At 58.9% G+C, this 43,971-nt stretch carries 36 protein-coding genes and 1 tRNA gene; 19 read left to right on the top strand and 18 right to left on the bottom strand.

The genetic code is table 11. From position 1 onward, the window contains the following. Positions 1-1,294, bottom strand: a 1,294-nt coding sequence (locus EN845_RS35560; protein ID WP_210235522.1) for a hypothetical protein, incomplete at its 3' end; no start/stop codon positions are given. 323 nt (positions 1,295-1,617) lie between these two features. Between EN845_RS35560 and EN845_RS27595 the strand changes: the two genes are divergently transcribed. Further along, the gene (locus EN845_RS27595) at positions 1,618-2,571 is read left to right on the top strand and encodes a transglutaminase-like cysteine peptidase (protein ID WP_127873134.1); all 954 of its coding nucleotides are present in this window, start codon (positions 1,618-1,620) and stop codon (positions 2,569-2,571) included. A 131-nt stretch (positions 2,572-2,702) separates the two neighbouring features. Here the strand turns inward: EN845_RS27595 and EN845_RS27590 are convergent, their stop codons facing one another. The 6 genes from EN845_RS27590 to EN845_RS27565 all read right to left on the bottom strand — a co-directional run bounded on the left by EN845_RS27590 (position 2,703) and on the right by EN845_RS27565 (position 9,184). Next, the gene (locus EN845_RS27590) at positions 2,703-3,254 is read right to left on the bottom strand and encodes a ribbon-helix-helix domain-containing protein (RefSeq protein WP_281040042.1); all 552 of its coding nucleotides are present in this window, start codon (positions 3,252-3,254) and stop codon (positions 2,703-2,705) included. A 79-nt stretch (positions 3,255-3,333) separates the two neighbouring features. Further along, a complete protein-coding gene (locus EN845_RS27585) occupies positions 3,334-4,623 on the bottom strand; it encodes an HlyD family type I secretion periplasmic adaptor subunit (protein ID WP_127873135.1) in 1,290 nt (429 codons plus the stop codon). 50 nt (positions 4,624-4,673) lie between these two features. After that, the gene (locus EN845_RS27580; protein WP_127276188.1) at positions 4,674-6,806 is read right to left on the bottom strand and encodes a type I secretion system permease/ATPase; all 2,133 of its coding nucleotides are present in this window, start codon (positions 6,804-6,806) and stop codon (positions 4,674-4,676) included. A gap of 39 nt (positions 6,807-6,845) precedes the next feature. Further along, positions 6,846-8,294: a TolC family protein gene (locus EN845_RS27575; RefSeq protein WP_127276186.1), complete on the bottom strand. Its 1,449-nt coding sequence runs from the start codon at positions 8,292-8,294 to the stop codon at positions 6,846-6,848. 343 nt (positions 8,295-8,637) lie between these two features. Beyond that, positions 8,638-8,712, bottom strand: a tRNA-Gln gene (locus EN845_RS27570). A 127-nt stretch (positions 8,713-8,839) separates the two neighbouring features. Further along, a complete protein-coding gene (locus EN845_RS27565) occupies positions 8,840-9,184 on the bottom strand; it encodes a VOC family protein (protein ID WP_127276184.1) in 345 nt (114 codons plus the stop codon). Between the two features lie 226 nt (positions 9,185-9,410). Here EN845_RS27565 and ppdK point away from each other — a divergent pair, with 226 nt between their 5' ends. From ppdK to EN845_RS27550, 3 genes are all read left to right on the top strand, one after another. Beyond that, positions 9,411-12,089 (top strand): pyruvate, phosphate dikinase, encoded by a 2,679-nt coding sequence (gene ppdK, locus EN845_RS27560; RefSeq protein WP_127873136.1) that lies wholly within the window; start codon positions 9,411-9,413, stop codon positions 12,087-12,089. A 118-nt stretch (positions 12,090-12,207) separates the two neighbouring features. After that, positions 12,208-13,311, top strand: a complete 1,104-nt coding sequence (locus EN845_RS27555; protein WP_127873137.1) for a glycosyltransferase family 9 protein — start codon at positions 12,208-12,210, stop codon at positions 13,309-13,311. Positions 13,312-13,467: 156 nt separating this feature from the next. Continuing rightward, complete coding sequence (locus tag EN845_RS27550; protein ID WP_127873138.1) at positions 13,468-14,208, top strand: polysaccharide deacetylase family protein; 741 nt, start codon at positions 13,468-13,470, stop codon at positions 14,206-14,208. A 270-nt stretch (positions 14,209-14,478) separates the two neighbouring features. On the opposite strand, the gene EN845_RS27545 is transcribed toward EN845_RS27550, so the two are convergent. Continuing rightward, positions 14,479-14,868 carry a DUF427 domain-containing protein gene (locus tag EN845_RS27545; protein WP_127276175.1) on the bottom strand — a complete coding sequence of 130 codons (390 nt, stop codon included), beginning with the start codon at positions 14,866-14,868 and terminating at the stop codon, positions 14,479-14,481. A 127-nt stretch (positions 14,869-14,995) separates the two neighbouring features. Then, the gene (locus tag EN845_RS27540; RefSeq protein WP_127276173.1) at positions 14,996-15,349 is read right to left on the bottom strand and encodes a hypothetical protein; all 354 of its coding nucleotides are present in this window, start codon (positions 15,347-15,349) and stop codon (positions 14,996-14,998) included. 335 nt (positions 15,350-15,684) lie between these two features. On the opposite strand from EN845_RS27540, the gene EN845_RS27535 reads away from it, so the two are divergent. After that, on the top strand, positions 15,685-17,313 hold the full coding sequence (locus EN845_RS27535) for a fatty-acid--CoA ligase (protein WP_127873139.1): 1,629 nt from the start codon (positions 15,685-15,687) through the stop codon (positions 17,311-17,313). A gap of 78 nt (positions 17,314-17,391) precedes the next feature. Further along, entirely contained in the window at positions 17,392-18,177 is a 786-nt protein-coding gene (locus EN845_RS27530; protein WP_127873140.1) for a DUF1499 domain-containing protein, read from the top strand. 63 nt (positions 18,178-18,240) lie between these two features. Here EN845_RS27530 and EN845_RS27525 read toward each other — a convergent pair whose 3' ends face one another. Beyond that, positions 18,241-19,149, bottom strand: a complete 909-nt coding sequence (locus EN845_RS27525; protein ID WP_127873141.1) for an MBL fold metallo-hydrolase — start codon at positions 19,147-19,149, stop codon at positions 18,241-18,243. 115 nt (positions 19,150-19,264) lie between these two features. Between EN845_RS27525 and EN845_RS27520 the strand changes: the two genes are divergently transcribed. From EN845_RS27520 to rfbD, 7 genes are all read left to right on the top strand, one after another. Further along, entirely contained in the window at positions 19,265-19,855 is a 591-nt protein-coding gene (locus tag EN845_RS27520) for a biotin transporter BioY (RefSeq protein WP_127281119.1), read from the top strand. 95 nt (positions 19,856-19,950) lie between these two features. Next, entirely contained in the window at positions 19,951-20,976 is a 1,026-nt protein-coding gene (locus EN845_RS27515; protein ID WP_127873142.1) for an NAD-dependent epimerase, read from the top strand. Between the two features lie 108 nt (positions 20,977-21,084). Continuing rightward, positions 21,085-21,897, top strand: coding sequence for a class I SAM-dependent methyltransferase (locus EN845_RS27510; protein WP_127873143.1), 813 nt, complete (start codon positions 21,085-21,087; stop codon positions 21,895-21,897). Positions 21,898-22,101: 204 nt separating this feature from the next. Continuing rightward, entirely contained in the window at positions 22,102-22,983 is an 882-nt protein-coding gene (rfbA, locus tag EN845_RS27505) for a glucose-1-phosphate thymidylyltransferase RfbA (protein ID WP_127873144.1), read from the top strand. A gap of 1 nt (position 22,984) precedes the next feature. Continuing rightward, positions 22,985-23,539 (top strand): dTDP-4-dehydrorhamnose 3,5-epimerase, encoded by a 555-nt coding sequence (rfbC, locus tag EN845_RS27500; RefSeq protein WP_127873145.1) that lies wholly within the window; start codon positions 22,985-22,987, stop codon positions 23,537-23,539. Positions 23,540-23,568: 29 nt separating this feature from the next. Then, a complete protein-coding gene (gene rfbB / locus EN845_RS27495; RefSeq protein ID WP_127873162.1) occupies positions 23,569-24,639 on the top strand; it encodes a dTDP-glucose 4,6-dehydratase in 1,071 nt (356 codons plus the stop codon). Beyond that, the gene (gene rfbD / locus EN845_RS27490; RefSeq protein WP_127873146.1) at positions 24,636-25,547 is read left to right on the top strand and encodes a dTDP-4-dehydrorhamnose reductase; all 912 of its coding nucleotides are present in this window, start codon (positions 24,636-24,638) and stop codon (positions 25,545-25,547) included. The genes rfbB and rfbD overlap by 4 nt, the downstream gene beginning before the upstream one ends. Before the next feature lie 2 nt (positions 25,548-25,549). Here rfbD and EN845_RS27485 read toward each other — a convergent pair whose 3' ends face one another. From EN845_RS27485 to EN845_RS27460, 6 genes are all read right to left on the bottom strand, one after another. Continuing rightward, a complete protein-coding gene (locus tag EN845_RS27485) occupies positions 25,550-26,278 on the bottom strand; it encodes a hypothetical protein (RefSeq protein WP_127873147.1) in 729 nt (242 codons plus the stop codon). A gap of 182 nt (positions 26,279-26,460) precedes the next feature. Further along, positions 26,461-27,825, bottom strand: a complete 1,365-nt coding sequence (locus tag EN845_RS27480) for a class I SAM-dependent methyltransferase (protein ID WP_127873148.1) — start codon at positions 27,823-27,825, stop codon at positions 26,461-26,463. A 48-nt stretch (positions 27,826-27,873) separates the two neighbouring features. Then, a complete protein-coding gene (locus tag EN845_RS27475; protein ID WP_167531496.1) occupies positions 27,874-30,876 on the bottom strand; it encodes a glycosyltransferase in 3,003 nt (1,000 codons plus the stop codon). Positions 30,877-30,896: 20 nt separating this feature from the next. After that, positions 30,897-31,838 carry an NAD-dependent epimerase/dehydratase family protein gene (locus EN845_RS27470; RefSeq protein ID WP_167531495.1) on the bottom strand — a complete coding sequence of 314 codons (942 nt, stop codon included), beginning with the start codon at positions 31,836-31,838 and terminating at the stop codon, positions 30,897-30,899. 106 nt (positions 31,839-31,944) lie between these two features. Continuing rightward, on the bottom strand, positions 31,945-32,688 hold the full coding sequence (locus tag EN845_RS27465) for an ABC transporter ATP-binding protein (RefSeq protein WP_127873163.1): 744 nt from the start codon (positions 32,686-32,688) through the stop codon (positions 31,945-31,947). 4 nt (positions 32,689-32,692) lie between these two features. Then, complete coding sequence (locus tag EN845_RS27460; protein ID WP_245511816.1) at positions 32,693-33,508, bottom strand: ABC transporter permease; 816 nt, start codon at positions 33,506-33,508, stop codon at positions 32,693-32,695. A gap of 385 nt (positions 33,509-33,893) precedes the next feature. Between EN845_RS27460 and EN845_RS27455 the strand changes: the two genes are divergently transcribed. The 4 genes from EN845_RS27455 (at position 33,894) to EN845_RS27440 (ending at position 40,058) form a co-directional block, all read left to right on the top strand. Then, entirely contained in the window at positions 33,894-36,113 is a 2,220-nt protein-coding gene (locus tag EN845_RS27455) for a rhamnan synthesis F family protein (protein ID WP_127873152.1), read from the top strand. Between the two features lie 258 nt (positions 36,114-36,371). After that, the gene (locus EN845_RS27450) at positions 36,372-38,360 is read left to right on the top strand and encodes a nucleoside-diphosphate sugar epimerase/dehydratase (RefSeq protein ID WP_245511814.1); all 1,989 of its coding nucleotides are present in this window, start codon (positions 36,372-36,374) and stop codon (positions 38,358-38,360) included. 105 nt (positions 38,361-38,465) lie between these two features. Next, complete coding sequence (locus tag EN845_RS27445; RefSeq protein ID WP_127279447.1) at positions 38,466-39,398, top strand: glycosyltransferase family 2 protein; 933 nt, start codon at positions 38,466-38,468, stop codon at positions 39,396-39,398. Positions 39,399-39,518: 120 nt separating this feature from the next. Continuing rightward, positions 39,519-40,058, top strand: a complete 540-nt coding sequence (locus tag EN845_RS27440; RefSeq protein WP_127279446.1) for a sugar transferase — start codon at positions 39,519-39,521, stop codon at positions 40,056-40,058. Between the two features lie 43 nt (positions 40,059-40,101). Here the strand turns inward: EN845_RS27440 and EN845_RS27435 are convergent, their stop codons facing one another. Both EN845_RS27435 and EN845_RS27430 read right to left on the bottom strand, forming a co-directional pair. Continuing rightward, the gene (locus EN845_RS27435; protein WP_127279445.1) at positions 40,102-41,049 is read right to left on the bottom strand and encodes an NAD-dependent epimerase/dehydratase family protein; all 948 of its coding nucleotides are present in this window, start codon (positions 41,047-41,049) and stop codon (positions 40,102-40,104) included. 17 nt (positions 41,050-41,066) lie between these two features. After that, a complete protein-coding gene (locus EN845_RS27430) occupies positions 41,067-42,395 on the bottom strand; it encodes an O-antigen ligase (RefSeq protein ID WP_127279444.1) in 1,329 nt (442 codons plus the stop codon). A 481-nt stretch (positions 42,396-42,876) separates the two neighbouring features. Here EN845_RS27430 and cysD point away from each other — a divergent pair, with 481 nt between their 5' ends. After that, a complete protein-coding gene (gene cysD / locus EN845_RS27425; RefSeq protein WP_127279443.1) occupies positions 42,877-43,782 on the top strand; it encodes a sulfate adenylyltransferase subunit CysD in 906 nt (301 codons plus the stop codon). 2 nt (positions 43,783-43,784) lie between these two features. Then, positions 43,785-43,971, top strand: a 187-nt coding sequence (locus tag EN845_RS27420; protein WP_245511813.1) for a GTP-binding protein, incomplete at its 3' end; no start/stop codon positions are given.

The raw sequence follows: 43,971 nt of genomic DNA, 5'->3' as shown, positions 1-43,971 counted from the left end.
CGTAGCTATAGGTGCCGTCAGGGCTCAGTGTCAGCGTGCCGTACTGGCCAACGACATGGAAGTCGCCGCCCACCACCGTCGTTGCCCCGGAACCCGTCACGCCACTCACCGCGGCGCCGTCGGCACCTTTGGTGTCGGCGCCGGCCGCATTGCCGTCGCTGCCGACGCCGGTAATCACGTTGCCGCTCGCCGTGCCGCCTTCCGAGACGCTGTCCGTGTCGGCAACCGCCGTCGGCACGTCATCGATGATGGCAACGGCAAAGGTCGTGCTCGCGGTGTCGCCGTCGACATCCGTGACGGTGATGCTGAAAGTGTCGGGAACCGTGTCGTTGGCGTCGTATCCGGTCGTGTGAACGGGATGGGTAACCGACTCGGTGACCGTGTAGTCATACTGGATGGCACCCGTGCCAGGATCGAACGACAGGATCGTGATGTAGCCGAACTCGCCCGCGATTTGCTGGTTAACGCCGGTCACGGTGGTGCCGTTGATGACGATCGAGCCGATGCCATCGGGTGCGTCGATGCTGATCGTGCCGACGCCGGAGGTTTCGGAGTTGCTTGGTGCGTCGCTGCCCGGCGATTGTTGCGAGCCGCCATCGAGGCCGGTTTCGCTGGCCGCCTGGCCAGGGTCGGTCAGGGACATGGCCACCACGGAGACGCCCCTGTCGACCAAGGAAGGAAACAGCTCGCGATGATCCAGCTGCCCAAAATGCAGGTCAGTCGGCGGCAGCAATGCCGAAAGGCCGAAGCCGTCGCCGATCCCGCCGGCAGGCTGTTCGAAATTGCCGCCGGCGCTCGAGGCCGAACCTCCCGGGCCCGCCGAGATGGAACCATCCGTGCCAAACGCGACATCGACATGGCTCGCTTCCAGCGCGGCGATCAAGGCCACGCGCGGCACTTCGACTTCGCCGATGATGAAGGTCGGCACATTCAGGGCGCCGTCCTTGATGACGATGACCGAGCCGTCCGCCTGCTCGAGCACGAGGTTGTGCCCGTCGACCTTGATGTTGTCGATCGAGATATTGGCGGGAAGTCTGACGACGTTGCTTGCGTCGGCGACGTATTCGTGTGGGGCATTTGCCGCTGGCGGAGCAGCCGCTGGCGCACCGCCGCCGACATCGACGGGCACGGGTTCGGCCGAAGCCGGCGCCGTTTGGGCCGGTGCCGCCGCCTGCTCGGCCGGTGCGGCCTGCGCCACCAACTGGATCGGCGCTGTCAGGTCCTGGTGATCGTTGGAGACGGAATGCTCGTCCCACGAGTTCGAAACGTTGTCCAATTCAATACTGGTCGCCATAGCTTAAACCCCTCCGGCATTTCCCGGAAAGAGACAGGTGGCGCCTCGACTTTGCAACGGTCCATCAATCCATTCTATATATTTGGATATGCCTGCGATAACTTTTTTTACGCTTGGTAAACTGTGAACATATAATCAGTTATATGTTGTCTTGGACGCATGGCGCTTCGCCGCGAGCGATGCGAACAATCCGGTAAATAGAAGTATAAATACGTGTAAAATTTTACTCAAATTAGCAAAACGATTATACAGGAAAGTTATCCACCTTCCTTTCCAGTAATTTGAGACAAGATTGGTAGCGTCCACGGTCAAAGGTGGGCGTCATGAAAAAACAAAAGAATGCTCCGGGGAAGAGCAAGCTCAAGCTGCTTCTGCTGGCAGTGGGGATGGCCGGCTCGGCGCAACCAGCCCTTGCCGGGCCGGTCGTCAGGGATTTCCTGGCCGAAACAGCGCTGCTTGGGACGGTCCAGGCGCCGCATGGTCTCGGCGGTATTTCGCTGCAAAGGTACCAGCCCTGGCAGCCGGCCGCCCCCTACCAGATCAGCCTTGTCCTGAACGGCTACAGTCCCGTTCCAGCGCAAGACGGCTCCAGCGCCTCGACCGCGCAAGAAGGCAGGGGGGTCGACCCGATGCAGACTGCGTCGATTATCCCGGGCGTGTTCGGGTCGGTTGCATTGTCCATGCGCAATTTTCCCGTTTCGGCGCGCTGGGCACCAGTCTACCAGGCCATAACCGGTTGCACCGCGGGCAGTCCCTGTGACTACAAGAGCCCGGCCTTCGCGGCCATGGTCTCGGCCGCCCAAGGCAAGGGCTTTGTCGAAAAACTGTCATTCATCAACAGCGGCATCAACCACCTGATCGCCTACAAGAAGGACAGCGTCGTTTACGGCAAGCTCGACTACTGGGCGAAACCGTCGGAAATCCTCGCCAATCGCGCCGGTGACTGCGAGGACTTCGCCATCCTCAAGATGACGGCGTTGCTGAGGGCCGGCATTCCGGCACGCAGCATGTCGCTCGTCGTTCTCCAGGACCGCAAGCGAGGTTTCTTCCACGCCGTGCTTTCGGTGAGCACTGCAGGCGGCGCTTACATTCTCGACAGTCTCAACAACACGGTGCTCAAGGACAGCGCGCTCCCGGACTACCAGCCACTGTATTCGTTCAGCACCGACCGGGCATGGATCCACGGGTCCAAGCCGGGGGCCGCGCAGATGGCCGACGTCAAGGGCGGTTTCGAAACCGTCGCGCCTGGCGAAGGCGCGCTACTGGAAGTCAAGTAAAGGCAAGGTGGTCGCTTCCTGTCCCGGCTCAATGCCGAGAGCAATTCCGGGAAAAGTGCGCAGCGCTTTGCCATTGGGAATTGCCGTGAAAACAAGGAGATGGAACGGTTTCCGCGAAAGGATGAGCCGCTCTATCCGTTGAAGACAAAAGCCATCAGCAATTCCAGGTCCTGCACCGGCGCGCGCACCACGTTCAGCTGGCCCCGGTAGCGGCGCTCGCCGGCACCGATCACAAATCCGCTCGCAACGGCAACGTCGCCATTGGTGTCAAGGCGCGCGAATATATCCGCCACGTTGAGATCCAGCGCCAGCTTCAGGTCCTGCCGCGTGTCCTGGTCGAATGCTGTCGGCAACTGCCGTTTGACCAGTTGCTGGAACGACGCATTGAACGTCACGATCTTCTTCGTCGATGCCAAGGCGAAAGCCGGCGACGGACAGGCAAGCAGAATGGCGTTTACCGTCCTGATCGACGCAAGCTTGCGCAGGTTCAGGTTCTCGTTCCCCGATTCGCGTATGCAGGCGACCCGAATTGCCGAGGTCAGGTTTCCTTTTTCCGCGTGACTTTCGGCGATCTCGTCGACCAGCATGCCGATCGTGCATTTGCGGCTCTCGGCCATCTGCTTCAGCGAAACCCAGAAAGCCCGCTCAAGACGGATGCCGCGCCTTACGCCGCCGCGCGCCACGACGCGGAACTCGAGCTCGAAATCTTCTGTCGGGAGCGGCAGAAGCAAACGGTCTTTCAAGGTCCGGGGAGAGATGGCGTTATCGCTCACTCATTGCCTCCTGACGTGCCTTGTTGATCGGCTTCAGCAGGTAGCTCAGGATCGTCTTGCGCCCGGTCTTGATATCCACGGAACAGATCATGCCGGGGATGATCGAATATGCCTTTCCGTCTCGCACCAGCGTCGATTTCTCGGTTGCAACACGCACCTGATAATAGGGTTCGCCCGTCTTCTGATCGACCAGGCTGTCCGCGGTAATGTTGGAAACCTTGCCTTCGATGCCGCCAAAGATCGAGAAGTCGTAAGCCGTGACTTTTATCAAGGCATCCTGATCGGGGCGGATAAAGGCGACATCGCGGGGCGAAACACGTGCTTCTACCAGCAATGTCTCGGAAGTAGGCACGATGCCGGCTACGACAGTACCGGGCTGGACGAAGGCGCCGACGGTGTTCAGTTCCATCGTGTTGACGATACCGTCCACCGGCGAGCGGATATCCGTTCGCGCGACCTTGTCGGTCGCGCCGCGAATGGTTTCGTCCACCACCGAAAGATCGGCCAAGGCCTGCGTCAGGTCATCGAGTGCTTCCTGCTTCAGTTGCAGCCCGAGTTCCTCGACCTGGAGCTGCGCCTCGGTGATCGCCGACTTGGCTTTCTTTATCGTCTCGCCGGCCAGGTTTAATTGGCCGTTGAGTTCGGTTTGCTCTTGCTCGACCTTGAGCTGCTCGGTCCTTGCCATCAGACCCTTCTTGACCATCGCCTCGACCAGCGTCGCCTGTTGGTCGCTCACAGCCAGGTTTTTTGTCAATCGGTCGAGATTGGCGTTCGCTTCGTCGAGTTCCTTTTCGCGCTGGTCGAGGCGCGACTTGAGCACCGACAGCTTGTTGTCGAAGTTTTCGCGTCGGGCAACGAGGAGATTTTGCTCGTTGTCGCAGATTTCCGGCGCCACCGCCTGAATGTCCTGCGGACATGGAAACGATCCGCTGATGCTGCCGCTCTGTTCGTATTTGAGCCTGGCGATGCGTGTCTGCAGGGCTCGCGCCTTGGCTTGCTGTTCGCCGAGGCTGGACGTGTTCAAAGTATTGTCGAGACGAATGATAAGGTCGTTCTTCCTGACGACCTGCCCCACCTTCACGGCGATTTCCTGAACGACGCCCGGCTCGCTGGCCTGGATGACCTGGGTCTTGGAGGCCGGTATGACCTTGCCATCGCCACGCGCGATCTCGTCGACCTCGGCGAATGATGACCAGGCGACAAAGGCGACGAAGAGCGCCGCTATGATGAATATGGACGCCGTCGCGAAAAGCGGCGGGCGGTCTTCTCTGGCAAGCATTTCCTACGCCCCGTTATTATATCGGGTTTAGCCCGATATAATTTGTTCATTCAGGAATTGGTTCTCTGCAGCGCCTGAATGACTTGTTCTTTTGGCCCGTCAGCAACGATCCTTCCTTGTTCGACAACAATAAGGCGATCGGCCAGTTCGAGCATGCTGAAGCGATGCGTCGAGACGATCAGCGTCGTGTTGCGGTCAAAAGCGGTCTTCAGTTGCTTGATCAGCTGTCGTTCCGAAGCCAGGTCCATCGAGCCGGACGGTTCATCCAGAAAGACGATCTTCGGCTTGGTCAAAAGCAGCCGGGCAATCGCCACCGTCTGTCTCTGCCCGCCGGAAAGATTGGTGCCTCGCTCGCCGACATTCATGTCGTAGCCGCGTGGATGGCGAGAGACGAACTCGTCGACGCCGGCGGCTTTTGCAGCTTCGATGATCTGCTCGTCGGTCGCCTCCGGAGATGCCATGAGCAGGTTCTCCTTCACGGTGCCCGAAAACAGATCGCCAGCTTGCGCGACGATGCCGACGGCGGCGCGCACCTCCGACGGGTGATACTGGCGGATGTCGATGCCATCCAGCAGCAGCTCGCCCGAGCTCGGCAGGAAAAGCCTGCCGATCAGGCGTCCCATCGTCGTCTTGCCCGACCCGATGCGGCCGATGATGCCGATGCGTTCGCCCGGTTTCACCGAGAAGTTCAGGCCGGACAGAACCTCGTTTTCCGATCCGGGATAGACGAAGCCGACATTCTTGAACGTCATCGCTCCATTGCGGATCGGGCGATTGACAAAGCCCACCGTGTCCGGCCGGTCCTCCGGTTGGGACATGATGGAATTCACCATTCTCAAGGAGAGCATGGCCTGGCGAAATCTCGACAAGGTGATCGCGATCTGGCCGAGCGGAGCCACGGCCCGGCTCGCCAGCATCACCGTTCCGATAATGGCTCCTGTCGATACATGCCCTTCCGAAAAGGCATAGGCTCCGGCCACGACCAGGGCGACCGTCACAAGCTGCTGGATGGCCTGGGTGATGTTGCCGGCCGCGGCCGAGAGCTGCTTGATCTTCTCGGAGGTGTTGGCCGCATTCTTCGAATGCTCGCCCCACTTCCTCAGCAAATAGGCTTCGGCGCGCAGCGACTTGATTGTTTCCAGCGTGGAGATGGACTCGACCAGCAAGGCCTGGCGCTGGGATGCTTCGTTCATCGAGGCGGCGACCCGTTTGCCGATGCGATGTTGCGTGACGAGGCCGACGATTACCGACGCCACAAATGCCAGGGCCGGTATGATGACCAACCAATCGCCGATCGCGTAGATGACCAGCAGGAAGATGAAGACAAAGGCCGTGTCGATGAAGACGCTGATGGTGTTGGAGGTGAAAAACTCCCTGACGAACTCATATTGAGTGACACGGTTGGCATATTCGCCGGTCGAGCCAGGTCGCGCGGACAAGGATGAATTCAGCACCTTCTCGAACAGCAGATACGATATCCGCAGGTCCGCCTTGCGCCCGGCATAGTCGATGAGCGAGGCGCGGGCCGTCTTCAGGAGCAGGTCGAAGAGAATGACGGCACCGATACCGATCGCCAACACCCAGAGCGTCGATATCGCCTTGTTCGGCAATATACGGTCATAGACGTTCATGGTGAAGATCGGCGAGGCGATGGCCAGCAGGTTGATGAAAATCGCCGACAGCACGACCTTCGAATAGGTGCGCCAGAAAGCGCCCATCGTTCCCGTCAGCCAATGGCGCCGTTCGATCTGCTGCGCCGACCCGACCTTCATGCCTTCGGTGGCGTTGGCATAGGTGATCGAGAAGGATACGCCGCCACTGATGTAACTCGCGGCCAGCTCGGATTTGCCGATAGTCGTGCGCCCGTCTTCCTGCGGCGCCGTGAGATACCCGTCGCCATCGATTTCGGCCAGCAGGGCGATCGGCAACTGGCTGACACGGAAGATAATTGCCGGAAGATCGACGCGACCGCGCAGGAAGTCGCGATGATTGAATTCGTGGGTCTCGAGACCGATGCGTTCGGCAAGATGCCGGATCTCGGTGACCTCGATGCGCGTGTCCGAAATCGGCACCCCGGCAAACAGCACGGTCTCCGCACTCGGCCTGCCGAGATAGGCCGCAATCGCCGAAAAGCAGGCCTTGAACGCCTCCTTGGGCGACAGAATATGTGGCTGCTGATTCACGATCCGCCCGCCAGGACCCTCAACCTCCCTTACACCGGCTCACTTCTTCCTGACCGGGGCAAGGATGTCGAAGGGTATATCGTTCGTCTGTTCCGACGGGGTCCGTGCATAGGTTTCGGTGTCCGCGGTCTCCGGAACCGCAAATTCATCTTTGGCGTAGGCCGTGGCCTGCTTCGGCGGATGGATGTCCATCGTTTTCAGCAACTGCCCGGTCGCTGCCAGAAGCCGATATTGCGCAAAGAGCGATGCGTAGGACGCGGTGTCCGCCAGCGTCGCTGTGTTGAACCGCGTATTCTGCGCATCCAGCACATCGAGCAGCGAGCGCTGTCCGACCTTGAACTGCTCGCGATAAGAAGCAACCAGCTTCTCGTTGGTAGCGGCTTGCAGCTTCAGGGTCTTTGCCAGATCGGCTTGCCGGAAGCGGCGATCCCACGACGTGCGAACGGCTTCTTCGATCTCCCGCAGAACCTGATGCAGCCCAAGCCGCTGCTCGCTGGCGCGGCGGATCTGCTCCTGCTCATTGGCTTTGTCGATGCCGCCCCGGTACAGATTCCACCGCAGCACCACCCGTGCTTGCAGATCGGACGTGTCTCCATTGTCGCCGTCAATGTCGTATCCGGCCCGGGCAACGCCTTCGGCGACGACCGAAGGGCCGTATTTCGCCCGCGCGGCGTCAACCTGCGAGGCGGCGGCGGAAATATCGCTATTGGCCATGTGGACGCGCGGATTGTTCTCCCGCGCAATGCCCAGTGCGTCGTCCAGCGACCTTGGCAGCGCAGAGGAAACATCGCCTGGCCGCGATGCATTGGTCAGCGGCTTCCCAACGGTCTTGAAGAAGCGGATCCTCGAGGCCTCGAGTTCCTCGGCGGCTTCCTGCATGCGGGCCTTGGCCGCGAACAAGCGCTCCTCCGCCTGTTGCCGGTCGGCTTCGTTCAACCCGCCGCCTGCTATGCCTTCCCTGATGTCGTGGAGAATCGCTTGGTGAAAGCCCAGATTCTTCTTTGCCTCTGCCACGATCGAGGCCTGAAGCATGTATTCCAGGTAATCCTGGACAACCGACAGCCCGATGAACTCGGATCGCTCCAGCACGCGGAACGAGGCGCCATCGACCCGCGAGGCCTGACGGTTGAGTTCGGCTCGCCTTGCGCCACTATCATAAAGCGTTTGCGAAACTGTCAGGTCGGTCTCCGCGGGATAAAGAGCGTCGTGCTCGATGGAGAGCGCGCGGCGGGAGGAGTTGTCCAGACGGCGAGCACCAGCGGATGCCTCGACATCGACGCTTGGGAGATAAAGCCCTTTTGCCTGTCTCAGTTCGAACTCGATCGCCTCACGGTTTTCGATGGCCTGGCCGATTTCCGGATTGGATTCCACCGCAACCGCCATGGCCTCCTTGAGTGTCAGTGCATGCGCGCTCCAGCAACTCAGCATGGTAGCCGTCATCAAGAGACCAACGCTCATGACCTTGGTCGACAGACCTGTCGTCTTCATTTTCCCACCCACGTTTCCCCGCGCTTTGTTAAGAGCGCCCCAGCCGGGCTTGGCGCCTGGCCTTGTTGACTATCTTGCAAATTACCGTGAGCGTTTCATTATTAAGCTGTGACTAAATCACAGAATCCAGACAGACGGCCAAAGAATGTAGCAAAAATGGCACACATTTGAGACGCTGGTGGGGACCAAGTGCCGGTATTGAAACTTGAAACACCGAGACAGGATACGGAGATGGCCAACAGGACGCTTGTTCTGACAATATCCTGATGAGTACGCATGCCTGCAAATAAAGTGCGCTTGGCGCGGCGTTTTTGAGCAGGGCCGATTCGGTGCGTGCTGCGCTTGGCTGGGGCGCCAGGATTCGAACCTGGGAATGTCGGTACCAAAAACCGATGCCTTACCACTTGGCGACGCCCCAATAGCCGTCAGAGTCGCTGTGCGGCGCGTTATTAGCAGAGCAGCCGAAAAGCACAATGCTTATGAGCAGCCGCGAAGGCACTCGCCTGACCAGCAGTGCGATTGCCTCCAGATGATCCACAAGCGGACTATACGGACCACACGGCCAACTCGTTGCCGGCTGGGTCGACGAAGTGGAAGCGTCGGCCGCCGGGGAATGGGAATATCGGCTTGACGATCGTTCCGCCGGCGCTTTCGACCGCGCGAAGGGTTTCTTCCAGATTCTCACTGTAAAGCACAGGCAGCGGCTTGGCCGGCGCTTCCCCTGCATCAGCCTGAAAACCTCCTTCCAGCCCCTCGGCAAAGGCCGAATAGGTTGGTCCATAGTCGGTGAACGACCATCCAAAGGCAGCGCTGTAGAAGCCCTTCAGCCGGTCCAGCGTGCCGCCGGTCGCCGGCATTTCCAGATAGTCCAGTTTTCCAGGCCGTTTCATGGGACACCTCTTTGTTCCCTTTATGTTCTAGATATCGAACATTGAGGTGGCAAGTCTTTTTGACGCATCCGGGGGCATGGCTTTTTCTTAATCGATTGTAGCGACCCGACGGCTTTGGCCGGCGCTTGCCTTTCGCACTGCAGCATCATATCGCTCCAAAGTCGGACACGGGCGGAGCTTTCCGTTTCGCCAATCTTTCCAATCTCCTGCAACCGGAGAGCAAAGCATGACCAAATGGGTTTTCACCTTTGGCGATGGTGCGGCGGAAGGCCGTGCCGGCGACAAGAATCTGCTGGGCGGCAAGGGCGCCAATCTGGCCGAGATGTGCAGCCTGGGCCTGCCGGTGCCGCCGGGTTTTACGATCACCACCGAGGTCTGCAATGCCTACTATGCCAATGGCCGTACCTACCCGGCGGGATTGGAAGCCGACGTCGCTGTCGCGCTCGACCATATCGGCCGGCTGACCGGCCGCCGGTTCGGCGACCCTTCGAAGCTGCTCCTGGTTTCGGTGCGTTCCGGCGCCCGGGCGTCGATGCCCGGCATGATGGACACGGTGCTCAATCTCGGATTGAACGACGAGACGGTCGAGGCCCTGGCCTCCGATTCCGGCGATGCGCGCTTTGCCTATGACAGCTACCGCCGTTTCATCCAGATGTATTCCGATGTCGTCATGGGCCTCGATCACGAGGTGTTCGAGGAAATCCTGGAAGACCAGAAAGCCAGCCTCGGCCATGAACTCGACACCGAGCTGACGGCCATCGAATGGCAAGGCGTCATCGCGCTCTACAAAGCCAAGGTCGAGGAAGAGCTCGGCCGGCCGTTCCCGCAGGATCCGCACGAGCAGCTCTGGGGCGCGATCGGCGCCGTGTTTTCGAGCTGGATGAACAACCGCGCCATCACCTACCGGCGCCTGCACGATATTCCCGAAAGCTGGGGCACGGCGGTCAATGTTCAGGCCATGGTGTTCGGCAATATGGGCGAGACCTCGGCCACCGGCGTTGCCTTCACCCGCAACCCGTCGACCGGCGAAAAGCAGCTCTATGGCGAGTTCCTGGTCAACGCGCAGGGCGAGGATGTCGTTGCCGGCATCCGCACGCCGCAGAACATCACCGAGGCGGCGCGCATCGCGGCGGGTTCCGACAAGCCGTCACTGCAGAAGCTGATGCCGGACGCCTTCCAGTCGTTCGTCACCATTTCCGACAGCCTGGAAAAGCACTATCGCGACATGCAGGATCTCGAATTCACCATCGAGCGCGGCAAGTTGTGGATGCTGCAGACCCGTTCCGGCAAGCGTACCGCCAAGGCGGCGCTCAGGATTGCCGTCGAAATGGCCAGGGACGGACTGATCACCAAGGAGGAAGCGGTCACGCGCATTGATCCGGCTTCGCTTGACCAGTTGCTGCACCCGACCATCGACCCGAAAGCCGCGCGCGACGTCATTGGCGTCGGCCTGCCGGCGTCCCCCGGGGCCGCCACCGGTGAGATCGTCTTTTCCTCCGGCGATGCCGAGGACCTGAAGACGCAAGGGCGCAAGGCGATCCTGGTGCGCATAGAGACCAGTCCGGAAGATATCCACGGCATGCACGCGGCCGAAGGTATCCTGACCACGCGCGGCGGCATGACCAGCCACGCGGCGGTTGTCGCGCGCGGCATGGGCAAGCCTTGTGTGTCCGGCGCCGGCTCGCTGCGCGTCGACTACAGGGCCGGCACGCTGCTCTCGATGGGCCAGACCTTCCGCAAGGGCGACATCATCACCATCGACGGCGGTAACGGCCAGGTGCTCAAGGGCTCCGTGGCGATGCTGCAGCCGGAATTGTCAGGCGATTTCGCGGCCATCATGGAGTGGGCGGACGCGGTTCGCCGCATGAAGGTGCGCACCAACGCCGAAACGCCTCTCGATGCCCGCATGGCGCGCTCCTTCGGCGCCGAAGGCATCGGGCTTTGTCGGACCGAACACATGTTCTTCGACGGCGCGCGCATCGTCGCCATGCGCGAGATGATCCTGGCCGACACCGAGAAGGACCGGCGCGCCGCGCTGGCCAAGCTTCTGCCCATGCAGCGCTCGGATTTTCTGGAACTGTTCGAAATCATGGCCGGCCTGCCGGTGACGATCCGCCTGCTCGATCCGCCGCTGCACGAATTCCTGCCCAAGACCGAAGCCGAACTCGCCGAGGTCGCGGTCGCCATGAACGTGTCGCCCGACAAGCTCAGGCAGCGCACCGAGGCGCTGCACGAATTCAATCCGATGCTCGGCCATCGCGGCTGTCGGCTCGCCGTCTCTTACCCGGAGATCGCCGAGATGCAGGCGCGCGCCATTTTCGAGGCCGCTGTCGAGGCCGGGAAGAAAGCCGGCGCGCTGGTGGTGCCCGAGATCATGGTGCCGCTGGTCGGCCTGGTGAAGGAACTCGATTATGTGAAGGCGCGCATCGATGCGGTCGCCAAGAGCGTCATGGATGAGAGCGGCGTCAAGATCGACTACCTCACTGGAACCATGATTGAGCTCCCCCGCGCGGCGATCCGCGCCCATGTCATCGCCGAGTCGGCCGAGTTCTTCTCCTTCGGCACCAACGACCTCACCCAGACCACCTTCGGCATCTCGCGCGACGATGCGGCGTCCTTCCTGGAAACCTACCGCCAGAAGGGCATCATCGAGCAGGATCCGTTCGTCTCGCTCGACATTGACGGTGTCGGTGAACTGGTACGCATGGCGGCGCAAAAGGGCAGGGCGACGCGGCCCGGCATCAAGCTTGGCATTTGCGGCGAGCATGGCGGTGATCCCTCGTCGATCCGCTTCTGCGAGGAGGTCGGGCTCGACTACGTCTCCTGCTCGCCCTACCGCGTGCCGATCGCCAGGCTGGCGGCCGCGCAGGCCGCGGTGCATGCGGCGAAGACGGGGCGTGGATAGACTGGTACGGAGCTTAAGGTTTGTAGGAAAATTCACGTGAACGTGCTGGCGACATAGCGTAATCTCGACACTGTTCTCGACCAATTTACGGATGACCGCCAATTGCTCCCGGAAACAGATGTTGCAGATATCACCCGCTCCGATCCGCTCGATCCTGATCATTCAAACGAAGTTCGTAGGCGATATCGTCCTCGCCTCGACACTCGCCAGGAACCTGCGGCTCGAATTCCCCGGCGCCAGGATCGTGTTCCTCTGCGAAGCACATTTCGAGAGCTTCGTGGTTGCGCATGGCATCGCTTCCGAGGTGGTTGCGTTCAGGCGGGCCAGCATGCGGGGTACCCTACTGCAACGCGCAAAAGAGCTCTATGCCGTGGTGCGGGCGCTGCGTGGCTTTCGCTTCGACCTGACGATCGACCTGACCGATTCCAAGACCTCTCGGCTTGTCAGCGGGTTCGTCAACGCCAGGACACGCGTCGGCTACAATCCTTCCGAGAGGCCGCTGAAGCTGTTGGAGCGGCAGCCCGCCAATGTGTTTGCCAAGCCATTCGGGTTTGGCGGCCAGCATTTTGTCTATCGCTATCTCTCCCCTCTTGAAGCACTCGGCATCGATCTGCACGCCACGGTACCGAGCATCAAGCCGCTGCCATTCGAGGCCGAGAAAGCCCTGGCGCTCCTGGGCAGGCACCATATCCACCCGAACGCCTTCATCGCCGTGCATGCGGGCGCCAGTTTCAAGGGCCGGCAATGGCAGCCCGAACGGTTCGCGGAGGCGATTGACGAGATCGCGGCCGAAACCGGACTGGGTGTCGTCCTGGTCGGGGGGCCAGACGAACGTGAAGCCGCCGCGCGGATCGTCGCCGGGACGGCGACGCAGGTGGTCGACCTGGTTGGAGAGCTGTCGCTCGAGAGCCTGCTGGCGGTCCTGGAACAGGCCCGGATGTTTCTTGGCAACGAAAGCGGCCCGATGCACATGGCCGCTGCCGCGGGTACCCCGGTTGTCGGCCTTTTCGGCCTGACCAATCCGTCGCGCTGGGGACCTGTCGGCGTGCCCAGCATCGCGCTTCGGCCGTCAATGCCATGTGATTGCGTGGCCAAGGATCTGTGCCGCCGGACCGACCCCAGCAAGGCGTGCTGCGTTTGGCGCCTGGAGGTGAAGCCGGTCGTCGAAGCGGCGCGCGAGGTTCTGGCGCGCACCGAGATGAAACAGGAACGCGCTGTCTGAGCGGTGATCGATCGGCAAGGCTGTCGTCCAACAGCTCGTTCTCAGTCGGTCAAATTGCCGCGCCAGGCGTTTTTCTGCTATCCATCGTCCCGATTTCCGCCTTCATGCGGGTTTTGGGTTACCGGCTTGAAATCGCCGGTCAGGAATTCGGGTTCGATGCGTCTGCTGCAAAAAAATCTCTGCATGATCGCCATGTCGATAGCGCTGCTATCCAGCGCCCATGCCGCGCCGCTGGTCGAACCCACGCTGCACATCAAGCCGGCTGCAAGCGGAACCGGTCGCGTCGCGCTCACGCTCGATGCCTGCGGCGGCAAGACCGACACGCGCATTCTCTCGGCGCTGGTGGACAACAGGATACCGGCCACCATTTTCGTCACCGGCATCTGGCTGAAGCGCAACGCCGAGGCCGTCGCGATCATGCGGGCACATCCCGACCTGTTCGAACTGGAAAATCACGGCGGCCGCCATGTTCCGGCGGTCGACACGCCACAGAAAATCTATGGCATACGCAGCGCCGGCAGTCCCGAAGCGGTAGCGGCCGAGGTCGAGTCGGGCGCCGCCGCACTTGCCGGGACCGGCGAGCCGGCGCCGAAATGGTTCCGCGGCGCAACCGCCGAATATAGCCCCTCGGCCATTGCAATGATCCGCAAGCTCGGCTTCAAGATTGCCGGCTTCTCGATCAATGGCGATGGCGGCTCGCTGCTCGGCGCCAAGGAGACGGCCAAGCGTATCGCCGCGGCCAAGGATGGCGACGTCATCATCGCTCATATCAACCAGCCGACCCATGCCGCAGGCGAGGGCGTTGTCCAGGGCCTGCTGGCGCTCAAGGACAAGGGCATGACCTTCGTGCGGCTCGACGACGCCGATGGGACGGGCAATCACGGCACCACCGAGTAGAACGGTTCAAAACCGATCGAGAGCGGTTCAGTGTTCGATAGAATGTCTGACCCGCTCTAACTTCTTGTTTTTACGCAATTCCCGAGGGGAAGCGCTACGCGCTTCTCCCGGGAAAACCGCTGCGCACTTTTCCTGGAATTGCTTGTCTTATGACTTTCGTTGCCGAAGGGTCGAGAACGGACCGCCGGGAGAGGGTGCCAGCCCTCTCGTCGGCGGCGAGGGTCGGATCTGAACCTCAATGCACTCTCAAGTGCCTTCGGGCTGAAGCGTTCAGTCCGGCTTGGCTTCGATGGTGACCTTGCTGGCGTAGAACGCGCCGTGGTCGCGGATGTCGGTCATCTCGTCGAACGGTTGGCGGTAGGCCCACATCGCATCCTTGCCCGCTTCGCCCGCCGGCAGCACGCTCCAATAGCTGGCGTCACCCTTGTAGGGGCAGTGGGTCGAGTGGTCCGTTCGGCTGAGCTTGTCGAAATCGATGTCGGCGAACGGAATGTAGAAGGCGGCGGGGTAAGGGGCCTCCGTCAGCACCTTCGCCTTCGCGGACGAAGCGATGACCGTATCGCCGGCGCGGACCGTGACGGTGCCGGAATAGGGCTCTATCGTGATGATCTTGTCGGGATTGCGCTGAAAGCCGGGTGCCGGGTTGGCGATCTTGTCCATGCTGGTTCCTCTTGCCCCGACCTTAAGTGTGGTGGACGGCCGGATTGCGCAAGCCCGTAGTCGCAAACAAAACAGACGCCATGCGCTCGTGCGTGGCGCAAGATAGCCTTCGGGTTGCCGCGGAAATTCAGGCGGCGGTTTTGAAGGCGTCCATCAGCCCGGCATAGGCGGCCGCGATGCCCGCCACCGGGTTGCTGCTTCTCGAAATGGTCTCGACTTTCAGCGCCCCGCCGCCGGTTGGCAAGGTGAGCAGGAGGAACTGGCGATTGCCGCCATCGCCGACGGATGCCGCCGCGACGTGCTGGCCTTCCCCTTCGTTCTGGACGCACATCTTGAACAGCAGCGTGCCGCCGACCGCTTCGAGCGCGCCGCCGACAACTTCGACGAACTCGTCTTCGGAAACAGTCTTTTCGTCCGGCACCAGATCGGCCAGGCTTTCGGCAAGTGTACTCTCGAGAACCTTATCGTCGAGCGTGTCCATGCGAACCTCTTTCAGTCGCCAATCGCACCCCTTTGCCCGTTAACGAAACTTAACACCGACGATGGCCGGATTGTGGCGCTTTTTGCTGTCGGTCCGATCACCGGAGTTTACCTCGATGCAAACGTATTTGAAGCCCCTGACATTCGACTGGCGGCAGGACCAGCCAAATGGACTCAAAAAGCGTCCGGATTCAATCGTTTGCCAATACGGGTCGAACTCCGAATTTCGTCCGCTGCGCTCCTGGATGGCTGGACAATTCCCGGGTTCGCTTCACAATGCGATCAAAAGGGTGAAGCGAAAAGCTCGGGGGCGAAAAGCGTGAGGGAGGGAACGGCATGCTGGGATTGATGCAGGAATGGCCGCTGCTGTGCCACAAGCTGATCGACAACGCTGAAAGGCAGCATGGTGTGCGCGAGATCGTGTCGCGTTCGATCGAGGGGCCGATCGTGCGCACCACCTACGCCGACATCCATCGTCGTTCCCTCAAGGTCGCCCAGCGCTTGGAGCGCGACGGTTTTGCCTTGGGCGACCGCATCGCGACGCTGGCCTGGAACACCGCCCGCCACATCGAGGCCTGGTATGGCACCATGGGCATCGGCGCTATCTACCACACCCTCAATCCGCGCCTGTTTCCAGAACAGATCGTCTGGATCATGAACCACGCCGAGGACAAGGCCGTTTTCGTCGACATCACCTTCATCCCGTTGCTCGAGAAGATCGCTGGTGCCGTCAAATCGCTGAAGAAGGTGATCGTGCTCACCGACAAGGCGCACATGCCGCAAACGACCTTGCCCGGTGTCGTAGCCTACGAGGACTGGCTCGATGAGGTCGATGGCGACTTCACCTGGAAGACCTTCGACGAAGGCACCGCCGCCGGCATGTGCTATACGTCCGGCACGACGGGTGACCCCAAGGGCGTCGTCTACAGCCATCGCTCGAACGTGCTTCATGCCATGATCGCGGCCATGCCCGACGCCATGGGCCTGTCGGCGCGCGACACGATCCTGCCGGTGGTGCCGATGTTCCACGCCAATGCCTGGGGCCTTGGCCAGAGCGGCCCGATGATGGGCTCCAAGCTGGTCATGCCTGGCTGCAAGATGGACGGTGCCTCGATCTATGAGTTGCTCGACCAGGAGAAGGTCACATTCAGCGCCGCCGTGCCGACCGTGTGGATGATGTTGCTCCAATATCTGGAGGAGACCGGCAAGACACTTCCCCATCTCAACAAGGTCGTGATCGGCGGCTCGTCGTGCCCGCGCGCGATCATGACGAAGTTCCAGAACAATTACGGTGTCCAGGTCATCCACGCCTGGGGCATGACCGAAATGTCGCCGCTCGGCACGCTGTGCACCTTGAAGCCGGACTATGCAGACCTTGACGGCGAGGCTCGGCTCGACGTCCAGAGCAAGCAGGGTTACCCGCCCTTCGGCGTCGAAATGAAGGTGACCGACGACGACGACAACGCGCAGCCCTGGGACGGCAAGACGTTTGGCCGGCTCAAGGTACGCGGTCCGGCAGTCGCTCGCGCCTATTATGGCGGTGTGGGCGCGGAGCAGTTCGATGAGGATGGCTGGTTCGATACCGGAGACGTCGCTCATATCGATGCCGGGGGCTACATGCAGATCACCGACCGCGCCAAGGACGTCATCAAGTCCGGCGGCGAATGGATTTCGACCATCGACCTGGAGAATCTGGCCGTCGGCCACCCCGATGTAGCGGAAGCGGCGGCCATCGGCGTCCAGCATTCGAAATGGGGCGAGCGGCCCTTGCTGGTCGTAGTCGCCAAGCCGGGCAAGGAACCGACCAAGGCCGAGATTCTCGATTTCATGGATGGCAAGGTGGCCAAATGGTGGGTGCCGGACGACGTCGCTTTCGTCGGTGAGATACCGCACACCGCCACCGGCAAGATCCAGAAGATCACCTTGCGTCAGCAGTTCAGGGACTATCGCTTGCCGACGGATTGAGGGGATGTTGCGTGTTTCGGCTTCAAGCCGCCGCAAAAAGGCACTAAACCTCCGTCCGGGTTGGGGCAGCAGAGAATAATGGTTAGCATTCCCGAACGGCAAACGTCGAAGGCTGCCAGCTGGTCGCGGCGCACGGCCGCCTTTTCGGCGGTGCTTTTGCTGACGAACTTTGTCGGCCATCGCTTCGGCCTCGTTCAAACGCCGGTGTTCCTGTGGGTGTTGGGCATTGTCGCCCTGCTGGCGGCGCTGGCGCTGTTGCTTGCCGGCCTGGCCTTTGCGAGGCTGTGGAATTTTGGTGACCGTGGTGGCCGCGATCTCACCGTCGGCGCCGTGCTGGCGCTGCTGGTGCTCACCCCCTATGGCGTTGCCGCCTACTGGGCGACGATCTATCCGCCGCTGCGGGACATCTCGACCGATTTCGATGAACCGCCCGCGCTCGATGTCGGTGACCGGACCAAGGACATGAACGTGCTGTCTCCGCCGACGCCGGGTGAGCAGAGTTTGCAGACCGACAGCTATCCATTGGTCACCGCACGCAGCTACGACCTGCCATTTGAGACCATCGTCAACGCCGTTGAAACCGTGCTCGACCGGCGCGGCTGGGACCTTTCGGAGCCTTATCCCGAACTCGCCGGACAGACAGAGGTGACCATCACCGCCATTGCCTCGAGCTTCGTTCTCGGCCTTCCCGCCGACGTCGCCATTCGCGTCATGGATGACGGCGACACGGTCATCGTCGACATGCGCTCGGCCTCGCGTTACGGCCGCCATGACCTTGGCGACAATGCCGCGCGCATCACCGATTTCCTGGCGGAACTGGATCAGGAAGTCGCCGGCCAGGTCGGCGCGGCGCCGGCCGAGTAGCCATTTCCGCGCGAATTCGCGCCTGCGACGGCGGTAGGGTGAACGCTTGGGTGTGGGGCAGACCTATCGGACCGGCGTGAAAATGCCATCTATGGCTGGGGCGGCGTTTGTCGCCACGACGCCGCGCGCCACCAAATCCTCCAGATGGGCAAGCACCGACAGGCCGGCGGCGCCGTGCAGCCGTGGATCGGTATCCCTGTAGATCGCCCTGACCATGTCGGGGACTGTCCTGTCGCCGGCTCTGATCCGCTCCAGTATGGCCCGTTCGCGCATCTTGCGATGCGTCTTCAGTCCACGCATGTAAGCGCGCGGCGCAGTCACTGGTCCGCCATGGCCAGGCAGCAGCAGGCGATCGCCGCGCTCGATCAGCCGGTCGAGCGATGCCATGTAATCGGCCATTGCCCCGTCCGGCGGCGCGACGATGGAGGTTGCCCAGCTCATGACATGATCGGCTGAAAACAGGATTTCGGTGCCTTCCAGCGCGAATGCCGCGTGATTGGCGGTGTGGCCGGGCGTCAGCACCGTTCGGATCGTCCAGCCGTCGCCGCTGACCAGTTCGCCGTCCGGCAACGCGATGTCGGGGATGAAAGCGGTGTCGGCGCTGGCGTCGAGCGCATTGGTTTCGCCGATATGCAAGGGTCTCGCCGGCCGGTGCGGTCCCTCCGCCAGCACCTGGGCGCCGGTGCGCTCCTTCAACCGGGCCGCCAGCGGGGAATGGTCGCGATGCGTGTGGCTGACGAAAATGTGGCTGACCGGCCGTCCGGCGATCACGTCGAGCAAGGTCCGCAGATGCCCCTCGTCATCCGGTCCGGGATCGATCACCGCCAGCGTGTCACGTCCCACGACATAGCTGTTGGTGCCATGAAAGGTGAAGGGACTGGGATTGCGGGCGGTGACACGTTGCACGTCGGGGGCCACGCTTACGCCTTGGCCATAAGCGGGGTCGAAGCTGGTATCGAATTTGAGAGCCATGTCGGCACATTGTTCCCGGAACGGCAAAACCGATTGCCGCATAGCACGCAAGCCAATATAGGAAAACGCAAGACCGCGATTTCTGGTTCGCGGCAAGATTGAATTGGGGAAGATCATGACAACCGCAACGACGACGCGCCCGCTTGTTTTTCTGGCCCTGCCGCAAGATGGTGCCGCGCGGCTGGCGACGCAGTTTTTCCTGGCGATTGCCGGGACACTGCTGTTGACCCTTTCGGCCAAGACCAGGGTAGTGCTCGGGCCTGTCGATATCTCGATGCAGACGCTCGCCGTCTTCCTGATCGCCGCCGCCTTCGGCATGCGGCTCGGCGTCGCCACTTTGCTGCTCTACATGGCGGAAGGCGCGATGGGCTTCCCGGTCTTCCAGGGCACGCCGGAAAAAGGCGTCGGCATCGCCTATATGCTCGGTTCGACCGGCGGCTATCTCGCCGGCTTCGTGGTCATGGCGGCGATTGTCGGCTGGGCCGCCGACCGCGGCTGGGACCGTCATCCGATCAAGCTCTTCAACGCCATGCTGGTTGCCGAAGTGGTGATGATGGCAATGGGTTTTGCCTGGCTGGCGCTGCTCATCGGCCCGGAAAAATCCTGGCAGTTCGGCGTCGTGCCGTTCATCGTCGGCGACCTGATCAAGGTGGCTCTCGCGGCCAGCCTCGTGCCGGCCGTCTGGTCATTGCTGAAGCGCTCCTGATTTGAGAACATCCGGCCCGGATCACTTCGGGCCGGAGCTTGGCCTGCGATGAGTTCGGGCCTGTTTCCCAGCCATGTCACGGACGGGCGGTTCTGATGAAGGTTCTGGTCACCGGCGCTGCCGGGTTCATAGGCTATCATGTCGCCAGGCGGCTCCTGGAGCGCGGTGACGAGGTTGTCGGCATCGACAGCATCAACGACTACTACGACCCTGAGATCAAGGAGGCGCGGCTGCGGCTGCTGGCCGAGGCGGGTCGCGGCACCAATGCCGGCTATCATTTCATCCATGGCAATCTCGCCGACCGCAGCGTGGTCGACGGCTGCTTTGCCGACCACGCCTTCGACCGGGTGATCCACCTGGCCGCGCAGGCAGGCGTGCGCTACAGCTTGGAAAACCCACACGCCTATGTCGAAAGCAACATCGTTGCTTTCACCAACATGCTCGAGGCCTGCCGCGGCAGCCGTGTCGGGCACCTGACCTATGCCAGCACCTCCAGTGTCTATGGCGCCAACACCGACATGCCGTTTTCCGAGCATCGCCCGGCCGACCATCCCTTGCAGTTCTACGCCGCCACCAAGCGCGCCAACGAACTGATGGCGCACAGCTACAGCCATCTGTTCGGCCTGCCCACCACGGGGCTGCGTTTCTTCACCGTGTACGGTCCCTGGGGGCGCCCGGACATGGCGCTGTTCCTGTTCACCAGGAGCATCCTGGCCGGCGAGCCGATCAAGCTGTTCAACAACGGCAACCACACGCGCGACTTCACCTATGTCGAGGACATCGCCGAAGGCGTGATCCGCGCCAGCGACAGCCCCGCCGCGGCCAACCCGGCCTGGGATTCCAGCCATCCGGATTCGGCGACCAGCAGCGCGCCCTGGCGCATCTTCAACATCGGCAACAACAATCCGGTGAAGCTGACCGCCTATGTCGAGGCGCTGGAAAACGCGCTTGGCCGCAAGGCCGTGATCGAACTCCTGCCGCTGCAGGCCGGCGACGTGCCCGACACCTTCGCCGACACTTCGGCACTGCAAGCGGCGGTCGGCTACCGCCCCCGGACCTCCGTCACGGAGGGGGTAGGGCGGTTCGTCGAGTGGTACCTGGGTTATTTTGGGCCGCGTTGAGTGTGATGAACGCGTTCTTGACCACGTAAAGACCGGCTCGCGGTCGAAAAAGACCAGGAACAAAAATATGTGCTAGTCTCCCCAAGTCATCAGACGGTGGGGATTGCCATGTTGGAAACGGACAAACTGTTCGCCGGCTCGATTCCTGAAAACTACGACCGGTACATGGTGCCTTTGATTTTCGAGCCGTTCGCCGCGGATATCGCGCGCCGAGCCGCGGCCCTGTCGCCGGGGGCTGTCCTGGAAATCGCCGCGGGCACCGGGGTCGTCACCCGCGCATTGGCGCCAAGACTGGCCCCTGGCGCAAGCTATGTCGTGACCGACCTGAACCAGCCGATGCTCGACTACGCCGCCTCGCGACAGACACCCGACAGCCGCATCACATGGCGCCAGGCGGATGCGATGGCGTTGCCGTTCGAGGATGCGGCCTTCGATCTCGTCTGTTGCCAGTTCGGTGCGATGTTCTTTCCAAACCGCGCCTCCGCCTACCGCGAAGCCAGGCGGGTCCTGAAGCCGGGAGGCCGGTTCCTGTTCAACGTATGGGATCGTATCGAGGAGAATGTGTTCGCCGATGATGTGACCAATGCCCTCGCGCGGATTTTTCCCGACGATCCGCCGCGCTTCCTGGCACGCACGCCGCACGGCTATCACGATAAGGCGCTGATCCGTCGCGACCTTGAAGACGCGGGTTTGTCCGATGTCGCGATCGAGACAAGAGCCGAGCAAAGCCGCGCATCCTCACCACGGCTTCCAGCCGTCGCTTATTGTCAGGGCACCGTCCTTCGCACCGAAATCGTGGCCAGGGACGCTGGAAAACTGGACGCCGCGACCGACTACGCGGCATCAGCCATTGCCGACAGACATGGCAGCGGCGCAGTTGCCGCCAAAATCCAGGCACATGTGATCGTGGCCGCGGCCTGAATGTTGGAACGTCCACCCTGCGCAATGGCCGCTGCCCCGTTCTCGACAAGACCGAAAGTGCGATCAGTGGTCAGGCCTCGGCCTTGATGGCCGCTATCCAACATGGCCGACGCGTTTGTCGTGTGCCGCATTGACAAGCCAATGCATGAAACCTAAGCACAGGCACACAGGGCCGGGGGGCTTTGGCATGTCGAGGAGAGCTTCTTGAAAGGAATTATCCTTGCTGGAGGCAGTGGAACGCGTCTTTATCCACTAACATTAGCAGTCTCTAAGCAAATTCTTCCCATTTACGACAAGCCGATGATCTATTATCCGCTGAGCGTGCTGATGCTCGCGGGAATACGAGAGATTCTGATCATTTCGACGCCCCGTGATCTGCCGGCTTTTCGTGGTTTGCTCGGCGACGGGTCGGAGTTCGGGCTGGCCCTGTCTTACGCCGAGCAGCCGCAGCCCAATGGACTCGCGGAAGCCTTCATCATCGGCCGCGATTTCATCGGCAAGGACAGCGTGTCGATGATCCTGGGCGACAACATCTATTTTGGCGACGGGCTATCGCAGCTTTGCCGCGTCGCGGCATCGCGCCAGAGGGGTGCCTCGGTGTTCGCCTACCATGTCGAGGATCCCGAACGCTATGGCGTGGTGTCTTTCGACAAGGCGACCGGAACCGCGCTGACGATTGAGGAAAAGCCGCAAAAGCCGAAGTCGAACTGGGCCGTCACAGGTCTCTATTTCTACGACAATGACGTCGTCGACATCGCCCCGACCATCCGTCCTTCGGCGCGTGGCGAGATCGAGATCACGGCGGTCAACAATGTCTATCTCGAGCGCGGCCAGCTCCATGTTCACCGGCTGGGACGCGGCTATGCCTGGCTCGACACCGGTACGCATGACAGCCTGCACGAAGCCTCTTCCTTCGTGCGCACGATCGAGCATCGCCAGGGCATCAAGGTCGCCTGTCCGGAGGAAATCGCCTTCGAACAGGGATGGCTGACGGCGGACATGGTGCTGGAGCGCGCAAGCCGGCTGGGAAAGAACGAGTACGCCGCCTATCTGCGCCGGCGCGTCGTCGATCTTTCGGAGGGTTGAGATGCTGGAGGTGAGATCCCTGGGCATCGACGGGGTGCTGGAAATCGTGCCGAAGCGCCATGGCGACGCACGCGGTTTCTTCATGGAAACCTACAATGCCGAGCGCTTTTCGCAGGCCGGCATCGACCTGACTTTCGTGCAGGACAACCATTCCTATTCCGCTGCCCCGGGCGTCCTGCGCGGGCTTCACTACCAGCTTGCGCCGCGTGCCCAGGACAAGCTGCTGCGCGTTATCCGCGGCAGCATTCTCGACATCGCTGTCGATATCCGCCGCGCCTCGAAAACCTTCGGAAAATGGGTCGCCCTCGAAGTGTCGGCCGAAAAAGGCAACCAGATCCTGGTGCCGAAGGGTTTCGCGCATGGCTTCGTCACGCTCGTGCCCGACACCGAGGTGCTGTACAAGGTGACCGACACCTATTCGCCCGAGCATGATCGGTCGATCCGTTTCGACGATCCCGCCATCGGCATAGAATGGCCGTCGCTGGCCGACGGGTTCCAGCTTTCGGACAAGGACCTCAAGGCGCCGACGCTGGCCGCGGCCGAGGTGTTCGCCTGATGGAGCATGTGGTGCATAATGACGGCGGGATGAATTTTCTGGTGACGGGCGGTGCCGGCTTCATCGGTTCGGCGGTATGCCGGCATCTGTGCGCCAATCCGGCCTACCGGGTGACCAATCTCGACAAGCTTACCTATGCGGGCAACCTGGCCTCGCTGCGGCCGATCGAGAATGCCCACAATTACAGCTTCGCCCAGGCCGATATCTGTGACGAAAGGGCGGTGCTCGACATACTGCGCCGCGACGATATCGACATCGTCATGAACCTCGCCGCCGAGAGCCATGTCGACCGCTCGATCGATGGACCGGGCGCCTTCATCGAGACCAACATCGTCGGCACCTACAAGATCCTCAACGCCGCGCTCGAATACTGGCGCGGCCTGTCCGACGACAGGAAAAGCCGCTTCCGCTTCCATCACGTCTCCACCGACGAGGTGTTCGGCGATCTGCCTTTCGACGGCGGCATGTTCGTCGAGGAGACGCCCTACGCGCCGTCCTCGCCCTATTCCGCCTCGAAAGCGGCTTCGGACCATCTGGTGCGCGCCTGGCACGAAACCTACGGCCTGCCGGTCGTGCTTTCCAACTGTTCGAACAATTACGGCCCCTATCATTTCCCCGAAAAGCTGATCCCGCTCGTTATCCTCAACGCGCTCGATGAAAAGCCGCTGCCGGTCTACGGCGCCGGCGCCAATGTGCGCGACTGGCTGTTCGTCGAGGATCACGCGCGTGCCCTGGAACTCGTCGCCACGAAGGGGCATCCGGGCGAGAGCTACAATGTCGGCGGCAATTCGGAACGCACCAACCTCGCCGTCGTCGAGACGATCTGCGACCTGCTCGACACCAGGCGTCCGCGCGCCGGCGGCAGGCGCTATCGCGAGCTGATCTCCTTTGTCACCGACCGTCCCGGCCACGACCGCCGCTACGCCATCGATGCTTCCAAGATAAGCCGCGAGCTCGGCTGGACGCCGAGGGAGAATTTCGACAGTGGCCTTGCCAGGACCGTGGACTGGTTCCTCGACAACAAATGGTGGTGGGGACCGATCCGCGAGCAGCGCTATGCCGGCGAAAGACTGGGCGAAGCGCGCAAGGTGGGCGTGTGAGGCTCCTCGTCACCGGACGCGACGGCCAGGTCGCGGCGAGCCTGCTCGCGGCCGGCCAGGCGCGCGCGGGCGTCGAGGTCGTCGCCATCGGCCGCCCGGAGCTCGACCTGGCTAGACCCGACACCGTCATCGATGCCATCACCGCCAGGCCCGACATCGTCGTGTCGGCCGCCGCTTACACGGCCGTCGACCAGGCCGAGGACGAGCCCGATCTGGCCTTCGCGGTGAACGCGACGGGTGCGGGCAAGGTGGCCGAGGCCGCGGCGCGGCTTGGTGTTCCAATCATCCATCTTTCGACCGATTATGTCTTCGACGGCACCAAGGCCGACGCCTATGTCGAAACCGACCCGACGGCGCCGCTCGGTGTCTACGGCGCCTCCAAGCTCGCCGGCGAGCAGGCGGTGGCCGCCGCCAATCCGCGCCACCTGATCCTGCGCACCGCCTGGGTCTACAGCCCGTTCGGAAAGAATTTCGTGAAAACCATGCTGAGGCTCGCCGCCGACCGCGACGAGATTTCGGTGGTATCAGATCAATGGGGAAATCCCACATCCGCACTGGATATCGCCGACGCGATCCTGCATGCGGCCGCCATGCTGCATGGCAACAAGGATGTCGCCGCGTTCGGCACCTATCATCTGGCCGGCACGGGCGACACCAACTGGAGCGGCTTTGCCCGTCATATCCTCGACACAAGCTTGAAGTCTGGTGGTCCCTGGGCGCGGGTACGGGATATCACGACGATGGACTACCCGACCAAGGCGCGCCGCCCCGCCAATTCCCGGCTATCGAGCGCGAAATTCGCTGATGTGTTCGCATGGACGGCGCCGGACTGGCGGCAGTCGACGGGGGAGGTGGTGTGCAACATTTGCGAGCCAGATAGCGCATCAAGGTCGGTTTTTGGTATTTAAAGCTACTTTAAATACATCTCAAACTTGTGGTTTTTCAGAACCTTCACAAGTTCATCGTAGTTATCCAGGGCCATTGAAAGGTCATCCAGAGTATTCTTCGTTGTCTTGCTGAATGATTGGAACTCTGGAATCGATAAGAAGCGCGCTAAGTTTTTTAAGACAAAATCTTCCCTATATAGAAGGTCTTCGTACTCTATTTGTAGGGTCTGATTCTTCCAGCGATCTAGGGTGGATAATAGGTTAGTCCTGACCTCGTCGCATATCTCTGCAATTTCAATTATTTCCAAAGGGTCAATGGTAATCGAAGAGATCGTATCTCCGCCTACGGGAGCGTTATAGAGGCCGATCTTGTTCCAAAGCTTAAGCCCTGTCGATCGGGACACTGCTTGCTTGATGATATTTCTTCTGGTCAAAAGAATTAGCTTAAATCCCATCTCTTCAAGCTTGTCCAGCGTCCGGCTGCTGGGCAGATCGTAAGGTTTGGCCTTGAAACCAACGCACATCGCCTCCTTTTCTGGATCCACAGATCCATAGTCATCCAAAACCCAAGGATTTAGATTGTGGAGCGGGGCTTCGGCTTCTAGCGCATGAAGCAGCTGATCAGATACGTCGAGTGACTGGCCTGCAAATATCTCCGAATAACAGATCACGTTCGGTGACGAATTGAGCAGAGAAACCAAGTGCGATGATCCGCTCCTAGCTTCGAAAAGGATGAAGAATCTGTCCCGCATTTTGTCTTTCGTTCCAAGCCAATTAGGCTACCATATTCAGAGCTGGTATCCTAGGACGCTGTTTGCGTCGTTGCCTCTAATAATTTCAAACCTGCGCTCAACTGAAGAGTTCCAATATCTGGCTATGTCCGTTCGACGGCCGGAGTAGGTAAGCGTTGGGGGTGCGCTTAACGCGTTACTCATCACCGGCTTTCAGAATGTCTAAATGCGGGAGGACGTCGACGAGTGGGTCTCTGGCTTCTCACTGAGACGAAGGCGCCGTTAAACTGAACCGATCCACTCAGGCAGCGAACCCGGATGTGTGTGAGTGGCTTGTCCACTTTGTAGGCGACGGAAAACGAATTGTGCCAACGCGTCGGTCTTGCCTTGGTCAAATTTACAAGCTCAAACCGGTCTGACGTACAATCCTTGATCTCTATGGCAATCTCCGCTGTTTCGCCTGTGAAGCAGAAGGCGATTTCGGAAGCGCCTTCAATATTCGGTTCGGCTTCCCACTGGGCAGACTGGCTTGAAAGTGTTTTTGAAGGAGATTGCCAAAAGATCGGGGGCTCCTCATGGACCAGCCATAGAGGCCAAAAAGGCGATAGATATCGAACGTCTGATGTTTCCGACCCATGTCCACCTATGATCGTGTCAATCCATGCTCTTGCAAAGCTAGCATTAGGCTTCCCTGGAACGTTGCGTGACAGATAGCCTAGCAGATTTATCTCTTGGTGCTGAATCGGTTCCATATTAAGTGTTTCGCAGCAAAACGAATGCATCGGAAAGCTATAATCAACCAGGTCCGACGAAAATACCTGCTCTAGGTCATGGAAGCTGACGCCGCGTCCGATCCGGTAAAGTTGCTCCGTTGATCGTTCCCCGGACCAACTGTCAAACTCGGCAACGATCTCGCTTCGTTTTGCTTCTGTCTTCGCGAATTCAAACGCCAATCTATCAGGTAACCAATTAAAAAAATGTGCTTCGGTCGTATGGGAGTCAAATGGCAGTAATCTATTGGGCGATTCCATGATCAATACGTGGCCGCCGCGTCCAATGACATCGTCGGCCAAAGCAAGGACGTCCGCGCGTTCGGTAGGGGTCAAGTGCTCAATGACCGCATATAGAACCAACAAGTCGATTTCATCGGGAATTCCAAACGCACTTGGATTGTTTAGGACCCGAACTGCATTCTCGGCCACAAAAAACAAATTCTCTTGTCGTAGACTTCTTGCCCGCCGATTTGCCTCGTGTATCTGATCTTTTAGAAGATCGATACCAATATATCGCCCGAATAGATCGTTGATAGATAGAGATTTATTGCCAGTGCCGCAGCCAATCTCAACGGCGGTTTTATCTTGGCCGATCATTCCATGCCGGATTAGCATCGTGCGCAAGTAAAAAATCGCAGTGGTTATGCGATCCAGATCATATGGCGGCAAGCCTGAGATTTCCATAGCAGAATAAAATGACTGGTATTTCTCCAAAGCGGTTTTGTTCGCGCGAGCTATATCGAAGTCCCACTTCGAGCCGCGAAAGAACTGTGACTGGTCAAACAACTTATACATAGACAATCTTCTCGATTAATATCCGTCAGACACTGGCCCTATAACGACTCAACGCCTGCGCCTGTCTGTCGCGCGCAGACACTTTGCTCCAATGCTACACGCGATCCTAAAACCACCCAGAATGGCCTTGGAAAGCATCGGAAACCGGCCGATTCTCAGTGCGACAGCGTCTGTGATCCGGACGGCTCTCCTCGTACGATGAGCCGCCAGTGTGCCAAGCAGGAAGTCGCGCTCCTGGTTCAGGGCGGCAACTTGTGCGTTAAGAGAGTTGAGCTCCGAACTGAGAGCTTCTCGTTGATTTCTTTCGTTAAGGTAGCCGTACGCTTGGGCTTCAATACGAAAGGCGTCGAATCGCGGGATGCCCTGAATATTACGGGCAATACGGCGAAGCCCAGGCCACGTTGCATAGGTTCTGACCATCGATGAGCTGCGAATCCTGTATAGGCAGCCAACGCGCGGAACAATCGCGATCTGCTCCCCACTCGAGATCAGCCGCATATAAAGCGCCCAGTCTTCATATTTTGACTTATCCGTGTCATCCCAGCCACCCATCGCTCTGATCCGGTCGACGCGGAATCCAGAGTTGGCATGGCCAAGAATATTGTCCGTTAGGGCTGCAATAAGGCCGTCTCCGAGCGGCCGGTAGACGTAACTCTCTGATCGTTGGAGCTCAAACTTCGTTCCATCTTCAAAGGCCTGCAAGAAAGGAACAGCAGCTGCAGCGTTAGGATTGTTATTAAAACAGTCGGCCAAGTCCCTGATAAAGTTATTCAAAGGAATATCGTCTGAATCGACATTAATTAACAAAGCCGTATTGGCTGCCACAAGGGCAGAATTCCTAGCTCCGGCCAATCCTTTATTTGTCTTGTGCCTAATAATTGACCAATCAAGTTTGACCTCTTTTTTGAGAAATGCCAACAGTGCCTCGTAATTGCTTTTGTCGGAACAGTCATCGACAAAAATCACCTTATCTGGCGGCAGGCTCTGGTTCTCAAGCGACCAGGTTAAATCTTTAATGTACTGAATGTCGGTATTGAAATATGGAATCACCACGGTAGTCGTTAACAGTCCTTGGCTCCCTTGTGTTCCCTTACTCTTCGGCCGGCATACGTCCGACAGAGAACGTCTAACATCCGCTTGATGCTGGATAACGCCGGCCTTTAATCTCTGCGCAAGTGTCGTTCTTTTCTTGGACGTGGTATTAACAACATGAAGAATTCGGTGGCTGAGCGCCTCTGAGGTAGGTTTGGAAAGGACATGCGCTGCCCATTGATGCGGAAGCATCTCTGGAACTCCGCCTGCATCCATCAATATCGGCAGCGCTCCAGCATCAATTATGTCAAATACCGTAAGTGGTTGATTGTCGGCTAGGTAAGGTAGGACGAACAGCGCACTTCGAGCGTGTTCATTCGCGAACAAAAGCAAATCGTCACGATGAAAATCGGTATGTTCATCCACGAAAAAGTGCGCTCGAACCTGATCCAGTAAGGGTGACGCCAGCCCTTCTTCTCCAGCCTTCGGGCCGATGATCACGATAAATCTCACTCCCGCTTCGAGAAGCTCAGCAGACGACGAAACAATCGTCTGCAAGAAAAGGTGAAAGCCTTTCATGCTTATCCGTTTGCCGACGAATACAAGCTTATCAACTGAGCCGATCACGCTATGGTCGACAGCCGAAAAGCTATAGGGATATCCAATCACTCGGATGTCCTGATGCAAGGACGCTATCCCAGCCTCTTCGTATAGCCTTTTCAGGAATTTGCTGGGGAAAACGATCGTGTCGGAATGTTCTATCGCTATCTTCTCACGAACCGCACTGAGATCGGCCGAAGCTCCGATCCACGTCTGCATTCCATTCTCAAGATAGTGCACCGCTCCGTGGCAATGGACGACCGTTCTCAATTGTGGTGGGAAGAGCGCGGCCCGCCCCGCTTGGGCAACCCGAAGGCCGATTCCCTGATATTCCTGATACTGAACAGTCTCTAAGTCAGGAAAGAAGAATAACAGTTGTTGGATGGCCTCAAGAGCCAAATCTTCTGTAGGCAGTCTTAAAGTGGAGTCGTCGGCAAATAGGTGCCTCGGAGTAGTCAGCTGCTTTCTGCGATGTAGGCTGTGCAACGGGGTATGTGGGCCCACGTAGACTACTAAGGTAGTTTCGGGCCCATACGCCTGTCGCTGTTGTTCGACAACCGTGCCTATTCCGCCCGAAGCACCAACTCCCTGAAATTCCGACGTTATAAGTATGTGGTGCGGTTCGCGCTTGTGATAGATCAACCCAGCATCAAGGAGCCAGTCAAGATAATGCGTGGTCGAAAATGAAAGCTCTAGATATGACGTAGAGAACGACTCGTCAAACTGGTTCATTCTTGTCCAGCCACAGCGATCAACACAAAAACCGGCAGAAATGAAAAACGCGATAAGCTCCTCCAGATTCCATTCTCTTACGTGAGCGCGGTTGTTCGGCAGGTCTTCGATTTCGGTTTTTTGCAATCTTGATCGGTCTGGCGTCGACACAACCAAGCGGCTTCGCTCATTGCGCCGCATCAAGGTTCGCATTCCACTAACCAAAGGTCTCACATCCACAAGATGCTCGATTACGTCACTCAAGATGATGACCGCGGGTAGATGTTCCGAAAGCGATTCGAAAACTTGGCGTATGTCTGTGTATTGGGTGATATCGCACTCGACCCACCTGCGATCCAGGTGCCTCCCTTTCGCGACTAACAGTGAACTGAGAAAATCAACGCCGATCGTATTAAACGACTCCCTTGGAAAATAATGAGCTAGCTTATCTCCATTTCCGCATCCAATGTCGATAATATTCGAAATATTATGCGCTTCAGCTAGCCGCCGCGCGTGATGGTACACATCAGCTTGCCAAATCACGGTTGACTTAGCTGTGTCGCCAAAAATTTCGCAGACGCGTCGAGCTGCGGAATGGCAGCCAAAATTCGCACCGAGCGTGGCAATAGTAACATCTGGAGTAATATCGTCCCCGACGAATGGAGCGACTTCAATGTCGCGATTAGAAAAATTGAACAACTTATTCATCGAGTTCTTCAAGCCACGCATCAGATTTCAAGGTCTTTAGTTAGCCATTCGACGGTGTGCCCAACGCCTTCCTGAAAGTCCACTTCAGGACGCCATCGTAGAATCGTCTGTGCTCTAGAGATATCGAGAACCACAGCGGGCGCATCATCAACCCGGCCTGGACGATATTGCACCTGTGGCCTCTTTCCTATATTCGTTTCTAGCGCTTGAAGTACGTCTTTCAAGCTGTGCCCCAAGCCGGATCCTATATTGAAGATGCGATCGCCGCCCGTGTGCCCAGCGAGCAGAATCATCGCTTCGATAGCATCCGAGACATAGAGGAAATCACGAACAACATTTCCGTCCCCCCAAATTTCAATTGTCTCGTCCAGCAGCATTTTCTTTGCGAATGCGGCGATGACACCTTGGTTCTTTTCGGCGGTTTGGAATGGGCCAAAAGGATTTGCCAACCGCGCTATCCGATAGTCCACTTGATGGAGGCGCTCATATAGAGAAAAGTATTTTTCGGACGCAAGTTTGTTGATCCCGTAGGACGTTATCGGGTTCTCCGGGTGATCTTCAGCCATTGGAAGCGTTAATGGAAGACCATACACGGTGCCGCCAGACGAAGCGAATATAATTCTTCCAATATTGAATTCTTTACATTGCTCAAGCAGATTCAGTGTAGGTAAAAGACTTGTCTTTACGTCTATTGTCTTATTAAAATTGGACGCATGCGGAGTATTTGAATTTGCCAAGTGAAAAACGACGTCAACGTCAAATAAGGTGTTAGCAAGGACGGACTGATCAGAAATATCGCCCTGACGCCACTCCACCTGTTCCAGTGCCTTAGGAAAAGCTGCCCTGCGGCCAATGGCTCGTACCTTAGCACCCAGTTCGTTGAGTCTTAGGCAAAGATTAGTGCCGAGAAATCCGCCTGCGCCAACAACCGCGCAAACCTTTCCGTTTACAAAAGACGTCACTGATCTATTTCCATTTAGTTTCCTACGGATAGCTTGTACATAGAACTACTGATCGTGCTGGGGTAATGTAGTGTCTAGGTAAGATTCTCGCGCGTTCGATATCTGCTCAGTTTCCGAAGTATTGTGTCGCAACATCTTCAGCTGCTCCATCCAGCCGAATTCTGCCATGCTCCAGCCAAACAATCCGACTGCAGTTCTGGAGCAGCAATTCTCTGGAATGACTCGCCAGAACCAGAATCTTTGTCGAACTTACAATCTCTCGCAATCGGCGATTAGCGCGCTCCTTAAAGTCTTCATCGCCGGTCGAAAGCCACTCATCCATGATGAGAATCTCCGGCCGAATCGAGGTTGAGGTTGCGAACGCCAATCTCAGTTGCATGCCAGATGAGTATGTACGGAAAGGCATATCGAGAAAATCCCCAAGCCCGGAAAACTCAGTTATTTCATCCAACCTTTCTCGCAATTCAGATGGGGTGAGTCCCATCATCGCGGCGCGCAAGCGAATGTTTTCCCGCCCGGTCGCCTCGGGGTCTATGCCAAGACTGATATTGATGAGCGACACGCACTCGCCGTCAACGGCGGCGTTCCCAGAGGTCGGCGAATAAATTCCGGAAAGGACACGCAGCAGCGTGGTTTTACCCGAGCCATTGTGTCCAATGAGACCGACTCGCTCCCCTTCTTTGATCTCGAGATTGATGTTCTCCAAACCCTTCACGACGATGTTTCCGTCGTGATGGCGCTCGATGGCTCCCCCCGTTGCAACGCTCAGGACGCGGTTTTTGAAAGATCGACTCGCCGCATTGTAGACGGGAAATGCAACGGAGACGTTGTTGAGACAGACGTGAGACATTTTTTCAAAGCCAATAGGGAACGCGTCGACGATACCGATCAAAAAACCAGATGGCAAAAATCCAACCAAGCGCCGACATGACAAGGGCAACCCCCCAGCTCAATGCCGCTGGCTCCTGGCCTAGCAACGGTTCGCGCACGATCGTCATCAAATGGTAAAATGGGTTGAGATCGAATAGATAACGAGAGGCACCTTCCGGAAGGGTTTTCGGCTGCCACATAATTGGCGTAACGTAGAACAGAACCTGTAAAAGATTTTGCAATACCTGAGTAAGGTCGCGATATCTTGCGCACACAAGGCCAAGAATTAACATCATCCACAGCAGATTGAGTACGACCAAAAGAAACCCCGGAACGGCCAGCGGAATGGCTGCAGAAACTGGCGCTCCTACAAGGACAATCAGAACAGGGAAAATGAGCAGATTGTGAGCGAAAATGATCGCATTCCTCAACATCGTTCTTAACACGTGTGTGAACAATGGCATTCGCACCTGGAGAATGATTCCCTCGGCGCTAATGAAACTCGTGCAACCCTCATTCAGGCAGGAGGAGATGAACCCCCATGCGATCATTCCGCTGCAGATGAACGGGAGGTACTCCTGCATAGGCGTTCTAAACAGGGTTCCAAACACAACGCCCAAAGCGCCAATCAGCACACCCATGTTGATCGTCAGCCAAAAGGCCCCAACACGTGATCTACGGTAGCGCTGGGCTATATCCTGCCATGCGAATGTCGTGGCAAGATGATGCTTTTCCAGCGCTTCGGCAATGTCACGCAGTGCATTTTGGGTCGTTGACTTGATTTTGGTCGCTCGAACCAAGGGAGTCCTCATTTCGATGTTCAGCGAGCAGCGAATAGATCATTTGACCAGGATTAGGAAGCCAAACCGCCAGCTAGACCCCGCGACCAATGTGCACTGCGCCGCACGCGCGGCGATTACGGCAACATGCTGCGGTTTCGGTGGTGATCAACCCGTAAATCCCATGTCGGCCCTTGATCTTGCGGATGGAATGCTGCATTCGGCAGCGAAACTGGATGGCAAAGCGATTTTGTCGGCTGCGTTGGCTGTCATCGGGGATCGGTGAGGCCGGCTGGAGCGGCGTCGCGCCATCAATTGCACGCTAGCCGAGTGCTTAGTTGGCCCATGCCGTCGTGAAGGACTATCCACACGACATCCAGGTTAACCTCCATGAGAAGGTACAAAAATGCGCAGAGCGCTCTCATTGCTAAGGCACGGTGTCTTTGTCGTTAGGACTGAAGGGGTGCGGTCCGCCGTGGTGAAGACGCGTCGCTTTCTCGCGGAAAGGCGTTCTCGTACCTCCTCGTTTTCCTTTTTCAGCAATGACGGCGCCGTGAGCGCCCGGCGCCCTTTGCCAGAGAGCGATATTGCCCTTCAGATACCGTTGCCGGTCGCCCCTAACGCAGTGGTGCAGAACGACATCGCGGTAATTATTCATGTATATTATACAGATGTTTTTAAAGAAATTCTGCTGCAGCTTAAAAATATCGAATCAGGGTTTCGTCTTTATGTGTCAACAACAGATGATGAAAAACGAAAATCGATACAGGGCATCTGTACAGAGTGTGGAATTGGAGGTGCGGAGGTCCGCGTTTTTGAAAACAGAGGCCGGGATATTGCGCCGAAGATTGTTGGGTTCAGCGACGTATACAAAAAGCATGAATTCTTCCTTCATTTGCACACGAAGAAATCTCCGCATCTGTCGTCATTAGATGGGTGGCGTGAATATTTGATTCAAAATCTTATTGGATCTAAGGAGATAGTTAGATCTATTCTACTACTTTTCACATCCGACGAGAAACTTGGCGTGGTATACCCTCAGCATTTTTATCCGATACGTGAAATGCTCAATTGGGGGTTTGATTTTGAAACGGCAAAGGCTCTTCTGGGGCGGGCCCATTGGGAGCTCAGCAAAGATAGCGTCCTGGAATTTCCTTCAGGCTCTATGTTCTGGGGCCGGTCTGCGGCTTTGGCGCCGCTCCTCGATCTGGGCCTGACATTCGAAGACTTCCCAAGCGAGGCTGGGCAGGTAGACGGTACATTGGCGCATGCGATAGAACGCAGCTATTTGCATTTTGCAGAATGCGCTGGGTTTCATTGGTTCAAAGTACAGACCGGTGTTGGAGTTGGTTCAGCTCGGTCGGGAGCGCTTCTCAAGGTCGAAAAGGCTGAAGATCCCAGCATCGTAGAAAAGGTATACCTGCCCCTTTTTGAAGAGCCAGGACGATCAGATCTCTTAATGGGCCGACAATATGGTGAACTCCGCCCACTAAGGATATCGAAGTCCAATAAGCTCAAGCCGAGAATCAACTTGCTGCTGCCCACGATAGATCCCCGGCACATTTTTGGAGGAATATCGACAGCCATAAAAATATTCGATGAGATTTGTCTTGAGTTGGTCGACTTCGATAAGAGAATTATCGTCCTCGATTCGCCCGTGGAAGAGGGCCACCTACATGGACTCCGAGAATACGCGTTAAATTCGAGCGATGGCCCCGCTGTTATTTTTGAGGCATTCGATCGAAGGCGCCGGCTGGACATCCGTAAAGATGACTTCTACATGTCGACTGCTTGGTGGTCCGAATATCTAAGAATCTCGTCCATTGCACGGTTCCAGAAGAAGGCTTTTGGGCGACGAGCTAGGGCACTATACTTCATGCAGGATTACGAGTCGAATTTTGTGCAGTGGTCCTCACGTTGGGCGATTGCCGAATCGACTTATGACCTGGACGAAAGTGTCATCCCTCTTGTCAATTCGGAAGAGCTTTCCTCATTTATAAATCATAGATTTGGTCGCGCCGATCAAATCGTGGTTCCGTTTCGCGTAAACGATACGATTAGGAATAGGATAAGGATGGTCCCGAAGGAGAGGATCATTCTCTGTTACGGTAGGCCGGCAGCGGCCAGAAATTGCTTCGAAATAATTGTAGATGGGCTTTCTCTGTGGCAGCAAAGAAATCCGATCGAGGCGAGCAAATGGCGAGTCGTGTTCTTGGGGGAGGACTTTGACGAAAGCAAGATGTGGCCGGTGCAGAATGGTGCTGTTCCTGGGAAAGTTACGCTTGAAGCATATGCAGAATACCTAAGCCGTGCAAGCGTTGGAGTATCTCTGATGATTTCGCCACATCCTAGCTATCCGCCGTTAGAGATGGCTCACGCCGGCTTAATTACTGTATCGAACAACTATGACACAAAGAGGATTTCCGACCGAAGCGGTAATCTACTGGGCCTTGACTTTGTTACGCCGGACTCCGTTGCCAGGGCCGTGGGACAGGCCGTATCGATGGCAGAAGAAAACGTTGGTATCACGATGGCGCAAACCGAAATCCGTGAGCTTCCATTCGTTGGAACAAAATATGATCCTAGGAAGATTGCAGCGCTTCTTAAGGATGGAACTGCAGGGTAGCTGGTGATTCCACTAGGAAATTAACAGCAGCTACGTGAACCTACGCAGATCGTCTAGTGGACATCGGCACCAGATGCCAAAGGGCTTGGTGACGACTCTCCCCCAAAAAAAACATCTGGCTATGCCCCGCGGCCCGCAGTATGCGATACAGCAGGCGGGGGCCGGAAATGCTACTTGGAAGTGTGACGGTCACGAATGGTTCTCGTGCTGACACTTTGCGGGTAGTCATGCCGACAGCCTGGAGTTTAGTACTGCCTAATGAATACTTCCCTGGAAGCTGTGTTCGGGCTCAGGCCACAGGTGCGGCGCGCCTTCATCATGGTCCAGGACGTGGTCATGGTCCTGGTCGCCGTGGCGCTCAGCCTTGTCCTGTCGCGGTCGGATCTTTCGTTCGGCGCGCTCTCCACGGAGGGCCTTGTCACCTGGGCCGGCATCGTTCTCATCAGCCATCTTCTGTTCAGATATTGCGGCCTCTACACCACGGTCTGGCGCTTCGCCTCGACGCCTGATTTCTTCAACATCCTGAAGAGCTGCGCGATCCTGACATTCGTGCTTTACGCCGTCTCGCTGGTCGTGCGCTTCTTCCAGCCTGTCGCGGGCCTCAACGAGCGCCAGTTCATCGTCTTTTTGCTCGTCTCCTTCACCATCATCTCGGCGCCCCGGCTGTTCTACCGCTTTCTGCGTGACGGCGCGAGCTGGGGTGTTCTGAACGGCAAGGCCGACACGGCGCGCGCCAAACAGGCCCTGTTCGTCGGGAGGCTGAGCGAGGCCGACCTGATCATTCGTTTCACGCGCACGGCGCAGCCCGCCGACCATTCCATCGTCGGCATCATGGCCACCGAGCACGGCGCACCGCTCGGCACGCGCATTCAAGGGGTTCCCGTGGTGGCGACCCGGCCGCGCCTGATCGATGTGCTGGAGGATTATGCGACCGGCACCAAGAGCCTCGATCTCCTGATCTTCGGCAGCGGCGCCGAGCATGAGATCGAGGAATATTCGGAGCTTGTCCGCGTCGCGCGTCACGGCGACATCGGGGTCGTGCAGTTCGCGGGGCTTTCGCAGCTGGGCCAGGAGGGAAAGCTCGTTCTCGATGCCGTCGAGATGGAGACGATCCTGCGCCGCCCGACGGTGGCGTCCGACATCGAGCGCATCGGCGCCTTCGTCGGCGGCAAGCGCGTCCTGGTCACGGGAGGCGCCGGCTCCATCGGCCGAACGCTGGTCAAGCGGTCGCTGGAGCTTGGGGCCGACGCCGTGCTGGTCGCCGACAATTCCGAATTCGGCATCTTTCAGTTGAGCCAGTATATCGACGAGAAGCACCATGACCGCCTCAAGGTCCGCATCGTCGATGTCGCGGACCGGCGCCAGATGACGCGTGTCGTCACCGAGTTCAAACCCGACATCCTCTTCCATGCCGCCGCGTTGAAGCACGTTCCGCTGCTGGAGGAGAACTGGGAATCGGCCATCCAGACCAATGTCTTCGGCACGCTTGTCTGCGCCGAAGTCGCCGCCAGGTGCGGCGTGGCGCAATTCGTCATGGTCTCGAGCGACAAGGCCGTCGATCCGACGTCCGTGCTTGGCATGACCAAGCGAGCCGCCGAACAGATCGTCAGCGCCTTGCATGGGACACCGGCCGGCGAGCCGGGCGGGCGCCGCCCCGCCACCAAGTTCATCGCGGTGCGCTTCGGCAACGTCTTCGGCAGCAATGGCTCGGTGGCGACCATATTCCAGGCCCAGATCGAGGCCGGCGGGCCGGTCACCATAACCGACCGGCGCATGACGCGCTATTTCATGACGGTCGCCGAGGCCGTCGATCTCGTCATCATGTCGGCCGCCGATGCCGCGTCGCGGCCGGCCGGCCAGGACTACGCCGTCTACATGCTCGACATGGGCAAGCCCGTGCCGATCCTCGAAGTGGCCGAAACGATGATCCGCATGGCGGGAAAAAGCCCCTATACGGACATCCCGATCCGCTTCACGGGCATCCGGCCGGGTGAAAAGCTGCACGAGACCCTTCACGGCGAAGACGAGGAACTGGTCGAGCTCAGCATCGCCAAGATTTTTGGCCTGAGCACCGATGTCGCGCAGTGGTCGGATGTCCAGGCAGCGCTTGCAGCGCTGCAGCAATCCATGAAGAGCCAGGACAAGGCGGCCTCGCTCACCATCCTGGCCGATCTCGACCGCACGACGAAGACAAGGGCGAACGCGCAGCACGACGCGGTCCCGAAGACGGCCGGGCAGGCGAGCTAAAGCAATTCCAGCGGTTTTCTGTCCGGAATTGCGTGAAAACAAGAGATGAGCAATTCCAGGAAAAGTGCGCAGCGGTTTCCTCGCGCGGCAAGGCGTTTGACATCGGTGGATAAGACAGATCTGCGTATTGCCGTCCTGATGGCCACGAAGGATGGCGCCGCCTTCATCGACGAGCAGCTGCGGTCGCTGTTCGCGCAGTCGCATCCTCTGATCGACCTTTGGATATCCGACGACGGCTCCGTCGATGGCACGGTTGCCATCATCGAAGCCTGGAAGCCCCGTTGGACAAAAGGCCGGATAAATCTCGTGGAAGGGCCGCGGCAGGGCTTTGCCGCCAATTTCCGGTCGATGATCCTCGACCCGCGCATCGATGCGGATTGCTACGCCTTCAGCGACCAGGACGATGTCTGGGAGCCCGACAGGCTGGAAAGCGCCCTTGGCTGGATGCAGCCATTTGACGCGGCGCAACCGCTGATGTCCTGCTCGCGAACCGCGACCATGACCGAAACCGGGAGTCTGGTCGGCCATTCGCCGCTGTTCAGCCGTCCGCCGTCCTTCCGCAACGCGCTCGTCCAGAGCATTGCCGGCGGCAACACCATCCTGCTCAACCGCGCCGCGCGCGATCTGTTGGCCAGGGCCTCCACCCGCACCGGTTTCGTCAGCCACGATTGGTGGGCCTATCTGATTGTCACTGGTGCCGGCGGTGTCGTCCGCTACGATCCGCGGCCACTGGTACGCTACCGCCAGCATGCGGCGAATCTGGTCGGCGCCAATGTATCGTGGCGGGCACGGATCTCGCGGCTCGGCCGCCTGTTCAAGGGCCAGTTCGCGGACTGGACCGATCTCAATCTTGCCGGCCTCGCCGTCAATCGCGATCTCCTTACGAAGGACGCGCTGGCATGCCTCGACCTGTTCGCGAACGGTCGGCAAGGTAGCCTTTTCCAACGCCTGGGCGCGCTGCGCAAAAGCCGCGTCTATCGACAGACTTTTGCCGGGAGCCTTGGGCTCTATCTCGCCTTTGTGCTGGGTCGTATCTGAATATCGGGAGACCGCTTGGCGCGCTTGGTCAGCAAGGCGACCTCATGCTACGTCGACCGGATTGATGGGCTCGCTCGCGGTTGCCGCGTGAAGCCCTGGCAGGGAGCCCATCGGCCACTCATGACGACAGCCAAGAAAATCTTCGATCTCGCCGGTGCGGCTGTGCTGCTGGTGGCAACCTCTCCCATCCTGTTGCTCGCCATTCTTGCCGTCCGCGCATCATCGCCCGGTCCGGTGATTTTTTCCCAAACGCGGATTGGCCGCGAAGGCGCGCTTTTTCGCTGCCACAAATTAAGGACGATGTACCAGGGAACGCCATCCTTGCCCTCGCATGAAACCCCCGCGAGCGCCGTGACATCGGTTGGAAAGAGCTTGCGGAAATTCAAGCTCGACGAGTTGCCGCAGCTCTGGAACGTCCTTTGCGGCGAAATGAGCCTGGTCGGGCCGCGTCCCTGCCTGCCGACCCAGACGGAACTGATCGAATGCCGCAGGCGGCTGGGGGTTTTGCAGGCTCTGCCCGGAATGACGGGCTTGGCCCAGATCAGGGGCATCGACATGTCGAACCCGCGACTTCTGGCCGACACCGATGCCATCTATCTCAGGACCGCCTCGTTCTGGCTCGACCTTCGCATCCTGTTTGGGACACTCTATCGCGGCTGAGCAGGCCATGCTCCGGAAGCAGAAACCGGTCCTCGGATCAGGGTCAAACAGGAAGCCGGGGCCTTCGGAGCCGCGCCATCTCGGCCAGCCGCTCCAATGTCTCGGTTTCAGGCGCCCAGCCTTCCGAGGCAAGGAGCGAAGGGTCGCATATCTGGGTCGCGGTCAGGCTGTCCCAGAACGTCCGCTTGCCGAGCAGTATGGCGGCCGCCCGCATCGGTCCGGCCGGCATTGTCACCAGGCGCTTCGGTCTGCCGAAACCGCGGCGAAAGGCACCGATGATGGCAGCGACGGAAACCGGCGGCACGTCGCTGGCGGTATAGATCGGACGAAGCGGCTGCGAATGGCAAAGCAGATGCCACACCGCCCCCGCCGCCGATTGCGATGACAGCAGCGAGCGGTTTGCCGTCAGCGCGCCTGTCGGCATCGGCAGAGCCGTATCGGCGAGCCGCATCAGCGTCGCTAGGTTCCCTTTCATGCCGATCCCGTAGACCGGAGGCAGCCGCAATATGGCGGCGTCGGCACGGCCGTGCGAGGCATAGGCGCCCAATACGGCAATTTCTGCTTCGCGTTTCGAGCGCCCGTAGGCGTCCTGCGGTTCGGGGACTGTGTCTTCGTCGATCGTTGCGCTGGCACGCGCACCGATCACGGCCCGGATCGAGGAAAGATGGATGAACCGTCCGCTTGCCTGCGCGGCGGCGGCATGCGCCAGGCGCGCGCTCAATTGCGCATTGGCTGCCAGAAAGTCGCCTTCGGTGGCGTTGCCCTGGTCATTGTTCAGACCCGCGCAATGGACGATATCCGTAACATCCCTGGTCAGCGCCAGGAAAGCCGGGGCAGGTGCATCGAACGCCGGCATCGGCATGGCGTCGGAGCCCGCATCAAGTCTCTCCGGCTGGCGGGAGGCGAGGCGAAGCTCGACACCGGCCTGACGAAGCCGATGGACCACCTGGCGGCCGATGAAGCCCGTCGCGCCCGTAACCAGGACTTTCATTGTCTTGCCCGCACCGGTTACTGGACGACTGGCGGGGGGGCCAGGCTTTCCACCGCTGGTGGAAGGGCTTGCCTTTCCACCAGCGGTGGAAGGGCTTGGTCTTCCACCAACGCAGCTTGGCGGCCACAGGCAAGATATGTTCCCGACACCAGGAAGATCATAAAAACCGAGTCCAGAATGTCATGGCCGATCAGGATGCCCGTCATTCCGGCGGTCAGATAGGTGATCACGAGGGCGACGATCATGGTGGCGCCGAACCGCTCAACCGGATCGGCGCTGTCGCGAAGGACCCGGGCGGCATTTCTGGCGGCAACCACGAAGATCGCCGCCAGCGTCACCGCACCCAGGATTCCCGCTTGCACCAAGGCGGTCAGGAAGCCGTTGTGGAAATGATTGAAACCTTCATCCATCCCGAACTGATCCTGAAAACCCTGCTTGATCAAGAGCCGGGTGGCACCCACGCCATGTCCGAAAAATGGCATCTCCCGAAATGCCTTCAGCCCGATATCCCAAAGGGCGACGCGCGATCCCAAAGCTGTCGTGTGGTCACCATGGGTCAGCGCATCCCAGTCCGAGTGCAGAAATGCGACACGCCCCGCTATCGTCTGGGACCCGAAAACCGCGATCGTGGCTGCGATCGCGGCCAGCAGCAAAAGCACGCGAACGGCATTTCTCCCTCTCAGCTTCTGCTGGTTGATCAGCAGAACGGCGATACCGGTAATCAGCAGTGCCAGCCAGACGATGCGGGTACCGGAGTAGATGATGGCGATCGTTCCGCCGAGTGCAGCGCAGATAAGGGCGATCCTGTATCTCTCTATGCCAGACAGGGCAGCGGCCACGCAGGTCACCACTGCAAGGCAGAGGACCTCAGCGAACACGATCGCATTCCCGGCCCCGCCCTCGGCGCGTATGCCAAGCCGATATTGCTGATAGACCGCCAGCAGCAGCGCTCCAAAACAGGCAGCCATGCTGGCCACCACAATGATGCGGACGAGCGTTGTCTTTTGCGTAATGCTCCAGGTCGAATAGGAGATGGGAAAAAACAGAAAGGTGATCAGCGGAACAAGATGCCGCGCGTCCGTGACGATCGCGTGGTTGACGAGGGACGCCAGGACGTTGCTTGCGCAATAGGCACAGATCGCGATCGTCAGCGCCATCATCGCCCGGTCGACATTGAAGCGTCTTCTCTTCAAGGCGATCAACAGGACGGACCACAGGCCACCGCCATTGAACACGAAGCTGACCACCGACCCCAGGACCGGGGGAGAAAAGAAACAGAGAATGGAGAAGTAGATATTGATCCGCGAAGGCGTGAACTGCTGCCTTATGAATGAAAGCCGGTTCAATTTTCGGACCTGCTATTCTTGAGAAATTTTATGCGGCACATCATGTTTGGTGAAACCGAATGTGCTCGCTTCGAAATTGCCCATGCTCCATCACGCACTTGCCCGCTCTCGAAAAGCGTATAGCGGCTGGGTCGCTGTTTCGATAGTGCGCCCGGATCGATCGCCGCCGAAATCCGGCAGTTGGGGACCGTTGACTCCTGCAGCGTCCCCGCACAACTCTCTCACAGGCAATATTTTTCCTGCCTTTTCCCGACCGGAGGCCGTACAAGCAGAAATTTCCGGGTTTTGCCACAAGCATGGAAAATTCATTCCCGAACGAACCGCTGCCGGGCTCCTCCTGCATTGTTCTGGGCCGTTACGATCTGCTAGAACGCCCGCACGAAACACTTTGTCCAGAAGCGAAGCTTGAACCGGGCGTAAAAGGCTCGATGTTTTGACGTAGGATCTTCTGTTGCAAGGCACGAGAGAACGCTCACGGTCCATGATATCAGCGCTTACGCATCTGCAGCGGCTTGAAGCCGAGTCCATCCACATATTCCGCGAGGTCGCGGCTGCCTTCACCAAGCCGGTCATGCTTTATTCCGTCGGCAAGGATTCGTCGGTGCTGATGCATCTGGCGATGAAGGCGTTCTATCCGGCCAAGCCGCCATTCCCCTTTCTTCACGTCGACACCACCTGGAAATTTCGCGAGATGATCGCATTTCGCGATCAGATGGCCCAGAAGCTGGGTTTTGACCTTCTGGTTCATGTCAACGAAGACGGCGTGCGCGACAACATCAATCCGTTCGATCACGGTTCGAACACCCACACCCATGTGATGAAGACCGTGGCGTTGCGCCAGGCGCTCGACAAATACGGCTTCGATGCCGCCTTTGGCGGCGCCCGTCGCGACGAGGAAAAGTCGCGCGCCAAGGAGCGCATCTTCTCCTTCCGCAATGCCCAGCATGTGTGGGATCCGAAGAACCAGCGGCCCGAAATGTGGAAGATTTTCAACACGCGTATCGCGCAGGGTGAATCGATCCGCGTCTTCCCCTTGTCGAATTGGACCGAGCTCGACATCTGGCAGTACATTCTGCAGGAAAACATTCCGATCGTGCCGCTCTATTTCGCCAAGCGGCGGCCAGTCGTCGAACGCAATGGCATGTTGATCCTCAAGGACGATGATCGCATGAAGCTGCTCCCGGGCGAGGTCGTGGAGGACCGCCTGGTGCGGTTCCGTACGCTTGGCTGTTATCCGCTGACCGGCGCCATCGAATCCGACGCCGACACACTCGAAGCCATCGTTGGCGAGATGCTGACGGCACGCACGTCCGAACGGCAGGGTCGGCTGATCGACCGCGATGAAGCCGGTTCGATGGAGAAGAAGAAGCGCGAGGGGTATTTCTGACCATGCGCCACATCATGGCAAAGAGCCTCGCTCCAACGGACGGCGTCCGCGACTATCTGGCCGCGCAAGAGAAGAAGTCGCTGCTGCGCTTCCTGACCTGCGGTTCGGTCGATGATGGTAAGTCGACGTTGATCGGTCGGCTGTTGTCCGACACCAAGCAGATTTTCGAGGACCAGCTCGCCGCGCTCG

It is taken from the genome of Mesorhizobium sp. M8A.F.Ca.ET.202.01.1.1, from assembly GCF_004791595.1.
Classification (GTDB): Bacteria; Pseudomonadota; Alphaproteobacteria; order Rhizobiales; family Rhizobiaceae; genus Mesorhizobium.
The sequence above is the reverse complement of the archived record's forward strand: the minus strand, read 5'-3'. Positions and strand labels throughout refer to the sequence as shown.

Bases quoted from the DNA above. Each gene is read 5' to 3' on its own strand.
- EN845_RS27510 (WP_127873143.1), top strand. From the start codon at position 21,085: ATGTTGGAAACGGACAAACTGTTCGCCGGCTCGATTCCTGAAAACTAC.
- EN845_RS27520 (WP_127281119.1), top strand. From the start codon at position 19,265: ATGACAACCGCAACGACGACGCGCCCGCTTGTTTTTCTGGCCCTGCCG.
- EN845_RS27450 (WP_245511814.1), top strand. From the start codon at position 36,372: ATGAATACTTCCCTGGAAGCTGTGTTCGGGCTCAGGCCACAGGTGCGG.
- EN845_RS27585 (WP_127873135.1), bottom strand. From the start codon at position 4,623: ATGCTTGCCAGAGAAGACCGCCCGCCGCTTTTCGCGACGGCGTCCATA.
- EN845_RS27550 (WP_127873138.1), top strand. From the start codon at position 13,468: ATGCGTCTGCTGCAAAAAAATCTCTGCATGATCGCCATGTCGATAGCG.
- EN845_RS27535 (WP_127873139.1), top strand. From the start codon at position 15,685: ATGCTGGGATTGATGCAGGAATGGCCGCTGCTGTGCCACAAGCTGATC.
- EN845_RS27480 (WP_127873148.1), bottom strand. From the start codon at position 27,825: ATGTATAAGTTGTTTGACCAGTCACAGTTCTTTCGCGGCTCGAAGTGG.
- EN845_RS27545 (WP_127276175.1), bottom strand. From the start codon at position 14,868: ATGGACAAGATCGCCAACCCGGCACCCGGCTTTCAGCGCAATCCCGAC.
- EN845_RS27555 (WP_127873137.1), top strand. From the start codon at position 12,208: ATGTTGCAGATATCACCCGCTCCGATCCGCTCGATCCTGATCATTCAA.
- EN845_RS27475 (WP_167531496.1), bottom strand. From the start codon at position 30,876: ATGAATAAGTTGTTCAATTTTTCTAATCGCGACATTGAAGTCGCTCCA.
- rfbC (WP_127873145.1), top strand. From the start codon at position 22,985: ATGCTGGAGGTGAGATCCCTGGGCATCGACGGGGTGCTGGAAATCGTG.
- EN845_RS27530 (WP_127873140.1), top strand. From the start codon at position 17,392: ATGGTTAGCATTCCCGAACGGCAAACGTCGAAGGCTGCCAGCTGGTCG.
- EN845_RS27525 (WP_127873141.1), bottom strand. From the start codon at position 19,149: ATGGCTCTCAAATTCGATACCAGCTTCGACCCCGCTTATGGCCAAGGC.
- EN845_RS27440 (WP_127279446.1), top strand. From the start codon at position 39,519: ATGACGACAGCCAAGAAAATCTTCGATCTCGCCGGTGCGGCTGTGCTG.
- EN845_RS27465 (WP_127873163.1), bottom strand. From the start codon at position 32,688: ATGTCTCACGTCTGTCTCAACAACGTCTCCGTTGCATTTCCCGTCTAC.
- EN845_RS27595 (WP_127873134.1), top strand. From the start codon at position 1,618: ATGAAAAAACAAAAGAATGCTCCGGGGAAGAGCAAGCTCAAGCTGCTT.
- EN845_RS27515 (WP_127873142.1), top strand. From the start codon at position 19,951: ATGAAGGTTCTGGTCACCGGCGCTGCCGGGTTCATAGGCTATCATGTC.
- EN845_RS27575 (WP_127276186.1), bottom strand. From the start codon at position 8,294: ATGAAGACGACAGGTCTGTCGACCAAGGTCATGAGCGTTGGTCTCTTG.
- EN845_RS27435 (WP_127279445.1), bottom strand. From the start codon at position 41,049: ATGAAAGTCCTGGTTACGGGCGCGACGGGCTTCATCGGCCGCCAGGTG.
- EN845_RS27485 (WP_127873147.1), bottom strand. From the start codon at position 26,278: ATGCGGGACAGATTCTTCATCCTTTTCGAAGCTAGGAGCGGATCATCG.
- cysD (WP_127279443.1), top strand. From the start codon at position 42,877: ATGATATCAGCGCTTACGCATCTGCAGCGGCTTGAAGCCGAGTCCATC.
- EN845_RS27455 (WP_127873152.1), top strand. From the start codon at position 33,894: ATGCGCAGAGCGCTCTCATTGCTAAGGCACGGTGTCTTTGTCGTTAGG.
- EN845_RS27565 (WP_127276184.1), bottom strand. From the start codon at position 9,184: ATGAAACGGCCTGGAAAACTGGACTATCTGGAAATGCCGGCGACCGGC.
- EN845_RS27540 (WP_127276173.1), bottom strand. From the start codon at position 15,349: ATGGACACGCTCGACGATAAGGTTCTCGAGAGTACACTTGCCGAAAGC.
- rfbB (WP_127873162.1), top strand. From the start codon at position 23,569: ATGAATTTTCTGGTGACGGGCGGTGCCGGCTTCATCGGTTCGGCGGTA.
- ppdK (WP_127873136.1), top strand. From the start codon at position 9,411: ATGACCAAATGGGTTTTCACCTTTGGCGATGGTGCGGCGGAAGGCCGT.